This window comes from Fortiea sp. LEGE XX443, assembly GCF_015206815.1.
GTDB lineage: Bacteria > Cyanobacteriota > Cyanobacteriia > Cyanobacteriales > Nostocaceae > Nostoc_B.
In genome coordinates, this window is record NZ_JADEXZ010000051.1 from 1 (window position 1) to 45006 (window position 45006).

40 protein-coding genes and 1 pseudogene are annotated in these 45006 nt (G+C 41.4%); 18 read left to right on the plus strand and 23 right to left on the minus strand.

Going from position 1 to position 45006, the window contains the following annotated elements; all coding sequences use genetic code 11:
- The coding region (locus IQ259_RS18110) for a YdcF family protein (RefSeq protein ID WP_193887268.1) at window positions 1-684 on the minus strand (684 nt) is incomplete at its 3' end.
- Between the two features lie 326 nt (window positions 685-1010).
- On the opposite strand from IQ259_RS18110, the gene ctpB reads away from it, so the two are divergent.
- The 3 genes from ctpB (at window position 1011) to IQ259_RS18125 (ending at window position 4020) form a co-directional block, all read left to right on the plus strand.
- Window positions 1011-2348, plus strand: a complete 1338-nt coding sequence (gene ctpB, locus IQ259_RS18115) for a carboxyl-terminal processing protease CtpB (RefSeq protein WP_193887270.1) — start codon at window positions 1011-1013, stop codon at window positions 2346-2348.
- A 133-nt stretch (window positions 2349-2481) separates the two neighbouring features.
- Window positions 2482-3450 (plus strand): glycosyltransferase family 2 protein, encoded by a 969-nt coding sequence (locus IQ259_RS18120; RefSeq protein WP_193887340.1) that lies wholly within the window; start codon window positions 2482-2484, stop codon window positions 3448-3450.
- 291 nt (window positions 3451-3741) lie between these two features.
- Window positions 3742-4020, plus strand: a complete 279-nt coding sequence (locus IQ259_RS18125; protein ID WP_193887272.1) for a hypothetical protein — start codon at window positions 3742-3744, stop codon at window positions 4018-4020.
- Between the two features lie 58 nt (window positions 4021-4078).
- Here the strand turns inward: IQ259_RS18125 and IQ259_RS18130 are convergent, their stop codons facing one another.
- The gene (locus IQ259_RS18130) at window positions 4079-4993 is read right to left on the minus strand and encodes an ion channel (protein WP_193887274.1); all 915 of its coding nucleotides are present in this window, start codon (window positions 4991-4993) and stop codon (window positions 4079-4081) included.
- 109 nt (window positions 4994-5102) lie between these two features.
- Here IQ259_RS18130 and IQ259_RS18135 point away from each other — a divergent pair, with 109 nt between their 5' ends.
- Together IQ259_RS18135 and IQ259_RS18140 are read left to right on the plus strand one after the other, a co-directional pair.
- Entirely contained in the window at window positions 5103-6290 is a 1188-nt protein-coding gene (locus IQ259_RS18135) for an MFS transporter (RefSeq protein WP_193887275.1), read from the plus strand.
- 477 nt (window positions 6291-6767) lie between these two features.
- The gene (locus tag IQ259_RS18140; RefSeq protein ID WP_193887277.1) at window positions 6768-7436 is read left to right on the plus strand and encodes a 2OG-Fe dioxygenase family protein; all 669 of its coding nucleotides are present in this window, start codon (window positions 6768-6770) and stop codon (window positions 7434-7436) included.
- A 267-nt stretch (window positions 7437-7703) separates the two neighbouring features.
- Here the strand turns inward: IQ259_RS18140 and IQ259_RS18145 are convergent, their stop codons facing one another.
- On the minus strand, window positions 7704-9101 hold the full coding sequence (locus IQ259_RS18145) for an amidase (RefSeq protein WP_193887279.1): 1398 nt from the start codon (window positions 9099-9101) through the stop codon (window positions 7704-7706).
- Window positions 9102-9328: 227 nt separating this feature from the next.
- Between IQ259_RS18145 and IQ259_RS18150 the strand changes: the two genes are divergently transcribed.
- On the plus strand, window positions 9329-10819 hold the full coding sequence (locus IQ259_RS18150; RefSeq protein ID WP_193887281.1) for a hypothetical protein: 1491 nt from the start codon (window positions 9329-9331) through the stop codon (window positions 10817-10819).
- A 7-nt stretch (window positions 10820-10826) separates the two neighbouring features.
- Here IQ259_RS18150 and IQ259_RS18155 read toward each other — a convergent pair whose 3' ends face one another.
- Window positions 10827-12251, minus strand: a complete 1425-nt coding sequence (locus IQ259_RS18155) for a WGR domain-containing protein (RefSeq protein ID WP_193887283.1) — start codon at window positions 12249-12251, stop codon at window positions 10827-10829.
- Window positions 12252-12347: 96 nt separating this feature from the next.
- Window positions 12348-13550: a phosphoglycerate kinase gene (locus tag IQ259_RS18160; protein ID WP_193887286.1), complete on the minus strand. Its 1203-nt coding sequence runs from the start codon at window positions 13548-13550 to the stop codon at window positions 12348-12350.
- 88 nt (window positions 13551-13638) lie between these two features.
- Between IQ259_RS18160 and IQ259_RS18165 the strand changes: the two genes are divergently transcribed.
- The 3 genes from IQ259_RS18165 to IQ259_RS18175 all read left to right on the plus strand — a co-directional run bounded on the left by IQ259_RS18165 (window position 13639) and on the right by IQ259_RS18175 (window position 15547).
- Window positions 13639-14046, plus strand: coding sequence for a universal stress protein (locus IQ259_RS18165; protein ID WP_193887288.1), 408 nt, complete (start codon window positions 13639-13641; stop codon window positions 14044-14046).
- 235 nt (window positions 14047-14281) lie between these two features.
- On the plus strand, window positions 14282-14806 hold the full coding sequence (locus IQ259_RS18170) for a GerMN domain-containing protein (RefSeq protein ID WP_193887290.1): 525 nt from the start codon (window positions 14282-14284) through the stop codon (window positions 14804-14806).
- Between the two features lie 162 nt (window positions 14807-14968).
- Entirely contained in the window at window positions 14969-15547 is a 579-nt protein-coding gene (locus tag IQ259_RS18175; protein ID WP_193887292.1) for a Uma2 family endonuclease, read from the plus strand.
- 152 nt (window positions 15548-15699) lie between these two features.
- On the opposite strand, the gene IQ259_RS18180 is transcribed toward IQ259_RS18175, so the two are convergent.
- Together IQ259_RS18180 and IQ259_RS18185 are read right to left on the minus strand one after the other, a co-directional pair.
- Complete coding sequence (locus IQ259_RS18180; protein ID WP_193887294.1) at window positions 15700-17163, minus strand: GTP-binding protein; 1464 nt, start codon at window positions 17161-17163, stop codon at window positions 15700-15702.
- Window positions 17164-17233: 70 nt separating this feature from the next.
- Window positions 17234-17836 (minus strand): hypothetical protein, encoded by a 603-nt coding sequence (locus tag IQ259_RS18185; RefSeq protein ID WP_193887296.1) that lies wholly within the window; start codon window positions 17834-17836, stop codon window positions 17234-17236.
- Between the two features lie 326 nt (window positions 17837-18162).
- On the opposite strand from IQ259_RS18185, the gene tpiA reads away from it, so the two are divergent.
- Window positions 18163-18888 carry a triose-phosphate isomerase gene (tpiA, locus tag IQ259_RS18190; RefSeq protein WP_193887342.1) on the plus strand — a complete coding sequence of 242 codons (726 nt, stop codon included), beginning with the start codon at window positions 18163-18165 and terminating at the stop codon, window positions 18886-18888.
- 221 nt (window positions 18889-19109) lie between these two features.
- Complete coding sequence (gene folP, locus IQ259_RS18195) at window positions 19110-19949, plus strand: dihydropteroate synthase (protein ID WP_193887297.1); 840 nt, start codon at window positions 19110-19112, stop codon at window positions 19947-19949.
- A 33-nt stretch (window positions 19950-19982) separates the two neighbouring features.
- On the opposite strand, the gene IQ259_RS18200 is transcribed toward folP, so the two are convergent.
- From IQ259_RS18200 to IQ259_RS18220, 5 genes are all read right to left on the minus strand, one after another.
- Window positions 19983-20825, minus strand: a complete 843-nt coding sequence (locus IQ259_RS18200) for an SPFH domain-containing protein (protein ID WP_193887299.1) — start codon at window positions 20823-20825, stop codon at window positions 19983-19985.
- Window positions 20826-21610: 785 nt separating this feature from the next.
- Complete coding sequence (locus IQ259_RS18205; protein ID WP_193887301.1) at window positions 21611-22024, minus strand: PIN domain-containing protein; 414 nt, start codon at window positions 22022-22024, stop codon at window positions 21611-21613.
- Window positions 22014-22244 (minus strand): hypothetical protein, encoded by a 231-nt coding sequence (locus IQ259_RS18210; RefSeq protein ID WP_193887303.1) that lies wholly within the window; start codon window positions 22242-22244, stop codon window positions 22014-22016. Before IQ259_RS18210 ends, IQ259_RS18205 begins: the two co-directional genes overlap by 11 nt.
- 271 nt (window positions 22245-22515) lie before the next feature.
- The gene (lepB, locus tag IQ259_RS27235) at window positions 22516-23091 is read right to left on the minus strand and encodes a signal peptidase I (RefSeq protein ID WP_370568049.1); all 576 of its coding nucleotides are present in this window, start codon (window positions 23089-23091) and stop codon (window positions 22516-22518) included.
- Between the two features lie 1325 nt (window positions 23092-24416).
- On the minus strand, window positions 24417-26630 hold the full coding sequence (locus IQ259_RS18220) for a phosphoketolase (protein WP_193887307.1): 2214 nt from the start codon (window positions 26628-26630) through the stop codon (window positions 24417-24419).
- A gap of 471 nt (window positions 26631-27101) precedes the next feature.
- Here IQ259_RS18220 and IQ259_RS18225 point away from each other — a divergent pair, with 471 nt between their 5' ends.
- From IQ259_RS18225 to IQ259_RS18240, 4 genes are all read left to right on the plus strand, one after another.
- On the plus strand, window positions 27102-27860 hold the full coding sequence (locus IQ259_RS18225) for a DUF2993 domain-containing protein (RefSeq protein ID WP_193887309.1): 759 nt from the start codon (window positions 27102-27104) through the stop codon (window positions 27858-27860).
- Between the two features lie 106 nt (window positions 27861-27966).
- A complete protein-coding gene (gene crtO, locus IQ259_RS18230) occupies window positions 27967-29661 on the plus strand; it encodes a beta-carotene ketolase CrtO (protein ID WP_193887311.1) in 1695 nt (564 codons plus the stop codon).
- Window positions 29662-30082: 421 nt separating this feature from the next.
- The gene (locus IQ259_RS18235) at window positions 30083-31666 is read left to right on the plus strand and encodes a B12-binding domain-containing radical SAM protein (RefSeq protein WP_193887312.1); all 1584 of its coding nucleotides are present in this window, start codon (window positions 30083-30085) and stop codon (window positions 31664-31666) included.
- Between the two features lie 108 nt (window positions 31667-31774).
- On the plus strand, window positions 31775-32341 hold the full coding sequence (locus IQ259_RS18240; RefSeq protein WP_193887314.1) for a Uma2 family endonuclease: 567 nt from the start codon (window positions 31775-31777) through the stop codon (window positions 32339-32341).
- A 129-nt stretch (window positions 32342-32470) separates the two neighbouring features.
- Here the strand turns inward: IQ259_RS18240 and IQ259_RS18245 are convergent, their stop codons facing one another.
- The 9 genes from IQ259_RS18245 to IQ259_RS18285 form a co-directional block, all read right to left on the minus strand.
- Window positions 32471-32686: a type II toxin-antitoxin system RelE/ParE family toxin gene (locus IQ259_RS18245; RefSeq protein ID WP_193887316.1), complete on the minus strand. Its 216-nt coding sequence runs from the start codon at window positions 32684-32686 to the stop codon at window positions 32471-32473.
- Window positions 32679-32957 (minus strand): hypothetical protein, encoded by a 279-nt coding sequence (locus IQ259_RS18250; RefSeq protein ID WP_193887318.1) that lies wholly within the window; start codon window positions 32955-32957, stop codon window positions 32679-32681. The genes IQ259_RS18245 and IQ259_RS18250 overlap by 8 nt, the downstream gene beginning before the upstream one ends.
- A gap of 113 nt (window positions 32958-33070) precedes the next feature.
- Window positions 33071-33403, minus strand: coding sequence for a DUF433 domain-containing protein (locus IQ259_RS18255; RefSeq protein ID WP_193887320.1), 333 nt, complete (start codon window positions 33401-33403; stop codon window positions 33071-33073).
- Window positions 33404-33687: 284 nt separating this feature from the next.
- Complete coding sequence (locus IQ259_RS18260) at window positions 33688-34323, minus strand: Vat family streptogramin A O-acetyltransferase (protein ID WP_370568050.1); 636 nt, start codon at window positions 34321-34323, stop codon at window positions 33688-33690.
- A gap of 233 nt (window positions 34324-34556) precedes the next feature.
- A complete protein-coding gene (locus IQ259_RS18265) occupies window positions 34557-35243 on the minus strand; it encodes an alpha/beta fold hydrolase (RefSeq protein ID WP_193887324.1) in 687 nt (228 codons plus the stop codon).
- A 14-nt stretch (window positions 35244-35257) separates the two neighbouring features.
- Window positions 35258-37318 (minus strand): ribonuclease R family protein, encoded by a 2061-nt coding sequence (locus IQ259_RS18270; protein WP_193887326.1) that lies wholly within the window; start codon window positions 37316-37318, stop codon window positions 35258-35260.
- Between the two features lie 331 nt (window positions 37319-37649).
- Window positions 37650-37865: a 30S ribosomal protein S18 gene (rpsR, locus tag IQ259_RS18275; protein ID WP_193887328.1), complete on the minus strand. Its 216-nt coding sequence runs from the start codon at window positions 37863-37865 to the stop codon at window positions 37650-37652.
- A 2-nt stretch (window positions 37866-37867) separates the two neighbouring features.
- Window positions 37868-38062: a 50S ribosomal protein L33 gene (rpmG, locus tag IQ259_RS18280; RefSeq protein WP_193887330.1), complete on the minus strand. Its 195-nt coding sequence runs from the start codon at window positions 38060-38062 to the stop codon at window positions 37868-37870.
- A 44-nt stretch (window positions 38063-38106) separates the two neighbouring features.
- A complete protein-coding gene (locus IQ259_RS18285; protein WP_193887332.1) occupies window positions 38107-38664 on the minus strand; it encodes an RDD family protein in 558 nt (185 codons plus the stop codon).
- 439 nt (window positions 38665-39103) lie between these two features.
- Between IQ259_RS18285 and IQ259_RS18290 the strand changes: the two genes are divergently transcribed.
- Window positions 39104-39334 carry a hypothetical protein gene (locus IQ259_RS18290; RefSeq protein WP_193887334.1) on the plus strand — a complete coding sequence of 77 codons (231 nt, stop codon included), beginning with the start codon at window positions 39104-39106 and terminating at the stop codon, window positions 39332-39334.
- A gap of 594 nt (window positions 39335-39928) precedes the next feature.
- Entirely contained in the window at window positions 39929-41170 is a 1242-nt protein-coding gene (gene glp / locus IQ259_RS18295; RefSeq protein ID WP_193887336.1) for a gephyrin-like molybdotransferase Glp, read from the plus strand.
- On the opposite strand, the gene IQ259_RS18300 is transcribed toward glp, so the two are convergent.
- A complete protein-coding gene (locus IQ259_RS18300) occupies window positions 41153-41647 on the minus strand; it encodes a GNAT family N-acetyltransferase (RefSeq protein WP_193887338.1) in 495 nt (164 codons plus the stop codon). The genes glp and IQ259_RS18300 overlap by 18 nt on opposite strands.
- Window positions 41648-42605: 958 nt before the next feature.
- Here IQ259_RS18300 and IQ259_RS18305 point away from each other — a divergent pair.
- Window positions 42606-44657 carry a tetratricopeptide repeat protein gene (locus IQ259_RS18305; RefSeq protein ID WP_228014618.1) on the plus strand — a complete coding sequence of 684 codons (2052 nt, stop codon included), beginning with the start codon at window positions 42606-42608 and terminating at the stop codon, window positions 44655-44657.
- A 153-nt stretch (window positions 44658-44810) separates the two neighbouring features.
- Here IQ259_RS18305 and IQ259_RS18310 read toward each other — a convergent pair.
- Window positions 44811-45006: pseudogene (locus IQ259_RS18310) on the minus strand (IS630 family transposase); the annotation flags it as partial.

The following is a 45006-nucleotide window of genomic DNA, read 5'->3' on the forward strand; positions in this document are numbered from 1 at the left end:
TCCTTGTCGTTCACAAACAAAACCTTTAACTTGCCAAGCCTGCATATCCACATCAGTAAGTTTGATTACATTTGAGCATTGTGGTTGAATAACTTGACTGATAACTGCCCACAATAAGCTCCGCGCCATATCAAATCCAGTTTTCCACCAATATTCACGATTACCAGGACGACCTTTCTCTTTGACTACCTCTGGTTCTACCCAAATTCCCTGCGCCCCTAAAAGAATCTGTGCCATCCATTTAGCTCTGGGGAAGTGAGTTGGAGAGCTAATTAATTTTACTTTATGTACTCCCCAGCGTCGCAGAATGGGAATCCCATAGTAGAAATTCTCAAAGGTAGAATCCGCACAATTTTCTAGCCAAACGTTTTGTAAATTTGCTGCTTCCCTTTGAAAAATCAGCCATATACATGGGTCTAAAGAACCGCGAGAAATTAAAATAGGGATTTCGGGATTTTGTTTTGCTTGTTGAGCAACATAGATTTCGCGGCGAATACTACCACCAAGTACAAACAAAGCATCAACTGGTTTGGAAGATGCAAAAGCTAAGGTTATAGTTGTGAAAATTAGCCAGCAGATCAAAACTAACCATAAACTACGGAAGAGATTTTGTAATAATTGCAACCATTTCTGTAATTTTCTCCGGTCAGAAATTGATGAAGTTCGAGTAAATTTATATTTCATGTCATAGCTAAAAAAAGCTGAGTTAAAGAATATCAAAAATACCAGCCAGCCAGCCAGCAAAATGCTATCTTATAAAATTAATATAGGGTGTAAATATGACACGATGAAAAGTGTCACAATAATTGTATGGGATGAGATTATACTGCTAAGTTATTTAGCAGATGTAGGGTCGCAACACTAATGGTAAGTAACGCAAAATTGTTAGGATAATTCAGAGGGGAAAATAATGAAGAAAGTTTAACTGAAAATAAAGTATAAAAACTTAAAAATCTCTGAAAAGCTTGATTGCTAAACTGTCAACAACACACCTATTCCAGTTAATATACATGAACTCATCTGCGAAACATTACTCGCCGCTCCAACTAGCAATGATTGGTGGAGCGATCGCCACGACAGCTGCTGTGTCCGTATTTGGTTCTGCTTGGACTCGCTGCGTTAGTGCCGCCCTACAAGATAGCCCTAAAGCCTTAGTTGACCAAGTATGGCAACTGGTAAATCGTGAGTATGTTGATGGTAATTTTAATCAACAAAATTGGCAAGCAATTAGGCAGAGCTTATTAAGTAAAGATTATTCTTCTAAACAAGAAGCATACGTAGCCATCCGCGAAGCTCTACAAAAATTGGGTGATCCGTACACAAGGTTTATGGATCCCAAACAGTATGAAGCTCTCACCAATCAAACTTCTGGGGAAGTTTCAGGTATTGGTATTCGGATGGAACTAAATGAAAAAACTCAGCGGCTAACGGTTGTAGAAGCCATAGAGAATTCCCCAGCGTTGAAAGCCGGGATTAAAGCTGGCGATGAGATATTAGCAATTGATGGGAAATCCACTTTGAAACTAAAGGTGGATGATGCTTCTCAGCTGATTCGTGGTAAAGCAGGTACTCCCATAACTTTACGTTTGGGAAGAACCGGACAAGGTACATTTGATTTAAAGCTGACACGGGCAACCATTGAAGTCCCAACAGTCAGTTATGGCCTAAAGCAAGAAAACAATCGCCGCGTTGGCTATATACGCTTAAGAGAGTTTAGTGGACATGCCGCCGAGCAAATGAGTCGAGCTATTCGTGATTTGAATGGTAAGAAAGTTGATGCTTTCGTATTAGACTTACGTGGGAACCCTGGTGGTTTATTGCAGGCAAGTATTGAAATTGCGCGGATGTGGATGGATAATGGTGCGATCGTCCGCACAGTTGACCGTCGGGGCGGCAGTGAACAAACTAAAGCCAATCGTACTGCTTTGACAAAACTCCCCGTGGCCATCTTGGTAGATGGTAGTTCAGCCAGTGCCAGCGAAATTTTAACAGGGGCGCTCAAAGATAACAAACGCGCAGTAGTCATTGGTAGCCAAACCTTTGGCAAAGCCTTAGTACAATCTGTTCATGAACTATCCGATGGTTCTGGTTTAGCTGTCACCATCGCCCACTACTACACCCCACTAGGAACAGATATTAACCGTAAGGGAATTACTCCAGATATCAAGATAGATTTGACAGAAGCTCAAGAACGCCAGTTAGCATCTAACCCTAGTTTAATCGGCACTCAAAGCGATCCGCAGTATGCTAGAGCGATCGCAGCTTTATCTAGTAACAGTTTCGCCCAGTCTTCAGTCATCCAAAACATTTCACCTGTGAGCGTTAGTACCGATAACTGGAAGTTCTAGTAGTCAAGAGTTCATGTATAGAGATTTCTCAATCTTGATTGCTGGAATTAGAAAAACTGTCTGACTAAACCTGCATAGGATTTTGGAATTGGGAATAATAATTAGTAATCCCATCGCCAAAATCCCCAATTTTATGAATCATCAGTCAGTTGACACAACCACCGCCACCAGGTTTTTGCCAATGGTTTCGGTGGTTGTTCCTATTTATAACGCTGAGGTAGATTTACCAGCATTAATTGGTTGTCTGTTGTCGCAAACCTACCCTAAAGATAGAGTAGAGTACTTGTTGGTAGATAATAACAGTAGCGATCGCACCCTCACCTTACTCCAAGACGCTGCCGCAAATTCCCCAATCACAATTCGTGCTTTCAGCGAAAACCAAATTCAAAGTTCCTACGCGGCGCGTAACACTGGGATTCGCGCCGCAATAGGTGAAATTATCGCCTTTACTGATGCTGACTGCCATCCACAACCACAATGGCTAGAGTCACTCGTTCAGCCCTTTGTCAATTCAGATGTGGTGATTGTAGCTGGTGAAATTACCGCGCTACCAGGCAACACTTTACTAGAACAATACGCAGAACTTCAAGAAATCTTATCGCAAAAGCATACCCTGGCTCATCCCTTTTGTGCATATGGTCAAACTGCTAATTTAGCAATTCGGCGCACTGCTTTAGAAAAAGTCGGTTTATTTCGTCCTTATTTGACAACAGGTGGTGATGCAGACATTTGCTGGCGGATTTTGCAACAAAACCTGGGGCGTTTAGAGTTTGCATCCCAGGCGATCGTGCAGCACCGCCACCGTGAGACACTCAAAGAACTTGCCAGTCAATGGCGACGCTATGGGCGATCAAATCGCTATCTGCATGAATTGTATGGTGTAGAATTAATGCCAGAAATGACACTGCCAGAATGTGGTTATCGCTTGGGACGTTGGATATTCAAGGAAGTACCCAAAAATATTGTGAAGGCGATCGCTGGTAAGGCTGGCATTGTAGATTTATTCAATACTCCCATTAGCGTGTTTGTCATCCAAGCTCGCGTCACTGGGCAAAAAAATGCTAAGTTACCGGAAAATGCCAAGCTAATTGCATGGCTGTAACAATATTTAGTGCAACTTTTTCTTAATTAGTAGCGGTTTTTAAGGCAAACTAGTACCGCCGTGAAGTCAAAATCTTGAGCTATTTAGAATGGGTGCTTTATTTACGCCGTATTGTGCTGGAAAATGCTATATCGTTAATAACTAGTAAATTTGGTGTTAAGCTGAAATATTATGGCACTCTTGATTTAAAAGTCTCAATTGCTGTATCTGTGCTTACTTTGTCTTTACAACAGATGTGCTAAAGTTTCTCATCCGCTGATTTCCTATAAAATTTTACAAGTTTAAATAGTCATGACAGAGCAATCAGATTTTCTATCTAATCTCTCTGACTTTCTTTATCCACGAAGTTGCTATTACGGTCAGTTCAAACCAGAATACCTAGTATTTAACGCCAATTTACAAGAATTTGCTCAAAGAGTCAGCTACATCAGTAATCTGCAAACCAATGGTAAACTTTCTCCAGAAGAAGCATACCAGCAAATTAAAGTTCTCTGGAAACAATTAAAACGCGCAAAAAAACAACTAGAAATTAAGACAGATATCTTAGATACAAACAACACCCAATCATAATACATCGTTTTTAAAGAAAAAACTTTGTGTTCCTCTGCATCTAAAACTGTATTCACCTCTACTCCAAAGGTAGAACATCATGAAAATGGCTGTAGTCAATGTACCGATGCCCATCAGATGCGTGGTGCAAGATATCGACAAAGCGATTATTCCATAAAATATCATTAGCACCGTAGCTATGACGTGCATGGACAACCTGTGCAACTGTTTCATCAATACCAGTCAAAGAGATCATTAATAAACAGTTGGTTTGGCTTAATGATTCTGATGTCATCCCATATAAAGGACTAGACTCATCAATGACGTGCATCACTGACCAACTTAAAATGAAACCAGGAGTTTGCTGCCTCAAAAGTTTCAAATCATATATACGACGCATGAAGTGACCTTCTGCGGTAACTTCATCACGCATTAAGTATACCCGCATCTGCGCTTCTAGAATTAAATTGCGCCGCTGGTTAGCAGCACGAAACATCAGAGTCGGTACTCCATCGTGGGGTAAAATCACAGCCACACGACTAAATATCACACGAGCCGTTGGACGAGAGAAACGGGCAAAGGCTAATCCTGTCATGACGGCAATTCCCATCACACCAACGATCGCCTCAATAGTGACAATAATATTAGCATAAGTTGTTTTCGGATACATAGCCCCGTAGCCAATGGATGCCAGGGTTTGCACACTAAAGAAAAAAGCATCGAAAAAAGAGCCTGGACGAGCATTGGTAATGCAATCTCCTCCTAACAAGTAAGCTATGGCAAATACAGTATTAATAGCTACATAAAAAACAAAAATCAGCAGTACAAATCCTGTCCACGGAATTGTCAGGAGTAGATGATAGGGATCGCGCCAGTAGGAGTGCCATACACCTAAGCCCATAATCTCGAAATTACCATTGTGAAACTTCAGGTGAATAATGGGTTGTGAACGCTGTCGTGGTTTCCGCGCAAGTCTCTTGAGTCGAAATTTCATCGGCTGTGATCAAAAGAACGGTTAATCGTCATTATGATTGGGGTTGAAAAGTCATTGTTTTCTGATACAGTGCAATTGCTAAGTCATACTGAGCGATTTTACACTGCTGATGAACCGAAATTTTTGGATTACTGCTTTAGTTGCCTTTATTAATTCCCTCAGTTTGACAGTTTTAATTCCCATTATCTATCTTTATGGCAAACAATTTGGACTGAGTGATTTCCAAACAAGTTTGTTATTTTCGATATACTCAATAGCTCAGTTTTTCGCCACACCTATTATTGGTAAACTGTCCGATCGCTTTGGGCGTAAACCTTTATTGATTATTAGTTTAACTGGGACTGTGATTGCTAATGCGATCGCGGGTCATGCAACCACAGCAGGCTGGCTGTTCTTCGCCAGATTTCTCGATGGGATTACTGGCGGTAATGCTTCGGTGGCGCAGGCGATTATTTCTGATGTCACCGCACCCGAAAACCGCGCTAAAGCTTTTGGTATTTATGGTGCAGCCTTTGGTTTAGGCTTTGTGTTGGGGCCAGTCACCAGTTTATTAGCCCAGCAATTTTCTCTAGGCGCAGCTTTTTTAGTTTCTGCGGCGATCGCATTTTTAGCACTGTTAATTACAATTTTCTGCTTACCAGAAACTTTGCGAACTAAAGCTGCTCAAGCACATAATCTCTTTGATCTTGGTTTGGGTAATTTAATTCGCGGTTTAGCTATGCCAAAAATCGGTGTACTGCTAATTATTAACTTTTTTATTGGCACAACTTTTACAATTTTTACTTACGCCTTTCAACCTTACTTTATTAAAGTTTTAGGACAAAATAGCCAATCTTTGACACTGATGTTTATTTTATTTGGCGTGTTGGGGACAATCATGCAAACTTGGGGTGTCTCACTTCTCAGCCGTAAATTTAATGTTGTGAGTATATTATTTCTAGCTTTATTTATTCGCAGTTTATCATTTATTATTATGCCAATTTGGCAGAACATTATTTATTTTGTCATAGTTAGTATCTTATATTCATTGTTTAATTCTTTAGTTCAACCCATGATCAATACACTTATTTCTCTCAATGCTAAATCACAAGACCAAGGTACAGCAATGGGATTAAACGCTTCTTATTTAAGTATTTCCAATGGTATTGGGCCTGTGATTGCTGGGATGCTCATCAATCAATCCTATCCTCAAACTTATAGCTATCCCTTATATTTAGCAGGTAGTCTTACCTTTCTAGTCTTATTTTTGGCAATCTTGACTCGCAAAAACTATATGCCTTCAATAACTGGTGAATAGCCAATAAGTTAGATTGATGTAAGGAAACTTAACATTTTTATCCATATTGGGTTCCGCTATCGCTACACCTAACTAATATCACGCGATGTGCGACTTATTTTTAACCGCTCTCCAAACTGCCAGGAGGAGCCACTGCGTTGCGCGGGAGCAAGTGGCGTTAGAAGCTTTAATTCTTGCTCCCTTTCCCTGTCTTTGCTACGCAACGCTACCGCGAACGACACGCTGCGCGTTGGCGTAGCCTCTCGTAGAGAAAGTAGGCAAGGGGTTAGGGGTTAGGGGTTAGGTTTGAGAGAAAGTTGCACACGGCGTAATATCGTTATTTAACACTTTTCATGGAAAAGTTATTACTTTATCACAATTTGTCAATTTATGTAGTCAATTTAACGACAGTTTAATAAAAAGTAGCATATACTCAGTGTATAAACCTCCGAAAAAGAAAAATAGCGGAGGATATAAACTTATAAGTAGGTAAATCCTATGCAAAAAGTATGGGAATCAACGGAATTAGAATACGCCTTTCTATTCACCTTAAGAAAGGTAAATTCAATTAATCCAGAAGGTTTTGAGCCATTTTTTAACAATCTACCTATTGATCCTTACATCAAAGGTAATTATCGTTCTAGAAGATTATCTCGGTTTATAGTTTCTGGCGAGCAATTAATTAAGCTACCTCATGGCTACCTCTTCCAAAGTAAGACATATAATCCTTTATTAGGAGATGTTAAAAGAGAGTTTTCTGAGTTGGAAGATGGCATTATTGAACTTGATATCTTTAAAAAGATGGTCTTAGCATTTAGTGATTCTTGTAAATTACATCCAGAAGCTGAGATAGGAGTTCATCAAATCAGAACTATCTGTTCGCCTGAGAATATGGGTAATCCCGCACCTGAAGGTATCCATCAGGATGGTACTGATTTTATCGGCATATTCTCTGTTGCTAGAAACAATATTCAAGGCGGAGAAACGCATTTATATACTGCTAAAAAAGAAAAGCCAGTGTTTAGCAAAGTGCTTAATTCTGGGGAAATCTTATTAGTCAACGACCACGAATTTTTCCACTTTACCACTCCCATCAAACCGCAAACTGATGGTTTAGGAATCAGAGATGTGTTTGTATTAACTTCCCCTAGCTTGCTGACTGAATGATTGTTTAGACTGTAAATTTATTCATCATTTGTGAAGAACAAAATCCCCGATTTTTTAAGAGGATGTTTGTGAAGTTGCTAGTGATGTATCAAATATTTTTAGATCCCCCTCCTTCAAAAGACTTGTGTATACACGGTAGCCCTTGTAGGGAAGGGGTTGGGGGTTAGGTTTGAGAGAAAGTTGCACACGGCTTTATCTAAAAGTATTTGCCACACATGAAGGACTTTTTAAACATTCTCTTACATCCCTACACCCCTTTTTAAGACATTACATAGCAAAAGCCGGACGATGCTGAATCCAAGGTTTCGCCGCTTCGATTTGGGCTGCGAGGCTAATTAAAGTAGCTTCCGCCGCCGGTTTACCAACCAACTGCACACTGATAGGTAAACCATGACTATCAAAACCCACAGGTAAGGCGATCGCTGGTTGTCCGGTGGCGTTAGCAGCTGGACAAGGGGCAACCCAACGCATAATATTTTGGAATGCTTCTTCTGGACTAAGCGCCGCCCATTCTCCTACCCGCATCGGTGAATGTAAATATACGGGCAGTACCAACACATCAAAATGGTCGAAAAATGCCACAATTTGACGTGACACAATTTGCATTTGCGATAAAGCCTGGAGATATTCAGCCACTGAACCTGTACGCGCCAGCAGCCAACGATTTACAGGCTGCAATACCTCCGCCGGAATTCCTGACGCAGCTACCCCAGCTTGCCAAACAATTTGGAATGGTTCGACTAATCCACTAAAATCTGGGCAGTTTTCCTCAACGGTGTTACCCAATTGTTGTAATAAATCCACTGTTTGCAATACGCCTTGCTGACAATTAGCATCCGCAACCCCCAAAGGAGAGATTTTAGTACTAAAGGCAATTCGCAACCCACGAATCTTCTCTTGGGTAGCGGCGAGAAATGATGGTTCAGGATCAGGTAGCCAATAGGGATCGCCTGTGAAGTAACCAGATATCGCGTCTAACATCGCCGCTGCATCAGCCACAGTTCTGGCAATGGGGCCGTTGACGGCGATTCCCCCCAAGCGATCGCCTACTGGGGCTTTGGTGACTCTTCCCCGCGATGGTTTAATCCCTACCAAACCACAACAAGCCGCAGGGCCACGAATTGAACCACCACCATCAGAACCTTGGGCGATCGCACATAATCCCGCCGCGACGGCTGCGGCTGCACCACCACTAGAACCGCCAGAAGTATATTCTAAGTTCCAGGGATTTCGGGACGGGGGAAAACCTGTTGGTTCGGTGTAGGGAAAGGAACCGATTTCGGAAGTGGCTGTTTTGCCGAGAATAATGAACCCCGCCTGTTTAATCCGAGTTACTACCCCGTCATCATAATCAGGGATGTTATTTAATAGTGCCGGATTGCCATAGGTACAGGGTACACCCGCCACAGTGTTGAGGTCTTTAATCGAAATTGGCACACCAAAAAAAGGCGGCAATTCTGAGGCTGTTGCCAGCATTTCGGTTTTTGCTTGGGCATCAGCGATCGCTAATTCTGCCGTCACTGTAAAATAACTACCTAATTGGGGATTCAATCGCTCAATTCTTTGTAAATATATTTCCACTAACTCTAGTGGCGACACTTCTCGATGACGGATTAATTGCCCTAACTCCACCGCTGGAGTAAATGCTAAATCAATTTCATTCATATTTGACTTTAGTTACCAATTGTTTCTATTTTGAAAATTTTTCAACTGAATTTGTTACTTTAGCAGGATTTCGGGGAAGTATGAATCCATAGCTCCTCAGATTTTTTAATCAATCAGGATGCTGTTCTACCAACAACAAGATTAGGCTTGTATTCAAGCTACCACCTTGCTACATAGTCATTTTAATTGTTTCACATAAACTTTCGGCAAATCCCCAAGGGATATTTATGGCTGATTTAGAAACTCTGGTAAATGAACTACCAAAAATTGTTCATAGTCTGAGGCTGAACATTGGGTATTCTCATGACATCATGCAACAAATTGCTATGATTAATAATGTTCAAGATAAACTACGTAATATTCAAGAAAAAATCAACTTTCAGCAAGTAACCAAATCACCTAAGACTACAATTACTTGCTTAGAAACAGTCCAGGAACCTTCTCACCATGAGGGTTACACAGTCTACATTTATAAATATGATTATCCAGGATTACTAACAGCAAAATTTGGTAAATTGCCAATAGATATTTCCTTAGGTGAACTTCAAGCAAAAATAGAGATTTGGATTGATTGGGGTGATTTAATTCAAGCTATAGCTGCTGATATTTTAAGCGATATCCAATTAGTTCAACAACTGAATATTGATGCCAATCATGACAGTATTCCTGCCACATTCCAAGCAGCAGAGGAAGTTTTAAAAATTAAATTAGATTTAGATAAACCGAGGATTTTACAACAACAAATCCAGCAAATCATCAAAGCTCAAGAAGATTCCTTAAAAATCAAAGAAAGATTAGAATTTATTTTTAACAATATTAAGCACAGTCATAGCTTATTAAATATTTTACTTGGAGTGTCATCTTTTTGTGGTAAATCCGGCTTTACATTAGAGTGGCTAGATGATGATCAGGAACTAATTATATCTGGCGATGGCAGATTGCAAGAATTAACCGATATTATTAATGATTGTGAATTTTACCAAGATAAAATAGATTCTTTGATTTTACAGATTAGTTCCTTGAGAGTAAAATCTGAGAAAGCCTTAGTTAAAGCTATATCTAGAAGACACAACTTAGGAAATTTTAACCTGCTAAAAAAGTTTAAAAACCAAAGTATAGCTCGTTATAGTGGAATGATTGCTGTTAGTTTATTAGCTTTAAGTTTTGGCGGTTGGATGATCAAAGCTGAAATTCCCCAACTGCAACAAATTAACTTAAACTTTAATCAAGAAGAAACTGCGATCGCTCATTTTAAAGCTGCTCAAAATTTGGGTTTAGAAGCTTCTGGTTTAGTGCAGTCACCACCTCATCCCCTAATTATTTGGCAACAAGCAGAATCTAAATGGCAAGAGGCAATCAAATTACTAGAAAGTATACCGGAACGCACATCAGTTTCCGCTCAAGCTAAAGATAAGTTAGTGTATTATCGTTTTTACCGTACAGCCATCAGTCAACGAATAACTGCCGAAAAAAAAGCTGTAGCTAATTTAGAAACAGCCCATAAACTGGCAATAGAAGCCCATTTTTTCATTCAAAGTTTCCCTCATTCATTATCGGTTAGAGAGCAAGCAAAAGACAAATTGCAACAAGCAACTAATCTTTTAAAAGATATTCCTAAAAATACATCTATTTATCCACAAGCTAAAGAAACGCTGCTGAATTACAGCAAAATTCAGGAGTCAGAATTTGGCATGAAACAGGCAACAGACAATAGGTAATAGTTGCTTATTCCCTGATTTTTTTAATATCTCCATAGGCGCGATAAAAGCCACCTCTACCTGATTCTCGTACTTCTTGAACGAGATAGCGATCGCCTGCTTGGCGAATATTTTTGGGAAACTGCACGTTCCAGTTAAAATTGTACCCTGGGGAAATAACTCTGACACGCAATTGACTGCCATCTTGAAAACACTCGACAATTACCCCAGCACTTGTATCTGTGGTAGTTTCGAGAACTTCAGAAGGTGCGGCTCCCTCAGTTTTTGGTGCTTTAATAATAGTTGCTGTGGGAATTGTACCAGCCTGAGCAGATGCGATCGCAGTTTCACCTGCATCGATACAAGCTAAAACACCATCGGTAGTGACAATATAAATTCGAGATTCGTCAAACTGCATGGATAAAGCTGAACCACATCCAGTCCCCAGCTTCCACAGTCTTTCCCCAGCTTGGTTAAAGCAGTAAATAGAAGAATTATTGTCACCAGCAAATACATATTTGCCATTTTGTGCAGTGGCGCAAGAATAAACTGCCGCATCGCACTTATATATTGTTAGTGGCTTACCTTGCTTGCTAAAACTGTAAATTTTTTGGTCGCTAGTACCTGCGTAAACTGCTGATGCTTCTTGCCAACCGAATAGCACACTCCCAGCAGTCTTTTGATGCCAAAGCATTCGACCCTCTTGATGATCATACATCGTCACGCCTTGACTATGACCGTGATAAATTCCAACTTCATCGCAGCGAACCATCCAGCCAGAATCACCTTGACTCAACCGCGTCCATTGTGATTCATCATCATGATCTATGGTTGTCACACCACCGTTAGCATCAGAGACAGCCAACAAACCATCTTTAATGTCTAGCCAGAAAATATCGACATTTTCATCAATCTTGTAGGCGATGCGGGGTAACTTACCCGTCAAATCGTAGACATTGCCATCATCACAGCCAGCATAAATCCAGATATCATCAGCTACTAAACATTTAACACCATCAGGTAACTTAAACTGATTGCTGACTTTACCTTCATGGTTTAAAGCAAAAACTTGACCTGCTTGATTACCTACCCAGCAACGATTAGCATCAATGAAAATCCCAAAAGCCGCTGAATTAGCCGCAAATTTCCACAAAATTGGCGCTTGTTGGGCTGTCGAGACAGTACTAGTAACTTCGCGGCGAGTCACAGAACGCTTTTGACGCACACCCATAACAGCGGGTTCATAACCTTTTTTTAGCTTTTCGTTAATTTTTTTCGCTGCTTCAGCTTTTGCTTTTTCTGGTGTCGGGTAAGTTTTCGTTTGTGTCTGTCCTACGTCACCGATGCGTCCGTAGCGGATGCTGACTTGAGTATCTTCAACTATAACCTCATAAAACTTGTGGGAACTTCCACCATCTTCTGATAACTCTAAGTATGTCGTTTCTTTAGCCATGATAGAAATATTCACAAAAATAGCAAGGGTACATGATGCCGCACCCTTACTAAAATTGTCATAAATTAGCAGATTTGGACAATAGCTGGAGCAATCTTATGCTTCATCTAAAGCTGCAATACCGGGCAGAACTTTGCCTTCGAGTAATTCTAAACTAGCGCCGCCACCAGTAGAAATGTGGCTCATTTGGTCAGCCAAACCAACCTTTTCTACAGCAGCTACAGAGTCACCGCCACCGATAATAGTGGTTGTACCAGTTTTGCTAATTTCTGCTAGAGTGTGAGCGATCGCTTCTGTACCGACAGCAAATTTGTCAAACTCAAATACACCCATTGGCCCGTTCCAAATAACTGTCTTACAATCAGCAAGGGCTTCTTGGAAGACTTTCACAGAATCGGGGCCGATGTCTAGTCCCATACCATCGCTGGGGATATTCTCAATGCTGACGGTGGTAGCATTGGCATCGGGGGCAAATTTATCAGCCGATACAATATCTGTAGGTAGCAAAAAGGTGACACCACGTTCTTTAGCTTTAGCTTCCAAAGATTTCGCTAGTTCTAGCTTGTCTTCTTCTACCAGAGATTTACCAACATTTAAACCACGGGCTTTGTAGAAGGTGAAAATCATTCCACCGCCAATGATTAGCTTGTCGCACTTCTCTAGTAGGGTTTCAATTACGCCAATTTTGCTAGAAACCTTAGAACCACCAATAATCGCAGCTAAAGGACGTTGGGGATTTTCAATCGCACTTTGTAGGTATTGCAATTCTTTTTCAACCAAATATCCAGCCACAGCCGGACTGAGGAATTGAGTCACTCCTTCGGTGGAAGCATGGGCGCGGTGTGCTGTACCGAAAGCATCATTTACGTAAAAATCAGCATTAGAAGCTAGTTTTTTGGCAAATTCTGAGTCGTTCTTCTCTTCTTCTTTGTAAAAGCGAACATTTTCCAATAACAGCACTTGACCATTTTGTAAAGCCGCCACTTTAGCAGCCACTTCATCACCAATACAGTCATCTGTTTTAATGACTTCTTGCCCCAACAACTCCGAGAGGCGCTTGGCAACAGGTGTGAGGCGCAGTTTGTCATCTACACCCTTGGGACGACCAAAATGGCTTGCTAGAATGACCTTAGCGCCCTTCTGCGTCAAATCTTTAATGGTTGGTAAAGCGGCGCGAATGCGAGTATCATCTGTGATGTTGCCTTGGTCATCCACAGGTACATTAAAGTCAACTCGCACGAAAGCGCGTTTACCTGAAATATCAGCCGCAGATAAACTTGCTAAAGTTTTTTTGGACACAGCCAAACCCTCCTGATTGCCTTTTTGTTATCGTTTTGAAAGTATAACCATCAAGATTTTACCGGAGTCCGGGGTGCGGAGGAGAGATATGTTTAAGACAGTGTTATTTCCAATCGATCAAAGTCGGGAAGCACGGGAAGCTGCTGATGTAGTTGCCAATGTCGTGCAGAAATATGGTAGTCGTTTGGTGTTGCTCTCTGTGGTTGAGGAACCCTCCGCAGAAGCACAGACGACTGATCCGATGGTGTCATCAGAGGTAGTTGCCAAACTATTAGCAAATGCTCAAGCTTTGTTCTCACAGTTAGGTATTCAGGTAGAAGTTTTGGAACGGCAAGGCAAACCAGCGTTTACTATTTGTGATGTCGCTGATGAAATCGCCGCAGATTTAATTATTATGGGTTGTCGCGGACTCGGCTTAACGGAGGAGGGTGCAACTGATAGCGTGACAACACGGGTGATTAATCTATCTCCTTGCCCAGTGTTGGTAGTGCCTTAATCTAGCTGTACTTACATAGGCGAGTAGTCTGTCAAAAAGAAGGGTTTGGGGGCAGGGAGACACAAAGGTAGGGCTGTATCACTATATCTTTGTGTCTCAGCTTCAGCCTCAATCATCTCATTTATAGTTAATTAATCACATCTAGATTAAGTACAATAACAGCGAATTAGCAATTTTATACGGAATTCCTAGTAAGGACACTGGAGTTGATAGAGTAAAGCATGGCACTACGAATATGAGTAAAAGATATTTATTACCATTTATAGTTATGGCGATCGCAGCCAGCCTTGGTAGTTGCAATTCTAGCCCTACATCAAGCAAAATTGACAACGCAACTCCAACACCTAGCCAAAGCCCCAGTATGGCTGAACTCCGAGCCAGGCCAGCAGCCACACCCAAAGCGGTGACGGGTAAAACCATCAATGTTACCCTATACAGCAGCGATACCCAATGTCAAGAACTGCTTCCACAAAAAGTTTCAGTCCCAGCCGAGGAACCAATGACAAATGCAGTCGGAAAAATCATCGAAGCCAGAGATACAGCCGACTTTAGCTTATCTGGTTATCGCGTCAAAGTTCAAAATGGCGTTGCTACAGTTGATTTGCGTTTATCTCCCCAGTCAAAGCGACAAATAGCTTCCCTTTCTAGCTGTGAACAGTTTGCTTTATTTGGCAGTCTCCGCAAAACTTTAACCAGTAATTCTCAATGGAAGATTAAAAACGTGCGCTTCACCGAAAAAGGCGAAGAAATCGTACTTTAAACTTGAAGTTTTTAATTATTCAGAATCAGGAATGTACCCAAAGACATCCTTGCTAATTTGGCAAATTTAGAGGTGGAAATTGAGCAAGAGATGAAGGACTTGGGGAGGATGTTGCCATAATAGATCAAGCTAATGATGTTTTTAGCAAAAAGTAAGGTGATTATGGCAATCACATTAGATAAAGCCGCATCTGAGAAGATGACTCTTGAAGAGTTCTTTAATTATGACGATGGTACAGATGCAATATATGAGTTTGAAGATGGAAAATTGCTGCTGATGACAGCCGAGAGTGAAATCAATCGACGGATTGCTATGTTTATCCTTGTCTGCTTTGTGCAGCTGGGTATTCCAGCTTACCGGCTATCGATGAAAACAGAAATTGTGACTACTGGCTCACGGGTACGCGTTCCTGATTTGGTAGTGTTTTCTGAGGAGTTGGCGATCGCTATGGAGGGTGCTAAACGATCTACAATAATGCCAGAAATGCCGCCGCCGTTATTGGTAGTTGAGGTGGTGAGTCCCAATCAGAGTAGTCGTGACTATCGCTATAAGCGATCTGAGTATGGGGCGCGGGGTATTACTGAGTATTGGATTGTTGATCCCATCGCCCAAAAGGTAACAGTATTGGAATGGGTGGAGGGTTTGTATGAGGAGCAGGTGTATGTGGGGGATAGCGCGATCGCTTCGTTGGTATTTGCTGATCTAAAATTAACTGCTGTTCAAGTTTTGCAAGCGTCTTAACGCGTTCTGTTTGTGTAGCTGCGATTTCCCATCGCCAAGCATAGTCTAAATTTAGGCTTTATAGCAGCAGCCAAGGCAGTTAGGACATCGGCCAATGATAAAACTCATGCACTAAAAGACTTTTAACCCTGTCACCTGTCACCTGTTCTCTGTCACCTGCTATACTTTCTAACTTTCAACTTTAATTGCAACTCATCCTTAATCCGGTTGAGAATTGATGCTTCATCTAGATTAGCCAAAATTTTACTAATGACTGCTTTTGGCCCATCTGGCCCCCAAGTTGCACCATTGGCTAAATAAGCTTTTGTCACCTGTCCAATGCCGTAAGAAGACACACCAGCTACACCTGCTTGCGTTAGCGCTACTGAAATGTAAGGGACAAGGGTAGCGCCACCTGTAGCGGGTGCAGAGATACCAAGTAAAGTTTTTAAACCACTCAAACCTAAGTTTGCGAGTAATTCGCTGACACCAATTCCACCCATACTTAGGGCAATTTTTTGCAGCAATTTTATAGCCCCGGCTTCAGTCATGGGGATGGCGTAGAGTTTAGATAATCCCAAAATTAAAGCAATATCAATGACTATGCTGCTCAGTATATCTACGACTGTAACCGGATTAAGAGCGATCGCTAATGCTTTGGTCATCACAGCTTGCCAAATCAATTGATTGGCGTTCTGTTCCCGAATTATCAGTTTGCGTTGTACCAATTGCTCATTTACGGTGTCTGCATACAGCATAGAGTTAAGTGCAACTAAAGCTTTGCCCTCTCGCTGCAAAATCTCTAATATTTTCAGCTTCAATTCTTCTACTTGGGCATTTCCTGTACGCAACTGCAAACCCCTACTACCATCAGGACGAATCACTGCTGTCTTCACCAATGGCGAGGCTGCTGACATGACAATTTCTAAAGGGGTAAGTAACTCTTTTACCCTTTCATCCCGAATTTTTTCATAAATTGCCATGCGATCGGCTTCGGGATACTGGTCTACTTTGTTAAACACCAAAATTATCGGTTTTCCCGCTTCCCGCAATTGCGAAAGGGCTTGGTGTTCTATTTTGGTCATGTCACCAGAAATCACAAACAAAATCAAATCTGCTTGTTTTGCTATTTGTTCTGCCAAAGCTGCACGAGTATCACCATCAATTTCATCCAATCCAGGAGTATCAATTAGTTCTACCTGCGATTGACCAACACTAGGTAAAGTGACTCGCAAAGCTCGTTCTGTTTTTCCAACAAGTTCCTCGTGAATACTCCAATTAACCCGTTGTGCAGCACGAGTCACACCATGCAAAGGGCCAGTTTCAAATACAGGTTGTCCTACCAAAGCATTGAGTAGAGATGATTTACCCCGTCCTACCATGCCAAATGCAGCAATCTGCACAACCATGCAGTCTAACTTTGCCAACATGGATTCTAAATCATCTAGTTCTGTCTCCAACCCTGCTTTTTCTGGCGGTGTGAGGTCAAGATTAGCTACCAAGTTTCGCAGTGCTGTTTGGGCTTGTTTATAATTTAGTTCCGCTTGAATATCTTCAAAGCTAAAAATGGCACTATCTAGCTCTTCCTCCCAGTTGGGTGAGTCACTGTGATGCGGTTCTGGCAATTTGGACGGCATGTTAATTTTGAATTAACCTCTTTATTTGATCCTAGTTATTTTTTACAGGGTATGGGTTATTAGTTTTTGTTCAGCCTGCTTTCACCATCCACACCAGAAAACTCAGAATTGTCTCAATCGGAGGTAGAGGATAATCGCTAAAATCAATTGTTACTGTTTGTCCTTCTAATTTGAGAAATCGCCATTGTGTCCCACTGCTGACAGTACCGTAAATTGCTGTGATAGGTTGTCCTTTGGCTTCATTGAATCTTTGTGCAGCCACCATTTCGGCAATACATTGTCCTAGTCCTGATTTTAAATCTGATTTTTTCGCCTCTACAATCATAATTGCCGGCGCTTCCACTGTTAATTGTTCAGGTGAACGACTAATGAGGAAGTCGCATACACCATTAAGTCCAATACTCGTATCAACGTTAAACTCTTCACCCGAAAACACGCTGATGGCAGAATGGAGAACGCGCCGCACTTCCAAAAGAACAGGATTAATAATTACTTCAGAACGTGCTTTTTCTGTATCAACTGCGATCGCCCAAGGTAAATCCTCTAAAATAGCTTGCAGTCTGGGGCTTGGTTTCACAGGTTCAATATTTTCGGGAAAAAAGCGCACTCCCTCTATAATCATCAGGTGAAAATCTTGCTTCAACCTGTCAATGGTAAATTGACTATAGAGCATAGAGACTCATTATTGATCACTTTACTAAAGTGTAGTATCTGATATTTGTATTCATAGCCTAACGTCTTTAGGACAAGTTTTCGCTAATGAAAATAAGTAGAAAGGTGCAAATAAAAGGAACTATGTAACGGAAAGTAAAGTAGCTTGAAAACCTCTTGCCTTCTGCCCTCTGCCTCCTGCCTTGTCATAACGACAATTTTTAACACCGACCTACTTAGGACTCACTTCGCGATCACTCTTTAACCTCTTGGTGGGCTTGGAGTGTCATAAAAAGTAGTAGAGTGAAGAGTGCATCTATTAGCGTTAGGAATTTGACTACATCACCTGTGCGGAAAATCGTTATTGCCGGTAACTGGAAAATGTTCAAGATCCAGGCAGAGACTCAAGATTTCTTGCGAGGGTTTCTGCCTCATTTAGACGAAACTCCTTCAGAGCGAGAAGTATTATTGTGTCCTCCTTTCACCGATTTAAGCATTTTGTCTAAAAGTTTGCATGGCAGTCGTGTACAACTAGGAGCGCAAAATGTCCATTGGGAAGAATCTGGAGCTTACACTGGTGAAATTGCCCCTCCCATGCTCACAGAAATTGGTGTCCGTTATGTAATTGTCGGTCACAGCGAACGACGGCAATATTTTGGCGAAACAGACGCAACTGTAAATCTTCGTCTGAAAGCGGCTCAAAAATACGGTTTAACCCCGGTTTTCTGTGTAGGGGAAACCAAACAACAACGAGATGCGGGAGAAACCGAATCACTGATTACTACTCAACTAGAAAAAGGCCTAGTGGATGTAGACCAAGATAATTTGGTGATTGCTTATGAACCGATTTGGGCAATTGGTACTGGTGACACTTGTGAAGCAAAAGAAGCTAATCGAGTTATTGGCTTAATTCGCAGTCAGTTGAAAAACCCCAATGTTTCGATTCAATATGGTGGCTCAGTCAAGCCAAATAATATTGATGAGATTATGGCTCAACCAGAAATTGACGGCGTGCTTGTGGGAGGAGCAAGTCTGGAACCTGAGAGTTTTGCCCGGATTGTCAACTATCAATGATTGTATATGCAGCGCCTTTTCCCTGGTACTGCCAGGGAATGGGAATACCAATTTTGAATTTTAGATTTTGGATTAAGTCAACAGTTATAGCAGTAGCCAAGGCAGTTAGGACATCGGCCAATGATAAAACTCATGCACTAAAAAACTTTTAACCCTGTCACCTGTCACCTGCCATAACAGTCAACAGAAGATTAATGCGGCACATCTGATTAAAGCGTTGTATGTCTGATAATTTGATAATTCGAGGGCGTTGTTTCCAGTGGGGACAACGTACTTATTTGATGGGAGTGTTGAATGTAACGCCTGATAGTTTTAGTGACGGTGGAGATTTTAATAGTACCTCTGCGGCGTTGGCTCAAGCACAAGCAATGGTAGCTGCTGGTGCTGACATAATTGATGTAGGCGGGCAGTCAACTCGACCGGGTGCAGAGCAAATTACTCTCACAGAAGAACTAGAGCGAGTTATCCCCATCATAGAAGTGCTACGACGTGAGATTACAGTACCGATTTCTGTAGATACAACTAGGGCTACTGTAGCAAAAGCGGCGATAGAAGCTGGAGCAGATATTGTTAATGATATTTCTAGCGGTACATTTGACTCAGAAATGTTACCGGCAGTCGCCAGTCTAGATGTGCCAATTGTGCTGATGCACATCCGAGGAACACCACAGATGATGCAACAAATGACTGAGTATGAAGATGTACTGGGAGAGATTGCAAGTTTTTTGACAAGACGAATTGTTACAGCAACCAAAGCAGGTATTAACCTGGAGAAAATTATTCTCGATCCTGGGATTGGCTTTGCTAAGAATTATGAGCAGAATTTAGAAATTTTGCGTAACTTGCGATCGCTCACATTCCTAAACTGCCCTATCCTAGTAGGCGTATCCCGCAAAAGTTTTATTGGTCGCATTCTCAATCAACCAGATCCCAAAGCACGCATCTGGGGAACAGCAGCAGCTTGTTGTGCTGCTATTGCTAACGGCGCTGATATCCTGCGAATTCACGATGTCAAAGAAATGCGCGAAGTTTCCTTAGTTGCTGATACATTATTCCGATAAAGCAATTGTTTGATTCTTGTGACTTTTGACTTTTTAAACACTGCCATTCTCAGAACTATTACCGTTACCTTCCGTACTTACTGTATCCCCCAGCATTTGGTCTAACGCCCCTTCCGATATGCTTGGGTTAAGAAAGACAATTTTGGCATTGTTACTAGCACCAAGTTTTTGACTAGCGTCTAAATGTTCTTGAGCTACAAGATACCTGAGAATGTCCCTCGTTTCCGGTCTAGCAGTCATAGCTTCAGAAAGTATGCGGATTGATTCTTTGGTTGCTTCGGCTCTTTTAATTGCTGCTTGTCTATCCCCTTCTGCTTCTGAAATTGCTGCTTGCTTTCTAATTTCAGCAGCTTGTTGTTCTGCCATTGATCTTTGGACACTCTCTGGTGGTGTAATGCTTTGAATATCCACCCGAATAATCTTCACTCCCCATTTTGTACTTGTATCATTCACAATCTGCAACAGCGATTGGTTCATTTGATTTCTGGCAGAAGTGGTTTCCGATAATGTTCTATCGGCAATGTGGGTACGGAGTTCAACTGTCACCAGATTGGATAGAGCTACTTGCATATCGTCAACCTTATAAAAGCTGTCTTCCATGCTGGTAATTTGCCAAGTGACAACACCATCAACTTCTAAGTAGACATTATCTTTAGTGATCACTTTCTGAGGCTTGATGTCTAAAATCTGCTCCCTTGTGGTATCTTCCATGACAATCTGATCCACAAAAGGCACAATAAAGTTCAAACCAGGTCTAAGTGTACGGTGTTTCTGCCCCAAGCGTTCGACTAAGGCTTCATTACCTTCATTAATAATTTTGGCAGATCCGAAGGCATAGCCTACAAGCGCTAAGACTATAGCAATAATTGGCTCCATAGATGCTCCTATTTAGCGATTGGGAGAATTAACTGTTAAGGATATGGTATTTGTCCTACCTTTTAGTCTAATCTCTTGAGTTTGTGCTTTTATAAACACCGACTCACAAAACCAGCATCTGTATATTTGCTGTGTTTGATACAGACAACACAGATTAGCAGAATGCGATCGTTATTAAAACACCTTGATAACATAACTGGCAAGGAATTTATAGCAGGTGACGGGGTTTTATGTTAACGTGAGTTCACCTGAGTTCGATGTCAGAAAATAAGCGATAAATAGCTCCTCATAAGAGTTAGAGGATTTTTTTTGAGTTTACTGATTGTCAATAATTTTCAGCTATTGATAAATAATTGCTACTTGGCAACTTCAATAAATAAATTTTTTTAACAAAATACTAAGTGATATCACCAGTAACCATCCATATCGTCATAAAACTCTGAGAATAAAGTAACAATTGAAGAGAGGAATGGGTAATGGAATTAGAAAAATAGAGCATTGATTATGATTGATTTTTAAGCGTTTCTGTTATATCGAACTCATGTTTATAGGGTTTGTGGTCGGCAATGTTTGATTTTTAAACGCAAAGTGGCGCGGAAGTTGACGCGGAGGGGCGCAGAGGGTTTATGAAACATAGTAGTTGGAATGGTATAATCGTGGTGGCGATCGCAACTACTTTTTGACGATAAAATTAGCAATTATGGCAGTTTTTGCCATTATCTGGCATTGCAAAACAAGTAACTATTTATGCTTGTGATGCTTGGGTAAGATAAGGGAATATAAAATTAAACAAATGGATTTATGATTGTTAATTTATTCTCTATTAACTGATTATGTTGCATATCTTCTGAGTAAATGATGGAACATTCACTTAATAAGGCTGTAGATATAATCAAACTATCCCAATAAGAGTAGTTATATTTAGCGTGAATTTCTAATGCTTGTATAACCTCTGTTGTGTTAATTGCCTGAATTGGAAAGGTATTAACTATATCTGATATAATCGTGGTTGCATCAGTTTTAGATGTAAACTTTTTTCTGGTTAAAACATGAAATAATTCACCTAACACCTGAGTGCTAACTAGCAAAGATAAATAATTATTTTTAATAATTTCTGCAACTTGTTGGGATTTTTCGGGCGGATTTTTAGCATAGAGATAAATCCAGAGGTTAGTATCGAGAAAAATTTTATCTTTCATAAATTTCGTCTCGATTAAATTTGTAATCTGCGGGGAGTTGGAAAGAGTAGTTATTAACTCGTGCTAAAAATTGCTGTATTTTTGATGCTTGATAATCTTGATTAGGTTCACTGGGTTCAATAATCATAACTTGCAGGGTTTTACCTTCTAATTCTGAACTGAGTTTTTCACTTAAAACAAGTTCACCGTTGGTGCAGGTTGCTTTGATGATTTGCAGCATTATGAATTGAGGAAAATGGCTATAATACTATTATAAATTATGCAAGTTAAACCGTCAGTTCTTCTTTGTCCAGATAAAAAAACACTCCCTGTAGGTTGGGTATAACGGAGTGAAACTCAACATATGATCTCTGTTTTCAAGAAAAAATTATATGTTAAATTATCTGCTTGAAATTAAGGTGATTTGGTGTTGGGTTACAGCGCAAGTATTTGTTCGTTGTTCTGTGAAGATACAAGCTTGCGCCTCCGCCCAACCTACATCTGGGGCTACCCTATTCAACATTACCAATGCGGCTGACAGGGAAAAATCTTTTGCTGACTTTACCAATAATCAGTTCGCGGGGTACAACTCCCCAGCAACGCCCATCGTAAGAATTGTTACGATTATCGCCTAGAGCTAAGTAGGATGCAGGTGGTATAGTGACTGGTTTTGCTAGGTAAGGTGGCTGAATTCCTGATGGGCAAACATCAATTACAGTTTTCTGATTAGAACTCAAATACTTGTTTTCTGGTAAAGGTTTGTTATTGATATAAACCTGCCCATTCTTCAATTCTACTTTTTCACCAGGTAGCCCAACTATCCGCTTAATAAAGGCATCGTTGTATTGTTCCTTTTGTAGAGCTTCAGTAGGGTAAAATACAACAATATCGCCACGTTCAGGATCTTGAAAGCGATAACTCAACTTATCAACTACAATTTTATCTGCCTCCCATTGGTTTGGAGAACCGTGCAGAGTTGGTTCCATAGCGCCTGAAGGTGTCCATCTAGCTTCAGCTAGATATGTTCTCGTAACAAATGCAGTGCCTATAGATAATAAACCTGACATTGCTATTAGTATTGCAATAATTAACGCCCAGTTTTTTGATCTTTGACGATGCACTGGGGAAAACACATATGCTAAATATGAAATCACAGCATCAATAATCGGTGAAAGAAATTCTGAGATACCTGAAAAAACTATGATCAAGATAACTGCGAATATGCCAAATAACCACTTACCAATGTAAAGGTGGCCGATGCCAAAAAATAGCTGTGAAAGGAACATAGCAAGCCAAGGGTCTTTACTTTGCCTGCGTAATTCCTCGAATTCTGGAGTATTATTACTTTTGGCTGCACTATAAGCATCGAAAAGATTCCACAACCAGACAAACCAAAGAGTTACTAAAAGACCAAAGCCGATTATGATATTACCTTTGGCACTGACTATTAACCATATTGCAGTTATAAATAGAGCAATATAAATAAATATAAGAAAATATCCCTGGAGTTTTTTTCCTGAATATATTTGTCCTAGCCCAGGAAATATTTGAGATAAATTTACGGCTAGCCACGGTTCTTTCGACATATCAAATCTCTATTCTGTTAGGATTATGTAATAAATCGGTTATTTTTGTCAAAATAACAAGAGGCGCGATGCTCTAGTTATAAAAAATTAATACTTGATCTCAGGTTAAATTCTTACATAGTAAGAGATTCAAGAGGAACAAAGTGTATTTTTATTAAATCTTTGATTCTATTTGAGACAAACCTTGTTATATCAATCGTTTTAGCCGTTTTTTAGTGTTAATTTATCAACCGAAGTCTGGGAGAGCCATAATTTATTTTATAGTTACTTGATTGTTCAAAAGTCGAACGCAGTTCTCCTTGTAGCGAGGCGGCGACACCACTCCACTAGTTAATTAGATTAGTGTATGTAGTGGCGTGGCAAGCTTTAAATGTGGCTATAGATTTTTATTTTTGTAGGGTGCGTTAACGAAGTAACGCACCGTCTTAATCTCATTGGCGGTGCGTTGCGCTTCGCAACAACGTACCCTACTATTGCACTATTTTAATCTTGCCACGCCACTACGTATCTGTTCAAAAATCAAGTAGTAATCCTATAGTTAGTTGAAGCAGATAAATACTCAAATTTATTTGAGTATTGATAAGTAAAGAAGGAGGAATTTTACTGTGAATAAACATCGTGATTTCTGATTTATATACTACCGAAAGTTACTATGCCGTAGGCTTTACGCTACGCTATCAGCCACTCGTACAGAATTCATGCTGAATTCTGACTCCTGACTTCTTCTTATAAAATATTTGGCAATTCATAGTCTATCTCGATATATTAAACCCCACCCAGGAAAATACCTAGATGGGGGTATCTCATTACATTATATCTATCTAGTCTTAATGCACCAACTCGATCGCCCGCTTTGTCAACGCCTCAGCAGTCAAACCATTAAACGCCATCAACTCACCAGCACTAGCTGTAGTTTCCCCACGCTTCCAGGCGAAGGTGTCGCGCTTGCTGTTACTCCGTAACATGACGGGTTCTAACATCGCCGCCGCGCCACCAGTGACACCAATTAAGGCATCGCCAGCGAATAATTCGGCAAATCTGGCATCATCAATAAAACCGCTATCAGGTTCAGAACAGGTATCCCAAGCAACATCATGAGGACGATATAAACGGCGGGGATTAATCACAGAAACTATCTTCACTCCAATACCTTCAGTTTCTAAAAATGCTGCTGCTTCAAAGACGGGAATTAATGTCATATCGCCAATGACAGCAAACACAACTTGCTTACCACCAGCAATTTCATGCAACACTACTGCACCATCTTCTAAACCTTGGCGGGTTTGTTCTAAGGTGGTGCGAATTGGTAAGGGTGATTTACTGGCAGTGATGACAATTCCTTTATTCTTAGTTGTCAACGCCCAGTCATAACAAACTTGAATACTGTTAGCATCGGTGGGAAATAATGGGAATACATTTCCGTTCCGCATCATGGAAGCAAAGTAAGCTTCGATTTCAGGACGTTGGTGTGTCCAACCGTTGCGTCCTTGTTCTAATGCACCGGCGGTGAGTAAGGTAATAGTTGAGGGAGTTTGACGGCGTAATTCTGCCATTGCTTGAATGACGGTTTGCCAAATGGGTAAGCCGTTGATAGCGAAAGATTCGTAAGAACACCAGAGAGTTCTTGCACCCATCAAAGATAAACCAACAGCTAAACCTGCACAAGCATCTTCACTTAAGGGTTCGTAAACTTGGCCGTTGGGTGCTTGGTTATATAATTCGTCGGTGGTAGGGTGGATAATTTTTAAGGCTTGGTTGATGTTACCAATACCCGATGCTTCGTTCCCGTCGGCGTTGGTGACGAGAAAATTTTTATCTTTCTGTCCGACTACACCGACTAGTCGTCCCATTGCGGTGGTTGAAACTTTGGGTTCGCCACCTACTGCATATTCTTCTAAAGGTAACGCGCCTAAATCTGGCAATGATAACTCAAATTCTGTCACCACTGTTTTAGCTGCGGGGCCGCCACCTGCGCGTTCGGCGTTGGTTCTGACGATTTGCCAAGCTTCTGGAGATAATGCACGGGTTTGCAATGCGCTGACAATATGAGGTGCATCTAAAGTATCTTTCGGATAGAGGTTGTGAGATTTTGCACCTCTGGCGTGAACACCTGCACCTTTGAGTTGTTTGATAATGAAGACTGTAAGTTTACCACTAAGGGCAGAACGGGCGGCTTTATCTACAGCTACAAGTACGGCTTTGGTAAAGGCTAGGCGTTGCTCAAAGGAAAAGACGGTACTATCAACGTAGTTTCCTGGTTGGTTTTGGTCGTCAAATTCTTTAGCATCAACTAAAATAACTTCCTCAAACCCGTTACCTTGCCAGAATGCTGTCATCTGTGCGTTGGTTTTTAGGGAAACCATGCTGTGATGTTCTTGGCTGTAACCGTTCCACACCAACACGGGTAAGAAATTGGTGACGCTGGGATAGGCGGTGTTAAAGTGCGCCATTGAACTCATGATGTAGGGTTCACCTAGTCCACCGTCGCCGAGGGTGAAGGGGAAAAGTTTGTCATGATGGAGGAGTGCAGCTGCCATTGCAAAGTGCTGTCCTTGTCCCAAAGGCCCCGCTGGGGCGAGAATACCGGGGATGTAACCGGAAAGGTGTCCTAAAAGTCCGTGTTTTTCGCGGAAGCGATCGCGCAATTGTTGTACTGTGAAAATATCCATATCCTCTAGGGAGCGATCGAGGAACATGGCACTATAAAATCCGGGGGCGTGGTGTCCAACTTCTGTAATAATATTTTTGTAGCCCAGCATGACTAAAGCCGCATAAGCTTCCGCTTGGCTGGCAAACCCGCCTGGATGTCCAGATGCTTTACTACCAGTGACTTGTAGTGTTAGGTAACGCAGTGCATCAGCAGCCAGTAAAGTTTGATATACAGATGCGGTATCTGTAGGAGATGCGATCGCAACTTTTCCCGATTCTATCGCAGGTGTGGCACCATAAGTTGCAAAATCTGGTAGCGCTTCCCCAAAATATTGAATTCCTTCGCAAAAATTAGGAAGTGCGGAAGATGCCTTTGGCGTAATTGCTGTCATGCTGAGTACCTTATAAGGATGAAGAGAAATTGTAGATGCTCTTTGAATTCAACAGAAATTTTACCTCTTTGAGGTTGTAACAGTTTATTGCATTTTTGCAACTTTAGGATAAGTAGTTTAAATGGTTTATAGGTGATAGGGAATAGGGAACAGGGAACAGTAAAGCAAGATGAGAGGAAGGTTCACAAAAAACACCATTAGCAATTAATGATATTTTTTCAACTCACCTTTACTTATTCAAAATCAAATAGAAAGCTTATATTTTATGCTTTATTGGAGTTAATATTTGTTTTTCTAATTTCATCTCATTCTCCAAATACCTTTCATTCAGTATTCAAATTTCCCTATTACCTGTTACCTGTCACCTGTTCACTATTTATACTCCTACTTGTATATACCGTACTATAGATCCGCTTTTGGGTAACTAGCGTCTAAAGTAACCAATATGGGACGCTATGAGAGCCAAGATTCATGCCAGAAGAACGCAGGTTGGAAGAAAATTTACTATCGCAGGAAGCTGAACGCAGGCTATCTAATCAACTAGATGAAGCCGAGCATATTGATGTAGATGTACATACCGACTTGTTTAAGATAGTTCAAGGACAAGCGGATGCAGTTTCGGTTAGCGGTCAAGGATTGGTGATTAAAGAAAACATCCGTGTCCAAGAAATTAAACTGCAAACAGATAGTATTGCCGTAAATCCGTTAAGTGCAATTTTTGGTCAAATTGAACTCAACAAACCAGTAAATGCGATCGCACGCATTATTCTGACAGAATCTGATATCAATCAAGCATTAAACTCAGACTTGGTTCGTAGTTATGCCAAAAAATACGACTTGGATGTAGAAGGTGAAATGATCAGCTTTGGAATACAAGATATGCAATTATTTTTACCTGGAGATGGCAAAATTAAATTCCAGGGAACATTACAACTAGAAGAGAAAAGAAATACTCGTCTGCTGAGTTTCATAGCCAGATTTTGCCCCCGTACTCATACACAACCCATAATGCTAGAAAGTTTCGATTGTACTCAAGGAAATGGCGTTAGCTTAGAACTAATTGTAGCAGTGATGCAAAAATTGAAAAAACTAGTTAATTTGCCATATTTTACCTGGGAAGGAACAAAATTAAAAATTATAAGCTTAGAGGTAAAGCAGCAAAATATGATAGTGTTTATAGAAACTCAAGTAAGACAAATACCCCCGGCTTTCACAGAGATTTCTAATTAATAAATTAACCACAGACCCAGACTAATTGAAATTAAATAAAATCAATGTTGTAATTTTTTTTTAGCCTTTGTAATATTAGCAAACCACTTTATTCTAAACTACAAATATGCAAGAGTATGATGTTGTAATTATCGGTGCAGGACATAACGGGCTAGTGTGTGCTGCTTATTTACTGAAAGCAGGTTACAGTGTCCTGCTACTGGAAAAGCGTTCCGTCCCTGGTGGTGCAGCAACAACCGAAGAATGTTTACCCAAAGAAGCTCCCGGATTTAAATTTAATTTGTGCGCCATTGACCACGAATTTATTCACTTGGGGCCAGTAGTCGAAGAATTAGAACTCAAAAAATACGGCTTAGAATACCTAGAATGTGATCCGGTGGTTTTCTGTCCACATCCAGATGGCAAGTATTTTTTAGCACATAAATCATTAGAAAAAACTTGTGCAGAAATTGCTCGTTATAGCGATCGCGATGCCAAGAAATATGCAGAATTTACTGACTATTGGCAACGGACAATAGGTGCAATGATTCCCATGTTTAATGCACCACCAAAGTCAATTATAGATATTGCTGGTAACTACGACATCACAAAACTCAAAGATTTATTCTCGGTTGTTGGTTCACCAAGCAAAACACTGGATTTTATGCACAACATGATGACCAGTGCTGAAGATTTACTCAATGAGTGGTTTGATTCAGAATTTTTAAAAGCACCACTAGCAAGACTAGCATCAGAATTAGGTGCGCCACCATCACAAAAAACCCTTGGCATTGGTGCCATTATGATGTCTATGCGTCATGACCCTGGAATGGCTAGACCTCGCGGCGGTACTGGCGCACTAGTACAAGCTTTGGTAAATCTAGTCACAAGTAAAGGGGGCGTAATTATTACAGATCAGCATGTTGAGAAGGTATTGATTGACAATGGTAAAGCTGTTGGTGTGCGCGTTGCTGGTAGCACAGAATATCGTTCCAAATACGGCGTTATTTCTAATATCGATGCCAAGCGGTTGTTTTTACAAATGACCGATAAAAGTGATATTGATGCAGCTGATCCTGATTTGTGGGAAAGATTGGAACGTCGCATCATCAATAACAACGAAACCATCCTCAAGATAGATTTGGCTTTAGACGAACCCCTGCGCTTTCCTTTCCACGCCCACAGAGACGAGTATCTCATGGGTTCTATTTTAATCGCAGATTCTGTTGCTCACGTAGAACAGGCTCATAGTAAGTGTACCTTGGGAGAAATCCCCGATTCTGACCCATCGATGTATTTAGTTGTGCCTAGTTTCCTTGACCCCACATTAGCACCACCAGGTAAACATACTGCATGGATTGAGTTTTTCGCACCTTATCAAATTGCTGGTGCAGAAGGTACAGGCTTAAAAGGTACTGGTTGGACAGATGAATTGAAAAATCAAGTAGCAGACAGAGTAGTTGATAAGTTAGCTACCTACGCACCCAATGTCAAAACTGCAACTATTGCCCGACGTGTGGAAAGTCCCGCAGAACTCGGTGAAAGATTAGGTGCATACAAAGGAAATTACTACCACATTGATATGACTCTAGATCAAATGGTATTTTTCCGCCCCTTGCCAGAAATCGCCAACTACAAAACCCCAATTGATAATTTATTCTTAACTGGTGCAGGAACTCACCCAGGTGGTTCAATTTCTGGAATGCCAGGACGCAATTGTGCGCGTGTGTTTTTACAATCTAAGCATCCCATTACCCAGACATTGAAAGATGCCAGAGATTCGATTAAATCAACCGTCGGATCTGTATTTGGGATTTTTTAGGAATGGTTTCGCGCAAAGGCGCAAAAAACAACTTTGCGCCTTTGCGCGAACAGATTCTACTTCAATTACTTACAAAAAATGGCTCTACTGAGATTATTTCACGCGGTGTGCAACTTTATCTCAAACTTAACCCCTAACCTATTCCCTGCTAGGGAATAGGTGTAAAACTCAATCAGTAGGGTTTCTGTTTCTGGATTGGCAGATGTCTGTACCATCTTGACCTCTTACACAATGGGTCAGCGGAGGTCATCCTATCTTCACAACGTTGAATATTTTCACTACTGAGGCGCAAAGTCTTTTTTAGTTACTAATTGCACAGTTAAAACCATTAACGGTAAGCTAAAGCCAATATAGTTAAAAGTCAATAAGTAATTATTTCCGTTAGAGTGGATTAAAATCTAAGTGTGAGGATTGCTACTACATGCGAATTTTATTAGTTTATCCGATATTTCCCAAAACCTTTTGGTCATACGAAAAGATTCTGGATTTAGTCGATCGCAAGGTTTTATTACCGCCTTTGGGTTTAGTAACCGTCGCGGCGATTCTGCCCCAAGAATGGGAATTTAAACTGGTTGATCGCAATATTCGCCCCGCGACAGAAGCAGAATGGGCTTGGGCAGATGTAGTTATTTTCTCCGCGATGATTGTCCAGAAGCAGGATTTACTAGAGCAAATTCAAGAAGCAAAACGCCGTGGTAAGTTGGTGGCAGTCGGTGGCCCATACCCAACTTCAACACCTCATGCAGTTGAAAATGTTGGTGCAGATTTCCTGATCTTGGACGAAGGGGAAATCACCTTACCAATGTTTGTTGAGGCGATTCAACGAGGAGAAACTTCTGGGACTTTCCGCACCGCAGAAAAACCGGATGTAACAAGTACACCAGTACCCCGCTTTGATTTATTAGAACTGAATGCCTACGATATGATGTCGGTGCAATTTTCGCGGGGCTGTCCCTTTCAGTGCGAATTTTGCGACATTATCGTACTATACGGGCGTAAACCACGTACTAAAACTCCAGAGCAACTTTTGGCAGAGTTGGATTATCTCTATGAATTGGGTTGGCGGCGGGGTGTGTTCATGGTGGATGATAACTTTATCGGTAACAAACGGAATGTGAAGTTGTTGCTGAAAGAGTTAAAAGTCTGGATGGAGCAACATCAGTATCCCTTTAAATTTGATACTGAAGCTTCCGTTGACTTAGCACAAGATGCGGAAATGCTAGAGTTGATGGTTGAGTCTGGTTTCTCGGCGGTGTTTTTGGGAATTGAAACACCAGATGAAGACAGCTTGCAATTAACTAAGAAGTTTCAAAATACCCGTAACTCTTTGATAGATGCAGTAGAAACCATTATCAAAGCTGGGTTGCGTCCAATGGCTGGGTTTATTATTGGGTTCGATGGCGAAAAAGCAGGTGCAGGCGATCGCATCGTCCGTTTTGCCGAACAAGCAGCCATTCCCTCAACCACTTTTGCCATGTTACAAGCGCTACCAAATACAGCATTGTGGCATCGGTTGAAAAAAGAAGGTAGACTGCGGGAAAATAAAGAAAGTAATATCAACCAAACAACGTTGATGAACTTCGTTCCCACCCGTCCTTTAGAGGAACTTGCCAGGGAATATGTTGAGGCGTTTTGTGCTTTATATGACCCAGTACAATATTTAGACCGCACCTATCGCTGCTTCTTAATGCTAGGTTCACCCAAATGGAAAGCACCCTTTAAAATGCCAGCGTGGGTAGAACTAAAAGCACTGTTGATTGTAGTTTGGCGACAAGGAATTAAACGGGAAACTCGTTGGAAATTCTGGCATCATTTGTTCAGTATTATCAAGCGTAACCCTAATGTGGCTACACACTATCTTGCTGTTTGCGCCCATAATGAGCATTTCCTCGAATATCGCCAAATTGTCCGCGACGAAATTGAAAGTCAACTAGCAGAGTATCTGGCGCAAGGTGTAGAAAAACCATATGTACCAGAAGCAGAAAAAGCAGAGGCGATGGCGTAACTGCCCAGCGTAGCTGATCGCTAGTTAATTTATAAGATAGGGAGTAGGGAGTGACAAATAAAGATGAAAATGCACTCCCTAAATCCAAAATCCTAAATCCAAAATTGTATGACTTCCACTGCATCCGAAAAAGTCCGTTGGTCAACGGCTGACTTAGAGTTATTTCCTGACGATGGCAAGCGTTATGAGATAATTGACGGAGAATTATTTGTGACTAGAGCGCCTCATTGGAAACACCAAAATGTTGCTGATAATGCTTGCACGCAGCTAAAACTCTGGTCTAGGCAGACGGGGTTAGGAGATGCGGCTACTGGTGTTGGAATCATTTTCACTGATGATGATAACGTGATTCCTGATGTAGTTTGGGTAAGTAATCAGCGTTTGTCAGAAATTTTAGATGAATCTGGACACTTGACAGGTGCGCCGGAATTAGTCGTAGAGGTGCTATCTCCTGGAGAAGTGCAAGAAAAACGAGATAAGCAGTTAAAACTCAAACTCTACTCAGTTCAGGGGGTGCGAGAATACTGGATTTTTGACCGAGAAAAAGAAACAGTCGAAATTTATCGCCGGGAAAATGCAATTTTAAAATTAGCTGCAACTTTATTTAAAGAGGATAATTTAACTAGTCCGCTGTTGCCTGGATTTAGTTGTGCTGTTAAAGTTTGTTTTAGTTAGCGATCGCCTGATAATTTCATCGCAAAAATACTGAGTATTGATTTGATTGTGACAAACTTCATTTGGCTTACCTTACTCTCCCTATGGTTCATACGCTTCACTACGATGGGCAATTGCTATAACTAATACCTAAACCAGTTCATCGTCTACGGAATAGATCACCCTGTAGTCCCTAATACGGTAGCGATAGTAGCCTGTATAATCTCCTTTGAGGGCTTTGATGTTAGGGTGTGACCGGGGAGTTTGCTCTAACTGCTGCAAACATCGGGCAATTTTCTTCGCTAGGGCTTTGTCGGCATTAACATAAACCGTTTGGGCATCGGGATGGAGAAGAACTTCATACATCGGAGCGAAGGGTTCTCCAACTGGTGTACTCAGCTTTAGGGGTTGCTTGATTTTGCTTAACTCGCTCTAGTAATCCAGGAATTGCCAAAAGTTCTTGGGTCGCAGTTTCACTTTCAGCATTTGCCAAGTAAGCTGCAAAATCAGCCAGCACCTGTAGTCGCTCAGGTGATAGTTGTTTGAGTAAGTCATTAAGCTGGTTCTGCAACTCTGTTACAGATACCAAATCTGCCGACGAACCATCATCTATTGGGGCATTATCTCTAGTGTTCATTGCCTACTTTGCAGTTGCTAGATTAGCATCCATTGTAAGGTAACTAATTGTGAAGAATGTTATTGCATGAAAATATCGCTGCATCAATGCAAAATCAAGCACTTCACGCTGTTCTATTTCTCTTCTACCTGCTGTCTTGCTGCTTTAGCCGCTATGAGTTTGTTATACAAATCAGGATCACTGGCTTGAAGAGGTTGGAGCATAGAATCAAATGCCGCTTCTTCTGCTGCTAAGTAAGCATCAATTTCATTACGATTCGCCAGATAAAATGCGATCGCTCCATAAACCTGTTCAAGTGTCAGCAACGGAAAAGACTGAACAATACTTTCAGGCGATAACCTTTGTCGGAAGGCGTAGACAATCGAGTCAAGGGATATCCGAGTTCCTTCTACCCAATAAGCATCGTTTCGACACTCTATGTAAGATTTAGATGCTAAGACTGGCATACATTTGTATTGACTCTACTACCTAAATCATAAACGCGTCTGGCAAAACCAACGAGAGCGTTTGTCCGACTCAAGACAGCAGGATATTTAAGGCTTGTTTTAGTTAGATATCGCCTGATAATTTCATCGCAAAAATACCGAGTATTGATTTGATGGCGACAAACTTCATTTTGCTTACCTCACACTTGAGGAACGAGTCTGTTTAGCGGCTGTCGAAAACTTGTGTAACAACACTAAGCAACCCTACCAGTCGTCTGCTCCAACAGAATTGTTCTACTGCGCTTTTACTCACAATTTATTAGAGCTTTAATATCTGCCGCTACGATCTTCTCCAGGTTACGTGTAAGCTTCCCAATATCCCAATTCCACCAAGCTACTTCAAGTAATGATTTGATTACCTCATCATCAAACCGTTGACGAATACATTTAGCTGGATTTCCCCCGAAAATTGTGTAGGGTGCAACATCACTCACGACAACTGATTTTGCTGCGATGATAGCTCCGTCTCCTACCTGTACACCCGGCATGATTACTGATTCGTAGCCAATCCAAACATCGTTCCCAATTACTGTATTACCTTTATACGGCAATTCTTTCGATTGAGGCTCAACTTTTTCCCAGCCGTTGCCGAATATCTGAAACGGAAACGTCGAAAACCCATCTAAATTATGATTTGCACCATTCATAATGAACTTTACACCTCTTGCCAAGGCACAGAATTTTCCGATAATTAACTGATCACCAATAAATGGAAAGTGGTATAGGACGTTACGCTCAAAATTTTCTGAGTCTTCCGGATCATCGTAATAGGTATAATCCCCAATGATGATATTGGGATTTGAAACAGTGTTCTGAATAAAACAAATTTGCGGAAATCCCTTCATTGGATGTTTATCTTTCGGATTGGCTCCGTACAAAATAGCCTCCGGCTTTTAGAAATACATTATTTTATACTTTAGCTCGAAAATAGAGCGTGGTGATTCAGTCTGTTTTGAGATAGCGATCGCCTGATAATTTCATCGCAAAAATACCGAGTATTGATTTGATGGCGACGAACGTTCGCGATCAGCGACTGCTATAAACCAGAAACTCAAGACTGATGGTGTTCTTCAGTCCGCTGCACCAGAATTTTTCGACTGCGGTTTTGTTTTGATTAACTATTCGCCGTAGCTTCTCTGATTACTTCCAACACTTCTTTTGGGTGCGAAATCATGGGAAAATGGCTTGATTCCACAGTAACTGTTTTCGCACCCATTCGCTCAGACAAGTCACGCTGTAAGTCAGGCGGAACTGCTTTATCGTTTGTCGCTAAGATATACCAGCTTTGTTTATTTCTCCAAGCGGGCAAACTTGCCTTCACTTCCGTTAACGATGTAGAGGGTGCTGTTTGGGTTGTATAGATTAATGCTTTTCTTTCTTCCGAGAGATCATTTGCCAAAACTTCATCAACACCTTCTTTAGAAATCCAAACAAACCCATTTTTTTCTTGGAAATGGGGTGAAGGAGTTCCATATTTACTCATGAGATCAACCATAGATTCACCAGCATCGGGAGCAAGTGCAGCAATATACACCAAACCAACAACTCGTTCGTCGTTGCCGACTTCAGTAATGACAAAACCACCCCATGAATGACCAACCAAAATACAATTACCTTCAGCGCGATCCAGCGCACGTTTCGTTGCAGCAACATCATCCACTAGAGATGTTAGTGGGTTTTGAACTGCAATAACCTCGTAGCGTTCTGCCAACAATGTTGGAATAATTTCGTTGTAACAAGAGCCATCCGCCCAAAAACCATGAACTAATATAATGTTTTTGACTTTTGTTAATAATTTCATGATAATTTTCAAAATTAATTTGTCACAGATTGAGCTTCTTGATACATGATTTCCTGAAATTGGATCATGTCTTTTTGCGGATCTGCGATGCTAACTTTTACTAATAACTGTTCGCCTAAAACTACAGAACGTTTAAAGGACATTGGCAATTGCAAGCCCAAATCTTCTAGCAAAATCAGTGCCAAGTTACTGTCTTCTCGCAGCCACATTAAGACTGTGACTGGCCAAATTTGCTCTGGATTGCGGCGGAGATATTCTAAAGCCCAATATCTATTAGTTTGTCGTTCTACCATTGTTAGCTCTTGGGTAATGGTAGAGACAGTCATCATTACTTCTTTGAGTTGTTCTGCGGAAAATGGCAGCACTTCGCCGCGCAGGTGGGCTTTTAGTTGAAAGTGGGTAAGTAAATCACTGTAGCGGCGAATGGGAGATGTTGCTTGGGTGTAGGTATCTAAACCTAAACCTGCATGGCGTACAGGGGTAATACTCATTTCACTCTTAGGCATACAACGCCGCATTGCACAAGAGCGGACAAATCCAGCAGGTAGCTGAATTAATTCTTCTTCTGGCGGTAATTCTGGCTGTGGCTGACCGCGAAAGGGCAAGGGTATATTATGAGTCTGACCATAACGGGCAGCAACTTCGCCAGTCAGAATCATCATTTCTGCCACCAGTTGCCGTGATGAAGAATCATCTAAAATATCAATGCTAATCTCGTCGTCTTTGACTTTAATCATTGCCTCTGGCATGTTGATGCTGATGGCTCCTTGATTGTAGCGCCAAGATTTACGCTTTTTTGCCCAAGTAGCGATCGCTGCAATTTCTGGTTCTGCTTGCACTCCTAATTCCAACATCTCATCCACATCTTCGTAGGTGAGACGGTAAGTCGGTTTAATCAAGCTGGCATGAATACTGTAATCTTCTACCGCCCCGTTGCTATCTAAAATAATTCCAAAACTCAGGGCGCAGCAAATTCTTCCCTGTACCAGACTCATTGGCCCAGTTGCCAAGATTTCCGGAAACATGGGAACCATGCCTGTGGGTAAATAAACTGTACTTCCCCGCTTTCTGGCTTCTAAGTCTAAGTCGTCTTCTGGCTCTAACCAACGAGTCGGATCAGCAATATGAGTCCACAGCCTTTCTCGCCCATCGGAGAGTGATTCCCAACTGAGGCCATCATCGATCTCGGTCGTACTTTCATCATCAATTGTGTAAACTTTTAGATGGGTCAAATCCAGGCGATTTACATCTAAGTCTGTGGTTGGGGAATCCAAACGCTGTTGCGCCACTTCTAATACCTTGCTAGGAAACTGAACTGGAATTGACGAACGACGCAGGAACAAGTTCTCGTAAGGACTCCACCAGCCCAGGTCTATCAATAATTGAAAAGCTCCTTGAGGGGTTGCTGGTCTCCCCAACATATTCATCGTTTCTAAAACTGGTGCTGGTGGCGGATAAGCCCTAGGGAGAGTATCATAACTGACTCCCATTCGCACAATATCTGCCAGCAGCGCTGCGTATTTTTCTAATGCTTCAAGGCGCTGGCGATCGTGCCTTTGCCATTCTACAGCCTCACCTTTGAGCGCCTGTTCTACACGAGTCAAAAATTCCTGCTGTCCCTTAGCTTTGAGGGCTTCTACTTCTATCTGGTGTTTACGCTCTGCTACTTGAGCCGCTGTGCGTGGTTCGTAAGCGTCTGCTTTTTGCTTGAAATAAAGCTTATCATCTGACAACAAGCAATGGGCTGCATAACAAGGGGCTGGTTCTGATTCTGAAAATAGCAGATTTGCCATTTCGGCTGGTGAGACTGTCTCCCCATCCTCCACTAGTAATTCCCAAGCTACTTCTAAGCTGGATGGGTCTAAATAAGGCTGGACTTGTTCCAGAAATTTTGTAATCTCAGAGGACTTGTAGGTTTGTCCGTTAACTGTATAAGTAATTTGTCTAGGCGCGAGGCTGTGGGATTGACCACGTTCATCTACCACAAACCAACGGGTTTTTCCATCTGGACGATCTACCACACCCAGACGGCGATCGCCTTGAACCCTAAATTCAACTAGCGTCCCCTTCTCCACAACTCTCGCACTCTTTTAATTTTAGATTTTGGATTTTGCGGAAAGTTGCGTGGGCGGGTTTCCCATGTCAGTCGCTACAACGGAGGGAACCTCCGCAACGCACTGGCTCGACTTGAGCAAACTTTCCAAGAAGGATTTTAGATTTATTATTAAATCTTGAATCCTATTAATTTTATGTAGGAACCAATTTTACACTTTATTATTCAGATTTGAGATTTTGGACTCAGAAAGACAAAGCTTTTCCTGTTAATCCAAAATCTGTCTTTAAAAGTTAGGCGGGACGGAAACCGACACCGCCTACTTTCTGCAAAATCCTAAATTTAAAATTGATTTAACCTTCGGCGTTGATGAATGGTAACAATGCTACAATCCGTGCGCGTTTAATTGCTAATGTTAAGGCTCTTTGTTGCTGACAAGTTAGCCCAGTAATCCGACGAGGTAGTATTTTACCCCGCTCGGTAATAAACTTACGCAATAAATCAACATCCTTATAATCGATTGGCTCTTCTGGCTTAATTGGAGACAGACGACGACGATAATAGCTCATCTTTACTTAATTTCCTTGTGAACGGTATGTTTATTGCAATGGGTACAGAACTTTTTCAGTTCTAAACGGTTGGTCGTATTACGACGATTCTTCATGGTGGTATACCGGGACACACCAGGAGAACGCTTGTCTGGATTGCTACGACACTCGGTACATTCTAGTGTCACTATTATGCGGACACCTTTACTCTTAGCCATAATCTTACAAACAGTAAAGCCTGAAGAGAAATTAACACAAATAACTATCTTCGCACATTTTTTTGCAAAGTATCAACTAAGCGCTTGATTTTTAGATCAAGTGAGTAGCCCCGACGTGACGAAACTATAAAAGACCTAGCATAACGGTCATGCAAAGCTTGACGCAAATGGGTATCAGAGAAAGCTGTACCACAGTCTATTGCCAGAGGAAGTATTAGCAGTATAGCAGTGGGATTAGCTCGGATGTTGCCGAGGGCGATCGCCACCAACAAAGCACCAAAGCAAATTATAGCTTCTCGCTTCACCAGCGCCAGCAACTCTGGCACTCTACCCACTACTTGACCATTTTCAACTTCTAGTATTTTCAGGTCAAAAGCCCACCGCCCTAAACTTTGCCCTTGATTGTTAAATACCACCACCACCCGCAAAATCAGCCAACAGAAGATAAAAACTAGAACTTGAACTAATTGAATCCCAAGACTGTTACTACCAAATAGCGAACTGACTAACCAAGCACCCAGGAAATCCAATCCCAAAGCCATACCGCGCCGCCAAATTTCGGCCTTAGGATAATGTTTTTGCGTAACTTTTGCGATCGTCATAATAAAACAAGTATTTTTATTTAAGCGTTGTAAAATAATCTATGCTTCTATTTTTAATATAGGACTTACGCAAAATATCTCTGAAACTCTCATTTCTCCGTGACCTCTGCGCCTCTGTGGTAGCCTGCGGCAAGCCGCTACCGCGTCTACGTTATTCCGTGACTCGTGCGTAAGTCCTATAATATTAAGGTGATGGCTTAGGTGCTTGCTTGAAACACGAAAATATCCCCTATTTTGATGAGGTTAGTTTAACAAAGGGTAGTTAAGTAAGCTTCGTCTGATATTTTTGAACTTTGAATTCGATTTTGTAAAGTAAATTCATATTTAAATTGATAAGAGTAAAAATGTGTATCAATTTGTGTAGTTCATCTAACCAGTCTTGTAGGTAATAAGTGCTTTGATATACCATTTGCTTAAGTAAATTTAAATGTGCTGTGCAATGGATGTCTCAACAAGAATTATCAGCACTATCGAAAAGCGTAAACCTCTTGCTCAGAAAATTGAACAGGTAGAAGGAAATTTTAAAAATCTTTCTGCTGCACTACAACAACTAGAGACTCATCGCAATTATCTATTCACTCAAGTTGAAGATTCCGCAGCTATTGGAAAAATTCAGGAAATTGATTTATTAAATGTTCTTCAGGAAACTGAATTATATCGAAATGATTAATCAGTGTACTTCTTTAAATAATCGCCAACAAAAAGACATTATTGACCTTGCTTGGTTTATTATTTATTGTAAGAGTAAAAAGTTAGATGCCCCAGAACGTCATAATTGTTGGAAGCATTACTCTAATTTGGTGAAAGAAATAAATTTACTGTTCAATAAACATTAGTATCTGTAGTGTTATCGCGTAGCGTAACGCATCATCCGAAGGGAGGACGACTATTTCAGACATTCCCAATCCTGTTCCTCAACGATGGGACTGACTAAATCACCTAACGTTTTACCTTTACCTGCGATCGCATCTGGGGGAGTGCGGCGTAATCCAAGTTGTGCGGTATCCGAAAGAATCGTGACTATTACATGAGCTTTGGATATTTTTGGTTCATCTGTTAGCCATTTAACTTGACCATTTTCAATAATGGCTTCATAGCTTTAAAGCATTGCTCACTCCGAATTTAAAAGCTAATTAGGCATGAAAAAATCAATCAATACCGTCTGACTTGAATCCTTACAATATTAACAAATATTTAGAATTAGCACTCAGTTGTCATACCAATTCAAAATGCAAAATTAAAAAATATATTTATAGTTTGTTCTATGTTGTCAGTCAAAGATGCAGAAGCAATTATTTTAAATTTGGTGCAACCGTTAGATGCTCAACGGGATGTAGAAATTGTAGATTTATGGGCAGCAAGCGATCGCATTCTGGCAAACCCCATCACTAGTCAGCTAGATTTTCCTCATTGGGATAATTCTGCGATGGATGGCTATGCAGTCCGTTACGAAGATGTAAAGCAAGCTAACGCTGAACAACCAGCTATTTTAGAAATTATTGAGGAAATTCCGGCTGGGTATCAACCAAAATCCACAATTCAATCAGGACAAGCAGCCCGAATTTTTACTGGTGCGGTAATTCCAGCGGGTGCAGATACCGTAGTTATGCAGGAGAGGACACGCCGGGAGGAAAATCGCGTTTTAATTCTGGCTGCACCCCAACCACAAGAATTTGTCAGACACAAAGCATCCTACTATCAAGCAGGAACCCAACTCTTACCACCAGGAATTAAATTAAAGGCGGCGGAAATTGCCGTATTAGCAGCAGCACAGTGTCCCGAAGTCAAGGTTTATCGTCGTCCGCGCGTGGCAATTTTTGCAACTGGCGATGAATTAGTCACACCAAATACACCCCTACAACCAGGACAAATTGTCGATTCTAATGATTATGCCCTGGCAACTTTAGTCAGAGAAAGTGGCGCAGAACCTTTATTATTAGGGATTGTAAAAGATAATCCAGATGCTTTACAACAAACAATTGCCTACGCCATAAATAATGCTGATATTGTGCTTTCTTCTGGTGGGGTTTCTGTAGGTGAATATGATTATGTTGACAAAATTCTTGAAGCTTTAGCAGCAAAAATCCATATTCGTGCTGTAGAAATGACTCCCGGTAAACCCTTAACTGTTGCTAGTTTCCCTAATCAACACTCAGCGCTTTACTTTGGGTTACCGGGAAATCCTGTTTCGGCTTTAGTAACTTTTTGGCGGTTTGTACAACCAGCAATTAAAAAACTGGCTGGACTTGCTGAGGGTTGGGAGGCAAAATTTGTAAAGGTGCGATCGCATGATGAATTACGCGCCAATGGCAAACGCGAAACTTATATCTGGGGTCGCTTATATCTAATCAACGGTGTTTACGAATTTCACAAAGCTGGTGGTAGTCATAGTTCTGGCAATTTAATTAACTTAGCTCAAACCAATGCCTTAGCTGTTTTACCAGTGGGTCAAACATTCATTTCACCAGGGGAGGAAGTTCAAGCTTTGTTACTTGCCAATTCGTAGCCCCATAATTATTAAATCCCGTTCCATACCGTCGATTTCGGCTACTTGAGGTAAATGTCCCCAACGGTGAAACCCCGATGCTTCAAATAGTTTTAAACTTGGTTGATTATGGGCAAAAACAAAGCTCAAAAGGGTTTTTAAGCCTAAACGAGGACTTTCATGAATTGCTTGGACTAAAAGTTGTCGTCCCAAACCGCAACGGTGGAAAGTCGGGGCAATATAAATACTAATTTCGGCAGTTGAATTGTAAGCTGGTCGCCCGTAAAATGATTGGAAACTCAGCCATCCAGCAATTCTATCCTCTTGTTCAATTACCCAGAGAGGACGCACAGATGGCGATCGCGCGTGAAACCAAGCCATGCGACTTTCTACCGACACAGGTTCTAAATCAGCGGTGGCGAGACGGCTGGGAATTGCAGCATTATAAATAGCTACGATCGCAGGTAAATCAGTTTCAGTTGCATGGCGGATAGTCATCACTGCCGTGTCGGAAAGAATATTTGAGAAAATATTCAAAAATAATACAGTGTTCCTCAACGGAATTCTATGGTTGCTTCACCAAAAAGAATCTACTGTGTACAAATAAGGCAAGCTATGGAGAGGGGTTTTAAGAATAAGTCACACATCGCGTTAAATAACCTCTGAATACTCATAAATGAGTCTTAAAACTTCATTAATAAGTCTTTGATACTCGTGAATGAGTCTTTGATACTCGTGAATGAGTTTTTGATATTCGCAGACGAGTCTTGGATACTCGCGGATGAGTCTTTGATATTCGCAGACGAGTCTTGAATACTCGCGGATGAGTCTTTGATACTCGCGGACGAGTCTTGAATACTCGCGGACGAGTCTTTGATATTCGTGGACGAGTCTTGAATACTCGCGGACGAGTCTTTGATTCTCGCGGATGAGTCTTTGATTCTCGCGGACGAGTCTTGAATACTCGCGGACGAGTCTTTGATACTCGCGGACGAGTCTTGAATACTCGCGGACGAGTCTTTGATATTCGTGGACGAGTCTTGAATACTCGTGAATGAGTCTTTGATTCTCGCGGATGAGTCTTTGATTCTCGCGGACGAGTCTTGAATACTCGCGGACGAGTCTTTTATAAAAGCTACAGATAAAAACCTATAAACTTAACGCCGTGTGCAACTTTCTCTCAGACCTAACCCCCAACCCCTTCCCTGCAAGGGAAGGGGAGTAATAATTAAAGCCTCTCTCCTTGCAGGGGAGCCAGTGCGTTGCGGGGGTTCCCCCCGTTGTAGCAACTGGCGTGAGAGGTTTGGAGAGGGGTTTCAAGAATAAGTCGCACATCGCGTAAACTTAGACTAAATCTAACCTTTTTCATTACAAATTACGTAATTGCAGCTTCGCGGAGTGTTTTGTAGAGAAGCACGAGTCTGCAAGCATTATTACAAATTACTAAATTAAACCCATGCCCCCCAAACTCTGCAAATATGCCCTCATCGCCTTGCTGACTGCGATTCTCAGCATCCACTTAGATTTACCCAAACTAAATTTTCTCTTCAACCCCAACTCAGTCGCTTCAGCACAAACTACAGACCCACGCAAAGCCGAAGCAGATAGACTGTTAGAGCAAGGTAATCAGCAGTATCAAATCAGTCAATTTGAAGCTGCATTACAATCTTGGCAACAAGCACTAATTATTTACCGAGAAATTAAAAACCGTCTTGGTGAGGGACAGTCACTGGGAAATCTCGGTCTTGCTTACCTTAATCTAGGAGACTACCCCAAAGCCATTGAGTATCAGCAGCAGAGTTTAGCGATCGCTCGTGAAATTAAAGACCGTCTGGGTGAGGGACAGTCACTGGGAAATCTCGGTCTTGCTTACTATTCACTAGGAGACTACCCCAGAGCCATTGAATACCAGCAACAGATATTAGCCATTGCCCGTGAAATCAAAAACCGTAGTGGTGAGGGACAATCACTAGGAAATCTCGGTCTTGCTTACTATTCTTTAGGAGACTACTCAAAAGCCATTGAATACCAGCAGCAGAGTTTAGCCATTGCCCATGAAATCAAAGACCGTCAGGGTGAGGGACAATCACTAGGAAATCTTGGTGTTGCTTACTATTTCCTAGGAGACTACCCCAAAGCCATAGAATACCAGCAGCAGAGATTAGCCATTGCCCGTGAAATCAAAGACCGTCAGGGTGAGGGACAATCACTAGGAAATCTTGGTGTTGCTTACTATTTCCTAGGAGACTACCCCAAAGCCATAGAATACCAGCAGCAGAGATTAGCCATTGCCCGTGAAATCAAAGACCGTCGGGGTGAGGGACAATCACTAGGAAATCTTGGTGTTGCTTACTATTTCCTAGGAGACTACCCCAAAGCCATTGAATACCAGCAGCAGAGTTTAGCCATTGCCCATGAAATTAAAGACCGTCAGGGTGAGGGACAATCACTAGGAAATCTTGGTGTTGCTTACTATTTCCTAGGAGACTACCCCAAAGCCATAGAATACCAGCAGCAGAGATTAGCCATTGCCCGTGAAATCAAAAACCGTCAGGGTGAGGGACAATCACTAGGAAATCTCGGTCTTGCTTACTATTCACTAGGAGACTACCCCAAAGCCATAGAATACCAGCAGCAATGGTTAGCGATCGCCCGTGAAATTAAAGACCGTCTGGGTGAGGGAGCAGCACTAGGAAATCTCGGTCTTGCTTACTTATCACTAGGAGACTACCCCAAAGCTATTGAGTATCTACAGCAAGTATTAGCCATCGCCCGTGAAATTAAAGACCGTCTGAGTGAGGGACGATCACTGGGAAATCTCGGTCTTGCTTACTCTTCACTAGGAGACTACCCCAAAGCCATTGAGTACCAGCAGCAGCATTTAGCGATCGCCCGTGAAATCAAAGACCGTCTCGGTGAGGGACAGTCTTTAAACAATTTAGGACTTGCTCTCTACAAATCTGGTAATCTCATCGCAGCGGAGAAAACACTGTATGAGGCAATAAAAGTTAAAGAATCTCTGCGAGATAAAAGATTAAGTGACACCAACAAAGTTTCAATTTTTGAGACACAAAGAGTCACATACATTACTTTACAACAAGTTCTCATCGCCCAAAATAAAGTCGATGCAGCTTTAGAAATATCCGAACGTGGACGCGCTAGGGCGTTTGTGGAGTTACTATCATCTCGCTTGAATAAAGCGAATAGCGATATGAAATCGCTATCCGCACCAACAGTCAACGAGATAAAACAAATTGCCAAACAGCAAAACTCTACCTTGGTGCAATATTCAATTATTTACGATTACTTCAAAGTAGAAGGTAAACTAAAAAGCCAAGAATCAGAACTTTATATTTGGGTAATCAAACCTAACGGTGAAGTCACATTTCAGCGCCAAGACATCAAACCGTTATGGCAAAAACAAAATACTAGTCTTTCAGCATTAGTTGATGGTGTTCTTCGTACTATCCCTGTTCTGTCACTCTCCGAAAACATTTGCTATTGCTGAATTCTAGAGCTTTTGCATAGCAAGCGATCGCACGATTATTTTCTAATCACAAATACAAGACCCATTTTTTTCTAATAGGATAGCTTGTATTGATTGCCTCATAAGACTTCTAGCAATTGCCCTCCCGGAAAGTGACAAAAGCGGGCTATAGGACTAGTATTTGATTTCTGAAAAAGCTCCGTACATCTGGAGAGAGAGAAAATCAAAGGTAGTGTTTCGGAGAAACCACTCAAACATCCACTTTAAATGAGAGAATGTTGGAATTAAAGCGCAAAAACGTCTAACCCAGGTTTTTGCTTGTAACCAAATATCTTCTATAGGATTTTGGGATGGGCAGTTAGGAGCAAAG

Excerpts from the sequence above, each read along its gene's own strand:
- ctpB (WP_193887270.1), top strand. The coding sequence starts at position 1,011 with ATGAACTCATCTGCGAAACATTACTCGCCGCTCCAACTAGCAATGATT.
- IQ259_RS18120 (WP_193887340.1), top strand. The coding sequence starts at position 2,482 with ATGAATCATCAGTCAGTTGACACAACCACCGCCACCAGGTTTTTGCCA.
- IQ259_RS18125 (WP_193887272.1), top strand. The coding sequence starts at position 3,742 with ATGACAGAGCAATCAGATTTTCTATCTAATCTCTCTGACTTTCTTTAT.
- IQ259_RS18130 (WP_193887274.1), bottom strand. The coding sequence starts at position 4,993 with ATGAAATTTCGACTCAAGAGACTTGCGCGGAAACCACGACAGCGTTCA.
- IQ259_RS18135 (WP_193887275.1), top strand. The coding sequence starts at position 5,103 with ATGAACCGAAATTTTTGGATTACTGCTTTAGTTGCCTTTATTAATTCC.
- IQ259_RS18140 (WP_193887277.1), top strand. The coding sequence starts at position 6,768 with ATGCAAAAAGTATGGGAATCAACGGAATTAGAATACGCCTTTCTATTC.
- IQ259_RS18145 (WP_193887279.1), bottom strand. The coding sequence starts at position 9,101 with ATGAATGAAATTGATTTAGCATTTACTCCAGCGGTGGAGTTAGGGCAA.
- IQ259_RS18150 (WP_193887281.1), top strand. The coding sequence starts at position 9,329 with ATGGCTGATTTAGAAACTCTGGTAAATGAACTACCAAAAATTGTTCAT.
- IQ259_RS18155 (WP_193887283.1), bottom strand. The coding sequence starts at position 12,251 with ATGGCTAAAGAAACGACATACTTAGAGTTATCAGAAGATGGTGGAAGT.
- IQ259_RS18165 (WP_193887288.1), top strand. The coding sequence starts at position 13,639 with ATGTTTAAGACAGTGTTATTTCCAATCGATCAAAGTCGGGAAGCACGG.
- IQ259_RS18170 (WP_193887290.1), top strand. The coding sequence starts at position 14,282 with ATGAGTAAAAGATATTTATTACCATTTATAGTTATGGCGATCGCAGCC.
- IQ259_RS18175 (WP_193887292.1), top strand. The coding sequence starts at position 14,969 with ATGGCAATCACATTAGATAAAGCCGCATCTGAGAAGATGACTCTTGAA.
- IQ259_RS18180 (WP_193887294.1), bottom strand. The coding sequence starts at position 17,163 with ATGCCGTCCAAATTGCCAGAACCGCATCACAGTGACTCACCCAACTGG.
- IQ259_RS18185 (WP_193887296.1), bottom strand. The coding sequence starts at position 17,836 with ATGCTCTATAGTCAATTTACCATTGACAGGTTGAAGCAAGATTTTCAC.
- folP (WP_193887297.1), top strand. The coding sequence starts at position 19,110 with ATGTCTGATAATTTGATAATTCGAGGGCGTTGTTTCCAGTGGGGACAA.
- IQ259_RS18200 (WP_193887299.1), bottom strand. The coding sequence starts at position 20,825 with ATGGAGCCAATTATTGCTATAGTCTTAGCGCTTGTAGGCTATGCCTTC.
- IQ259_RS18205 (WP_193887301.1), bottom strand. The coding sequence starts at position 22,024 with ATGAAAGATAAAATTTTTCTCGATACTAACCTCTGGATTTATCTCTAT.
- IQ259_RS18210 (WP_193887303.1), bottom strand. The coding sequence starts at position 22,244 with ATGCTGCAAATCATCAAAGCAACCTGCACCAACGGTGAACTTGTTTTA.
- IQ259_RS18220 (WP_193887307.1), bottom strand. The coding sequence starts at position 26,630 with ATGACAGCAATTACGCCAAAGGCATCTTCCGCACTTCCTAATTTTTGC.
- IQ259_RS18225 (WP_193887309.1), top strand. The coding sequence starts at position 27,102 with ATGCCAGAAGAACGCAGGTTGGAAGAAAATTTACTATCGCAGGAAGCT.
- crtO (WP_193887311.1), top strand. The coding sequence starts at position 27,967 with ATGCAAGAGTATGATGTTGTAATTATCGGTGCAGGACATAACGGGCTA.
- IQ259_RS18235 (WP_193887312.1), top strand. The coding sequence starts at position 30,083 with ATGCGAATTTTATTAGTTTATCCGATATTTCCCAAAACCTTTTGGTCA.
- IQ259_RS18240 (WP_193887314.1), top strand. The coding sequence starts at position 31,775 with ATGACTTCCACTGCATCCGAAAAAGTCCGTTGGTCAACGGCTGACTTA.
- IQ259_RS18245 (WP_193887316.1), bottom strand. The coding sequence starts at position 32,686 with ATGTATGAAGTTCTTCTCCATCCCGATGCCCAAACGGTTTATGTTAAT.
- IQ259_RS18250 (WP_193887318.1), bottom strand. The coding sequence starts at position 32,957 with ATGAACACTAGAGATAATGCCCCAATAGATGATGGTTCGTCGGCAGAT.
- IQ259_RS18255 (WP_193887320.1), bottom strand. The coding sequence starts at position 33,403 with ATGCCAGTCTTAGCATCTAAATCTTACATAGAGTGTCGAAACGATGCT.
- IQ259_RS18265 (WP_193887324.1), bottom strand. The coding sequence starts at position 35,243 with ATGAAATTATTAACAAAAGTCAAAAACATTATATTAGTTCATGGTTTT.
- rpsR (WP_193887328.1), bottom strand. The coding sequence starts at position 37,865 with ATGAGCTATTATCGTCGTCGTCTGTCTCCAATTAAGCCAGAAGAGCCA.
- rpmG (WP_193887330.1), bottom strand. The coding sequence starts at position 38,062 with ATGGCTAAGAGTAAAGGTGTCCGCATAATAGTGACACTAGAATGTACC.
- IQ259_RS18285 (WP_193887332.1), bottom strand. The coding sequence starts at position 38,664 with ATGACGATCGCAAAAGTTACGCAAAAACATTATCCTAAGGCCGAAATT.
- IQ259_RS18290 (WP_193887334.1), top strand. The coding sequence starts at position 39,104 with ATGGATGTCTCAACAAGAATTATCAGCACTATCGAAAAGCGTAAACCT.
- glp (WP_193887336.1), top strand. The coding sequence starts at position 39,929 with ATGTTGTCAGTCAAAGATGCAGAAGCAATTATTTTAAATTTGGTGCAA.
- IQ259_RS18300 (WP_193887338.1), bottom strand. The coding sequence starts at position 41,647 with ATGACTATCCGCCATGCAACTGAAACTGATTTACCTGCGATCGTAGCT.
- IQ259_RS18305 (WP_228014618.1), top strand. The coding sequence starts at position 42,606 with ATGCCCCCCAAACTCTGCAAATATGCCCTCATCGCCTTGCTGACTGCG.